Origin of the sequence: Pseudomonas sp. URIL14HWK12:I6 (assembly GCF_000514195.1) — a bacterium.
GTDB lineage: Bacteria > Pseudomonadota > Gammaproteobacteria > Pseudomonadales > Pseudomonadaceae > Aquipseudomonas > Aquipseudomonas putida_A.
On sequence record NZ_AZVL01000003.1, the window covers coordinates 171,292 to 226,648 of the forward strand.

General features: G+C 59.5%; 57 protein-coding genes and 2 tRNA genes (2 of these 59 running past the window's edge). 26 read left to right on the forward strand and 33 right to left on the reverse strand.

The window, feature by feature from the left end:
• Positions 1-355: the 3' portion of a thioesterase family protein gene (locus H043_RS0106750; RefSeq protein WP_027611217.1), read on the forward strand. 77 nt of this gene lie to the left of the window's left edge; the window shows 355 of its 432 coding nt (coding positions 78-432); the start codon falls outside the window, past its left edge; the stop codon is at positions 353-355.
• A gap of 64 nt (positions 356-419) precedes the next feature.
• Here H043_RS0106750 and H043_RS0106755 read toward each other — a convergent pair whose 3' ends face one another.
• The 3 genes from H043_RS0106755 to fdhD form a co-directional block, all read right to left on the reverse strand.
• Positions 420-899 (reverse strand): glycine zipper domain-containing protein, encoded by a 480-nt coding sequence (locus H043_RS0106755; RefSeq protein ID WP_027611218.1) that lies wholly within the window; start codon positions 897-899, stop codon positions 420-422.
• A 329-nt stretch (positions 900-1,228) separates the two neighbouring features.
• Positions 1,229-3,577, reverse strand: coding sequence for an FdhF/YdeP family oxidoreductase (locus tag H043_RS0106760; RefSeq protein WP_027611219.1), 2,349 nt, complete (start codon positions 3,575-3,577; stop codon positions 1,229-1,231).
• A complete protein-coding gene (fdhD, locus tag H043_RS0106765; RefSeq protein ID WP_027611220.1) occupies positions 3,574-4,413 on the reverse strand; it encodes a formate dehydrogenase accessory sulfurtransferase FdhD in 840 nt (279 codons plus the stop codon). The genes H043_RS0106760 and fdhD overlap by 4 nt, the downstream gene beginning before the upstream one ends.
• 188 nt (positions 4,414-4,601) lie before the next feature.
• Between fdhD and lysM the strand changes: the two genes are divergently transcribed.
• On the forward strand, positions 4,602-5,042 hold the full coding sequence (lysM, locus tag H043_RS0106770) for a peptidoglycan-binding protein LysM (protein WP_027611221.1): 441 nt from the start codon (positions 4,602-4,604) through the stop codon (positions 5,040-5,042).
• Positions 5,043-5,145: 103 nt separating this feature from the next.
• Here lysM and yrfG read toward each other — a convergent pair whose 3' ends face one another.
• Positions 5,146-5,808, reverse strand: coding sequence for a GMP/IMP nucleotidase (gene yrfG / locus H043_RS0106775; RefSeq protein ID WP_027611222.1), 663 nt, complete (start codon positions 5,806-5,808; stop codon positions 5,146-5,148).
• An 88-nt stretch (positions 5,809-5,896) separates the two neighbouring features.
• Between yrfG and nudE the strand changes: the two genes are divergently transcribed.
• Positions 5,897-6,463, forward strand: a complete 567-nt coding sequence (gene nudE, locus H043_RS0106780; protein WP_027611223.1) for an ADP compounds hydrolase NudE — start codon at positions 5,897-5,899, stop codon at positions 6,461-6,463.
• 5 nt (positions 6,464-6,468) lie between these two features.
• On the forward strand, positions 6,469-7,302 hold the full coding sequence (cysQ, locus tag H043_RS0106785) for a 3'(2'),5'-bisphosphate nucleotidase CysQ (RefSeq protein ID WP_027611224.1): 834 nt from the start codon (positions 6,469-6,471) through the stop codon (positions 7,300-7,302).
• A gap of 146 nt (positions 7,303-7,448) precedes the next feature.
• On the opposite strand, the gene H043_RS0106790 is transcribed toward cysQ, so the two are convergent.
• Genes H043_RS0106790 through rfbC form a run of 4 tightly spaced genes read right to left on the reverse strand, consistent with a single transcriptional unit; the run spans position 7,449 to position 11,679 of the window.
• Entirely contained in the window at positions 7,449-7,904 is a 456-nt protein-coding gene (locus tag H043_RS0106790; protein WP_027611225.1) for a YiiD C-terminal domain-containing protein, read from the reverse strand.
• Positions 7,901-9,286, reverse strand: a complete 1,386-nt coding sequence (locus H043_RS0106795; RefSeq protein ID WP_027611226.1) for a sigma-54 dependent transcriptional regulator — start codon at positions 9,284-9,286, stop codon at positions 7,901-7,903. Before H043_RS0106795 ends, H043_RS0106790 begins: the two co-directional genes overlap by 4 nt.
• Positions 9,283-11,091 carry an ATP-binding protein gene (locus H043_RS0106800; protein ID WP_027611227.1) on the reverse strand — a complete coding sequence of 603 codons (1,809 nt, stop codon included), beginning with the start codon at positions 11,089-11,091 and terminating at the stop codon, positions 9,283-9,285. Before H043_RS0106800 ends, H043_RS0106795 begins: the two co-directional genes overlap by 4 nt.
• A 42-nt stretch (positions 11,092-11,133) precedes the next feature.
• Complete coding sequence (rfbC, locus tag H043_RS0106805) at positions 11,134-11,679, reverse strand: dTDP-4-dehydrorhamnose 3,5-epimerase (RefSeq protein WP_027611228.1); 546 nt, start codon at positions 11,677-11,679, stop codon at positions 11,134-11,136.
• A gap of 146 nt (positions 11,680-11,825) precedes the next feature.
• Here rfbC and H043_RS0106810 point away from each other — a divergent pair, with 146 nt between their 5' ends.
• The 3 genes from H043_RS0106810 to H043_RS0106820 all read left to right on the forward strand — a co-directional run bounded on the left by H043_RS0106810 (position 11,826) and on the right by H043_RS0106820 (position 16,551).
• Entirely contained in the window at positions 11,826-14,738 is a 2,913-nt protein-coding gene (locus tag H043_RS0106810; protein ID WP_027611229.1) for an aminotransferase, read from the forward strand.
• Between the two features lie 248 nt (positions 14,739-14,986).
• Positions 14,987-16,093, forward strand: a complete 1,107-nt coding sequence (gene aguA / locus H043_RS0106815; RefSeq protein WP_027611230.1) for an agmatine deiminase — start codon at positions 14,987-14,989, stop codon at positions 16,091-16,093.
• 245 nt (positions 16,094-16,338) lie between these two features.
• A complete protein-coding gene (locus H043_RS0106820; RefSeq protein WP_007961849.1) occupies positions 16,339-16,551 on the forward strand; it encodes a hypothetical protein in 213 nt (70 codons plus the stop codon).
• 187 nt (positions 16,552-16,738) lie between these two features.
• Here H043_RS0106820 and H043_RS0106825 read toward each other — a convergent pair whose 3' ends face one another.
• The gene (locus H043_RS0106825; RefSeq protein WP_027611231.1) at positions 16,739-18,832 is read right to left on the reverse strand and encodes a TonB-dependent siderophore receptor; all 2,094 of its coding nucleotides are present in this window, start codon (positions 18,830-18,832) and stop codon (positions 16,739-16,741) included.
• A gap of 256 nt (positions 18,833-19,088) precedes the next feature.
• Here H043_RS0106825 and H043_RS0106830 point away from each other — a divergent pair, with 256 nt between their 5' ends.
• From H043_RS0106830 to H043_RS0106855, 6 genes are all read left to right on the forward strand, one after another.
• The gene (locus H043_RS0106830) at positions 19,089-19,757 is read left to right on the forward strand and encodes a DsbA family protein (RefSeq protein WP_027611232.1); all 669 of its coding nucleotides are present in this window, start codon (positions 19,089-19,091) and stop codon (positions 19,755-19,757) included.
• Positions 19,758-20,053: 296 nt separating this feature from the next.
• Complete coding sequence (locus H043_RS0106835; RefSeq protein WP_027611233.1) at positions 20,054-21,340, forward strand: OprD family porin; 1,287 nt, start codon at positions 20,054-20,056, stop codon at positions 21,338-21,340.
• Between the two features lie 231 nt (positions 21,341-21,571).
• A complete protein-coding gene (locus H043_RS0106840) occupies positions 21,572-22,318 on the forward strand; it encodes a 2OG-Fe dioxygenase family protein (protein ID WP_003220699.1) in 747 nt (248 codons plus the stop codon).
• 79 nt (positions 22,319-22,397) lie between these two features.
• Positions 22,398-22,775 carry a GNAT family N-acetyltransferase gene (locus H043_RS0106845; RefSeq protein WP_003220700.1) on the forward strand — a complete coding sequence of 126 codons (378 nt, stop codon included), beginning with the start codon at positions 22,398-22,400 and terminating at the stop codon, positions 22,773-22,775.
• A complete protein-coding gene (locus H043_RS0106850) occupies positions 22,772-23,488 on the forward strand; it encodes an AzlC family ABC transporter permease (RefSeq protein ID WP_027611235.1) in 717 nt (238 codons plus the stop codon). The genes H043_RS0106845 and H043_RS0106850 overlap by 4 nt, the downstream gene beginning before the upstream one ends.
• Entirely contained in the window at positions 23,467-23,784 is a 318-nt protein-coding gene (locus H043_RS0106855; protein ID WP_003220702.1) for an AzlD domain-containing protein, read from the forward strand. The genes H043_RS0106850 and H043_RS0106855 overlap by 22 nt, the downstream gene beginning before the upstream one ends.
• Here the strand turns inward: H043_RS0106855 and H043_RS0106860 are convergent.
• Positions 23,701-24,627 carry a LysR family transcriptional regulator gene (locus H043_RS0106860; protein WP_007961685.1) on the reverse strand — a complete coding sequence of 309 codons (927 nt, stop codon included), beginning with the start codon at positions 24,625-24,627 and terminating at the stop codon, positions 23,701-23,703. The two genes, H043_RS0106855 and H043_RS0106860, sit on opposite strands and share 84 nt — an antisense overlap.
• 740 nt (positions 24,628-25,367) lie before the next feature.
• On the opposite strand from H043_RS0106860, the gene H043_RS0106865 reads away from it, so the two are divergent.
• Both H043_RS0106865 and H043_RS0106870 read left to right on the forward strand, forming a co-directional pair.
• Positions 25,368-25,778: an MbcA/ParS/Xre antitoxin family protein gene (locus tag H043_RS0106865; RefSeq protein ID WP_007961687.1), complete on the forward strand. Its 411-nt coding sequence runs from the start codon at positions 25,368-25,370 to the stop codon at positions 25,776-25,778.
• Entirely contained in the window at positions 25,775-26,455 is a 681-nt protein-coding gene (locus H043_RS0106870) for an RES family NAD+ phosphorylase (protein ID WP_027611236.1), read from the forward strand. The genes H043_RS0106865 and H043_RS0106870 overlap by 4 nt, the downstream gene beginning before the upstream one ends.
• Positions 26,456-26,506: 51 nt before the next feature.
• On the opposite strand, the gene H043_RS0106875 is transcribed toward H043_RS0106870, so the two are convergent.
• Entirely contained in the window at positions 26,507-26,782 is a 276-nt protein-coding gene (locus tag H043_RS0106875) for a DUF3077 domain-containing protein (protein ID WP_027611237.1), read from the reverse strand.
• A 469-nt stretch (positions 26,783-27,251) separates the two neighbouring features.
• On the opposite strand from H043_RS0106875, the gene H043_RS0106880 reads away from it, so the two are divergent.
• A complete protein-coding gene (locus H043_RS0106880; protein WP_027611238.1) occupies positions 27,252-27,434 on the forward strand; it encodes a type II toxin-antitoxin system HicA family toxin in 183 nt (60 codons plus the stop codon).
• Between the two features lie 30 nt (positions 27,435-27,464).
• Complete coding sequence (locus tag H043_RS0106885) at positions 27,465-27,890, forward strand: type II toxin-antitoxin system HicB family antitoxin (protein ID WP_027611239.1); 426 nt, start codon at positions 27,465-27,467, stop codon at positions 27,888-27,890.
• A 284-nt stretch (positions 27,891-28,174) separates the two neighbouring features.
• Here H043_RS0106885 and H043_RS0106895 read toward each other — a convergent pair whose 3' ends face one another.
• The 7 genes from H043_RS0106895 to H043_RS0106925 all read right to left on the reverse strand — a co-directional run bounded on the left by H043_RS0106895 (position 28,175) and on the right by H043_RS0106925 (position 33,504).
• Positions 28,175-28,414 (reverse strand): hypothetical protein, encoded by a 240-nt coding sequence (locus H043_RS0106895; RefSeq protein WP_027611240.1) that lies wholly within the window; start codon positions 28,412-28,414, stop codon positions 28,175-28,177.
• Between the two features lie 383 nt (positions 28,415-28,797).
• A tRNA-Thr gene (locus H043_RS0106900) sits at positions 28,798-28,873 on the reverse strand.
• Between the two features lie 419 nt (positions 28,874-29,292).
• The gene (locus H043_RS0106905; RefSeq protein WP_027611241.1) at positions 29,293-30,528 is read right to left on the reverse strand and encodes a methyltransferase; all 1,236 of its coding nucleotides are present in this window, start codon (positions 30,526-30,528) and stop codon (positions 29,293-29,295) included.
• Entirely contained in the window at positions 30,509-31,198 is a 690-nt protein-coding gene (locus H043_RS0106910) for an ABC transporter permease (RefSeq protein WP_007961692.1), read from the reverse strand. Before H043_RS0106910 ends, H043_RS0106905 begins: the two co-directional genes overlap by 20 nt.
• Complete coding sequence (locus tag H043_RS0106915) at positions 31,195-31,890, reverse strand: ABC transporter permease (protein WP_007961693.1); 696 nt, start codon at positions 31,888-31,890, stop codon at positions 31,195-31,197. Before H043_RS0106915 ends, H043_RS0106910 begins: the two co-directional genes overlap by 4 nt.
• Before the next feature lie 77 nt (positions 31,891-31,967).
• Positions 31,968-32,717 carry an ABC transporter substrate-binding protein gene (locus H043_RS0106920; protein ID WP_027611242.1) on the reverse strand — a complete coding sequence of 250 codons (750 nt, stop codon included), beginning with the start codon at positions 32,715-32,717 and terminating at the stop codon, positions 31,968-31,970.
• Positions 32,718-32,730: 13 nt separating this feature from the next.
• Entirely contained in the window at positions 32,731-33,504 is a 774-nt protein-coding gene (locus tag H043_RS0106925; protein WP_007961695.1) for an ABC transporter ATP-binding protein, read from the reverse strand.
• 552 nt (positions 33,505-34,056) lie between these two features.
• On the opposite strand from H043_RS0106925, the gene gabP reads away from it, so the two are divergent.
• Positions 34,057-35,448, forward strand: coding sequence for a GABA permease (gabP, locus tag H043_RS0106930; protein ID WP_027611243.1), 1,392 nt, complete (start codon positions 34,057-34,059; stop codon positions 35,446-35,448).
• Positions 35,449-35,518: 70 nt separating this feature from the next.
• Here gabP and H043_RS0106935 read toward each other — a convergent pair whose 3' ends face one another.
• From H043_RS0106935 to H043_RS0106950, 4 genes are all read right to left on the reverse strand, one after another.
• Entirely contained in the window at positions 35,519-35,971 is a 453-nt protein-coding gene (locus H043_RS0106935) for a hypothetical protein (RefSeq protein ID WP_027611244.1), read from the reverse strand.
• 6 nt (positions 35,972-35,977) lie between these two features.
• Positions 35,978-36,391 (reverse strand): hypothetical protein, encoded by a 414-nt coding sequence (locus tag H043_RS0106940; protein ID WP_027611245.1) that lies wholly within the window; start codon positions 36,389-36,391, stop codon positions 35,978-35,980.
• Between the two features lie 28 nt (positions 36,392-36,419).
• Entirely contained in the window at positions 36,420-37,394 is a 975-nt protein-coding gene (locus H043_RS0106945) for an alpha/beta fold hydrolase (protein WP_027611246.1), read from the reverse strand.
• Positions 37,395-37,461: 67 nt separating this feature from the next.
• The gene (locus tag H043_RS0106950) at positions 37,462-38,520 is read right to left on the reverse strand and encodes a YhcG family protein (protein WP_027611247.1); all 1,059 of its coding nucleotides are present in this window, start codon (positions 38,518-38,520) and stop codon (positions 37,462-37,464) included.
• 258 nt (positions 38,521-38,778) lie between these two features.
• Between H043_RS0106950 and H043_RS0106955 the strand changes: the two genes are divergently transcribed.
• Positions 38,779-39,228 carry a hypothetical protein gene (locus tag H043_RS0106955; RefSeq protein WP_027611248.1) on the forward strand — a complete coding sequence of 150 codons (450 nt, stop codon included), beginning with the start codon at positions 38,779-38,781 and terminating at the stop codon, positions 39,226-39,228.
• A 50-nt stretch (positions 39,229-39,278) separates the two neighbouring features.
• Here H043_RS0106955 and H043_RS0106960 read toward each other — a convergent pair whose 3' ends face one another.
• The 6 genes from H043_RS0106960 to H043_RS0106985 form a co-directional block, all read right to left on the reverse strand.
• Entirely contained in the window at positions 39,279-39,629 is a 351-nt protein-coding gene (locus H043_RS0106960; RefSeq protein ID WP_027611249.1) for a hypothetical protein, read from the reverse strand.
• Between the two features lie 166 nt (positions 39,630-39,795).
• Positions 39,796-39,871 (reverse strand) — tRNA-Phe (locus tag H043_RS0106965).
• Between the two features lie 103 nt (positions 39,872-39,974).
• Entirely contained in the window at positions 39,975-40,247 is a 273-nt protein-coding gene (locus tag H043_RS0106970; RefSeq protein ID WP_003220737.1) for an oxidative damage protection protein, read from the reverse strand.
• Positions 40,244-41,311 carry an A/G-specific adenine glycosylase gene (gene mutY / locus H043_RS0106975; protein ID WP_027611250.1) on the reverse strand — a complete coding sequence of 356 codons (1,068 nt, stop codon included), beginning with the start codon at positions 41,309-41,311 and terminating at the stop codon, positions 40,244-40,246. Before mutY ends, H043_RS0106970 begins: the two co-directional genes overlap by 4 nt.
• Positions 41,308-43,533, reverse strand: coding sequence for an AsmA family protein (locus tag H043_RS0106980; protein WP_027611251.1), 2,226 nt, complete (start codon positions 43,531-43,533; stop codon positions 41,308-41,310). Before H043_RS0106980 ends, mutY begins: the two co-directional genes overlap by 4 nt.
• 78 nt (positions 43,534-43,611) lie before the next feature.
• Positions 43,612-44,016 carry an acetyl-CoA sensor PanZ family protein gene (locus H043_RS0106985; RefSeq protein WP_027611252.1) on the reverse strand — a complete coding sequence of 135 codons (405 nt, stop codon included), beginning with the start codon at positions 44,014-44,016 and terminating at the stop codon, positions 43,612-43,614.
• 223 nt (positions 44,017-44,239) lie between these two features.
• On the opposite strand from H043_RS0106985, the gene H043_RS0106990 reads away from it, so the two are divergent.
• From H043_RS0106990 to H043_RS0107020, 7 genes are all read left to right on the forward strand, one after another.
• On the forward strand, positions 44,240-45,904 hold the full coding sequence (locus H043_RS0106990; protein ID WP_027611253.1) for an OFA family MFS transporter: 1,665 nt from the start codon (positions 44,240-44,242) through the stop codon (positions 45,902-45,904).
• A gap of 264 nt (positions 45,905-46,168) precedes the next feature.
• Positions 46,169-46,762, forward strand: a complete 594-nt coding sequence (gene hisB / locus H043_RS0106995) for an imidazoleglycerol-phosphate dehydratase HisB (protein WP_007909204.1) — start codon at positions 46,169-46,171, stop codon at positions 46,760-46,762.
• On the forward strand, positions 46,762-47,400 hold the full coding sequence (gene hisH / locus H043_RS0107000) for an imidazole glycerol phosphate synthase subunit HisH (protein ID WP_027611254.1): 639 nt from the start codon (positions 46,762-46,764) through the stop codon (positions 47,398-47,400). Before hisB ends, hisH begins: the two co-directional genes overlap by 1 nt.
• Complete coding sequence (locus tag H043_RS0107005) at positions 47,401-47,661, forward strand: DUF2164 domain-containing protein (RefSeq protein WP_027611255.1); 261 nt, start codon at positions 47,401-47,403, stop codon at positions 47,659-47,661.
• Positions 47,662-47,703: 42 nt separating this feature from the next.
• Complete coding sequence (gene hisA, locus H043_RS0107010; protein WP_027611256.1) at positions 47,704-48,441, forward strand: 1-(5-phosphoribosyl)-5-[(5-phosphoribosylamino)methylideneamino]imidazole-4-carboxamide isomerase; 738 nt, start codon at positions 47,704-47,706, stop codon at positions 48,439-48,441.
• A 9-nt stretch (positions 48,442-48,450) separates the two neighbouring features.
• On the forward strand, positions 48,451-49,221 hold the full coding sequence (gene hisF, locus H043_RS0107015; RefSeq protein ID WP_007909211.1) for an imidazole glycerol phosphate synthase subunit HisF: 771 nt from the start codon (positions 48,451-48,453) through the stop codon (positions 49,219-49,221).
• A gap of 73 nt (positions 49,222-49,294) precedes the next feature.
• Positions 49,295-50,050: an ABC transporter substrate-binding protein gene (locus H043_RS0107020; protein ID WP_027611257.1), complete on the forward strand. Its 756-nt coding sequence runs from the start codon at positions 49,295-49,297 to the stop codon at positions 50,048-50,050.
• On the opposite strand, the gene H043_RS0107025 is transcribed toward H043_RS0107020, so the two are convergent.
• From H043_RS0107025 to H043_RS0107045, 5 genes are all read right to left on the reverse strand, one after another.
• The gene (locus tag H043_RS0107025) at positions 50,031-51,335 is read right to left on the reverse strand and encodes a Vps62-related protein (RefSeq protein ID WP_027611258.1); all 1,305 of its coding nucleotides are present in this window, start codon (positions 51,333-51,335) and stop codon (positions 50,031-50,033) included. The genes H043_RS0107020 and H043_RS0107025 overlap by 20 nt on opposite strands.
• A gap of 206 nt (positions 51,336-51,541) precedes the next feature.
• Positions 51,542-53,020, reverse strand: coding sequence for a serine protease (locus tag H043_RS0107030; protein WP_049827818.1), 1,479 nt, complete (start codon positions 53,018-53,020; stop codon positions 51,542-51,544).
• 130 nt (positions 53,021-53,150) lie between these two features.
• The gene (locus H043_RS0107035; RefSeq protein WP_027611260.1) at positions 53,151-53,927 is read right to left on the reverse strand and encodes a divergent polysaccharide deacetylase family protein; all 777 of its coding nucleotides are present in this window, start codon (positions 53,925-53,927) and stop codon (positions 53,151-53,153) included.
• Between the two features lie 2 nt (positions 53,928-53,929).
• Entirely contained in the window at positions 53,930-55,249 is a 1,320-nt protein-coding gene (locus H043_RS0107040) for a S41 family peptidase (RefSeq protein ID WP_027611261.1), read from the reverse strand.
• Between the two features lie 31 nt (positions 55,250-55,280).
• On the reverse strand, positions 55,281-55,357 hold the 3' end of the coding sequence (locus tag H043_RS0107045) for a murein hydrolase activator EnvC (protein WP_027611262.1). The gene runs 1,210 nt beyond the window's last position; only the last 77 of its 1,287 coding nucleotides appear in the window; its start codon lies beyond the right edge, outside the window — the gene reads right to left on this strand; the stop codon is at positions 55,281-55,283.

A 55,357-nucleotide genomic window follows, 5' to 3' on the forward strand; every position in this document is an offset into this window, starting at 1 on the left:
TTATGGCCACATCAACAACGTCACCTACTACAGCCTTTTCGATACTGCCGTGAACACTTACCTGATTCAGGTCGGTGGCCTGGATATCCACGACGGCGAGGTGGTGGGTTTTGTCGTGAGTTCATCTTGCGATTATTTCGCCTCGATCGCTTTCCCGGATCTGATCGAGATCGGTCTGCGGGTCGGCAAGCTGGGTAACAGTTCGGTGCAATATGAACTGGCGGTGTTCAAGGTCGGTGAAAGCGAGGCGTGTGCGGCGGGGCGTTTTGTCCATGTATTCGTGGACCGGACGAGCAATCAGCCGGTGCCGATTCCAGGCAGATTGCGTGACGCGCTGGAGCGTCTGGTGGTTTGAACCAGAGCAAAAAAAATCGCAGCCCTTGGGCTGCGATTTTTGCTTTCGCGCTTAACGCAACGGATTAGTCGCGATAGTAGCGGTGATGCTTGCGGTGGCCATAAGCGTGGCCACGGCCAGGGTGACGGTCGCGATAGTAGCGACGGTCGTCACGGCCGCGATCGTAATGACGACCCTCGTCATTGCTCTGGTTACCCATGTAGTTGCCCAGCGCGCCACCGGCTCCGCCGCCTGCTGCGGCACCGATCAGGCTGCCGGTGGTGCCGCCCATGCTGCGGCCAACCACGTTACCGCCGGCTGCGCCCAACGCACCGCCAATGGCCGCTTCGCCACGGCTGTGTTTGTTGGCGCCGACCGCGCTACCACCCGCGCCGCCCAGAGCTGCGCCAATGGTTGAACCTGTGCTGCCGCCTAAAGACTGACCGACGACCGAGCCAAGAACCCCGCCCAATGCGCCGCCCACACCTGCTTCGGTGGTGCCTCCGGCAGAAGCGAAGCCACTGACCAGGCCAAGGGACAACAAGAGAATCGAGGAGAACTTCATAGAGGAGCCTCAAAGGGATGACGGCGCCGATCCTGAGGCTGTGTAACAAGGCTGACAATCGAAATCCGACGAATAACACGACTTGTATACAATTATGCAAGTTGCTGTTTTGTATGCGGAACTTAAGCGGTTTTCGCCGGTCTTTAGCTACTTCGGACAGGCCGCTTTTGAGAAAAAGCGGCCTTTTTTGTGGGCGTTGGAAGGGTGCAGGGTACAAAGATTTTTGTTGAATGTGCCACCGCTTTCGCGAGCAAGCCCGCTCCCACATTTGAAATGCATTCCAATGTGGGAGCGGGCTTGCTCGCGAAGGGGTCAGTCCAGGCAACGCTTTACGCAGATTTGGCCATGATCAACCCAGTCTCGCTTGCTGCCTCCAGCCGGATCGCAATGAACTTCGACGTCGGCGTATGGCTGCCATCCCCGGTGCTTTCCAGCGGCACCAGCGGATTCACTTCCGGGTAGTAAGCCGCTGCCTGACCCGCCGGAATATCAAACGCGAGCAAGGTAAAGCCCTTCACCCGACGCTCACGGCCATCGTCCCAGATCGACACGATGTCGGCCTTCTGTCCCGGGCGGAAGCCCAGACGAATGATGTCGGCCTCGTTGGCGAACAACACATCGCGCTGGCCCTTGACCCCGCGATAACGGTCGTCGAGGCCATAGATCGTGGTGTTGTACTGATCGTGGGAGCGCATCGATTGCAGGATCAGATCCGGCAGTTGCCCGGTGGCGCGGGTACGCTCGTGCACCAGATCCTTGGGCAGCAGGTTCGCGCGGAAATTGGCCCGGCCCGACGGGGTGTTCCACTTGCGTGCACCGGCACTGTTGCCGAGGTAGAAACCGCCCGGGTTCTTGACCTTCTCGTTGAAGTCCTTGAAGCCCGGAATGGTATCGGCGATCAGGTCGCGGATGCGCCGGTAATCGGCCACCAGCCAGTTCCAGTCCACCGGTTTGCTGCCCAGCGTGGCGGCGGCGATGCCGGCGATGATCGCCGGTTCCGAGCGCATCTGGTTCGACAGCGGCTGCAACTGGCCGTTGGACGCGTGAACCATGCTGAACGAGTCTTCCACGGTGACCGCTTGCGGGCCTTCGGCCTGGATATCGATGTCGGTTCGACCCAGGCACGGCAGGATCAGTGCGTCTTTACCGTGGGCCAGGTGGCTGCGGTTGAGCTTGGTGCTGATCTGCACGGTCAGGTCGCAATTGCTCAGCGCCGCGAAGGTACGCGGGCTGTCCGGCGTGGCCTGGGCGAAGTTGCCGCCCAGACCGATGAAGACCTTGGCGCGGCCCTCGGCCATGGCGTGAATCGCCTCGACCACGTTGTGCCCGTTGTCACGCGGCACCTTGAACTGGAAGCGCCGCTCAAGTGAATCGAGGAACGCCACCGGTGGACGCTCATTGATGCCCATGGTGCGGTCGCCCTGCACGTTACTGTGACCGCGCACCGGGCACAGGCCAGCGCCGGGTTTGCCGACGTTGCCGCGCAGCAACATCAGGTTGGCGATTTCCTGGATGGTCGGCACCGAATGGCGATGCTGAGTGATACCCATCGCCCAGCACATGATGACGTTCTTGCCTTTGGCGTACATGCGCGCCGCTTGCTCGATCTCCACCAGAGTCAGGCCGGACTGCGCGACGATCTGCTCCCACGGCGTGTCATCGACCACGCCGAGATACTCCAGCACGTTGGCGCTGTGCGCATTGAGGAAGTCATGATCGAACACTGCCGGCGTGCCGGCCTTCTGCGCATCGCGCTCCCACTGCAAGAGGAACTTGGCCATGCCGCGCAGCACCGCCATGTCGCCGCCCAGTGCCGGACGGAAGTACGCGGTGTTGGTCGGCTTGTCGCCATTGGTGAGCATTTCCAGCGGGTGCTGTGGATGCTGGAAACGTTCCAGACCGCGCTCTTTCAGCGGGTTGATGCACACCACTTGTGCGCCACGCTTCACGGCTTCGCGCAACGGTTCGAGCATCCGTGGGTGGTTGGTGCCGGGGTTCTGGCCCCAGACGAAAATCGCATCGGCGTGTTCGAAGTCGTCGAAGGTGACCGTGCCTTTACCGACGCCAACGCTCTGCGCCAACGCCACACCGCTGGCCTCGTGGCACATGTTCGAGCAGTCCGGGAAGTTGTTGGTGCCGTAGGCGCGCACGAACAGCTGATACAGGTACGCCGCTTCGTTGCTGGCACGGCCCGAGGTGTAGAACTCGGCTTGATCCGGACTCGACAGCGCTTGCAGGTGTTTGCCGATCATTGCAAAGGCATCGTCCCAGGCGATGGGTTTGTAGCGGTCGGTCTCGGCGTCGTAGACCATCGGCTCGGTCAGGCGGCCCTGGTATTCAAGCCAGTAGTCGCTTTGCTCCAGCAACGACGTGACGCTGTGTTTGGCGAAGAATTTGCTGTCCACCCGACGCTTGGTCGCTTCCCAGTTCACCGCTTTGGCGCCGTTCTCGCAGAACTTGACCATGCCGCTCTCCGGCGAATCGCCCCAGGCGCAGCCCGGGCAGTCGAAGCCGCCGTTCTGGTTGGTCTTGAGCATCATGCGCAGGTTTTTCAACGCGTTGTCGCTGGTCAACCAGGCCTGGGCCACACTGATCAGGGCACCCCAGCCGCCGGCTGCACCTTTGTAAGGTTTGTAGCGCGGGACAGGTTTCTGGTCGGCTTGATGATGTTGGCTCACGCTTGATTCTCCATCGCTGGGCTGTAGACCCGCGGCGCATTCTTCTGCGGCAGGTGGATGAGATTGAGGTTGTGGCGACGGGCCCATTGCACGGCAAGGCCCGTGGGCGCGGACAGGCTGACCAGAGTCTGGATGCCGGCGCGTAAAACTTTCTGGATCAATTCGAGACTGCAACGGCTGGTGACAATCGCCAGCCCACCCTCTGTGGAAATCTTCTGGCGGATCAGCCCGCCAATCAGTTTGTCGAGGGCGTTGTGCCGGCCGATGTCTTCACGGCCCAGCAGCAATTCACCGCTGGCGTTCATGAACACCGCCGCGTGGACCGCGCCGCAGTGCTGACCGAGCGGCTGGAACGCGCCGATGCGCTGGCGCAGACCGTCGAGCCAGGCAGCGGGCGGTAACGGTGCACCTGGCAGGACGTTCAGATCGGGCAACGCTTGCTCGACGGCTTCAACGCCGCACAGCCCGCAACCGCTGGTGCCGGCCAGTTGTCGGCGCTGTTGCTTGAGGTTCCAGAACGCGCGGTTGGCGATGGTCACCTGCGCGTATTGCGCCGAGCCCGCGCCGGTCAGTTGCAGGTCATAAATGTCGCTGGCGTCTTCGATGATGCCGCTGCCGAGGCTGAAACCGACGATGAAATCTTCCAGATCCGTCGGCGTCACCAGCATCACCGCCTGACTGATGCCGTTGTAGGCGATCGCCAACGCAACTTCCTCGGCAAGCGCGGTGCTGGCCGATTCCACAAGGGGCAGATCGCTATAGCTGTAGGTCTGGCTGGCGGCGGGCGCGGGCGTTTCGAGTGCAGGCGCCGCGCAAGTTGGGCGCTTGGCGTTCATGGCATCACCGACGGATTGATCAACGCTAAGACTAGGCGCGGCAACTTGTCGCGTCTAATCGGTACTGTCGATCTATTGATAGATGGCGTCGATCAAGCGGCTGCCGGGTCATTGGTCGGCCCGGAACCGGGTTGGTCTGGTGTGGTCTAGGCTTGGACGTCTGGAATCCCAATCAAGGAGTGTGCGCTATGAGTCTGTTGAGCTTTGTGAAAGAGGCCGGTGAAAAGCTGATCGACCTGCTGACCCCAGGTAATGCCAATGCCAGCGAACAGTTGAAGGAACATATCAGCAAGGTCGGGTTGGGCAACCCGAATGTTCAGGCAACCGTGGACGGTGACAAGGTGACGGTCACCGGTGAAGTTGCAAGTCAGGAGGAGAAGGAAAAAATTCTGCTGGCGGTGGGTAACATCGAAGGCGTGGGCAGTGTTGATGATCAGATCACCGTGACCGGGCCGGTTGTGGCTGCCGCACGTTTTGTCGTGGTGAAAAAAGGCGACACCCTCAGTGCGATTTCCCTCGCGGTGTATGGCAACGCCAATCAGTACAACAAGATCTTTGAGGCCAACAAACCAATGCTCAAGGATGTAAACAAAATCTACCCGGGCCAGACCCTGCGTATCCCGGAATAACTCACAACCCCTGTAGGAGCTGCCGAAGGCTGCGATCTTTTGATCTTGTTTTTTAAACAATCAAAGTCAAGAGATCGCAGCCTTCGGCAGCTCCTGCAGGAAATCAGAGACCCCGCATCAAATCGCGGTAGTCTTCAACCGCCGCAAACTCAGCCGTGTCCTTCGGCCCCTTGCGGCTATCCGGCTCTTTCACCGCCAACAAATGCGTCACACCAAATTCCCGCGCACTACGCAGAATCGGCAACGTATCGTCGATGAACAGACTGCGTGCCGGATCAAAATCGATATCCGCCTGCAAGGCATCCCAGAACTGCGGACTCTCTTTGGGGAAACCGTAATCGTGCGAGCTGATCAGCCGTTCGAAATACGGCGCCAGTTCGATCCGCTCCAGTTTCAGTGAGAGCGAATCGCGGTGGGCGTTGGTGATCATGATCACCCGTTTGCCGGCTTTTTTGATCGCCTGCAGAAAGGTGTCGGCATCCGGGCGCAGCGCGATCAGGTGCGCGGTTTCCAGTTTCAGCTCGCGCACCGAGAGCTTCAGTTCGGCACTCCAGAAATCCAGGCAGTACCACTGCAGTTGCCCGGCATGGCGCTCGAACAGCGGCTGCAACTCCATGTCGGCCATGGCCCGGCTCACCCCGTGCAGTTCGGCGTAGCGTTGCGGCAGGTGTTCCAGCCAGAAATGGTTGTCGAAGTGCAGATCCAGCAACGTACCGTCCATGTCCAGCAGGACGGTATCGATGTCAGACCACGGTAAAGAAGGCATGGCAACGTCTCGAGCGGTAGAAAGATATCCGACACAAACAATCGGGAAAGCCGCGTTATAGTAGCGCGTTCACGCCAAGGAGCTTTGCATGCGCCAGAAACCCACTGTACTCGCCCGCGAGATTGTCGCCACCAGTCGTCTGTTTTGCGTCGAAGAACTGAAGCTGCGTTTTTCCAATGGCGTGGAGCGCACCTACGAGCGTCTGGTCGGCAAAGGCGCGGGTTATGGCGCGGTGATGATTGTGGCGATGTTCGACAGCGAACACGCGGTGCTGGTCGAGGAATACTGCGGCGGCACCGACGAATACGAACTGTCCCTGCCCAAAGGCCTGATCGAGCCGGGCGAGGATGTACTGGCAGCGGCCGAGCGCGAGCTCAAGGAAGAGGCCGGTTTCGGTGCGCGCCAACTGGAGCATCTGACCGAGTTGTCGCTGTCGCCCGGTTACATGAGCCAAAAGATCCAGGTGGTGCTGGCCACCGATTTGTACGAGGAGCGTCTGGAGGGCGACGAGCCGGAGCCGATGCGCGTCGACAAGGTCAACCTGCGTGAACTGGCGGCGCTGGCGCAAAACCCGCAATTTACCGAAGGCCGTGCCCTGGCGGCGCTGTATCTGGCGCGTGATCTGCTGACGCAGCGCGGGTTCTTTCAGTCATGAGTGAGATGTCGATGAAGTTTTCCCATCCTTTGATGGCGCCAGTGGTTGAGCTGGCATTGCAGGCTGGCGAGGCGATTCTGCCGTTCTGGCGCTCTGGCGTGGAGGTCACCGCCAAGTCCGATGATTCACCGGTGACCGCAGCGGACATGGCCGCGCACCATGTCATCGTCGCCGGGCTGACCGCGCTGGACTCCAGTATTCCGATTCTGTCCGAGGAAGACGCCAACATTCCGCAGAGCGTGCGCGCCGGGTGGCAGCGCTGGTGGCTGGTGGATCCGCTGGATGGCACCAAGGAGTTCATCAGCGGCAGTGAAGAATTTACCGTGAACATCGCCCTCATCGAAAACGGGCGGGTGGTGTTTGGCGTGGTGACGATGCCGACCAATGGCCGATTCTATGTCGGCGGAGCCGGTCTCGGCGCGTGGCGTGGGGACAACGGTGGTTCGCCGGTGGCGATTGAGGTGCGTGAGGTGCTCGCGCCCGGTGAAGCGTTCACCGTGGTGGCGAGCCGTCGACACTCCAGTCCGGAGCAGGAACGTCTGCTCGCCGGTTTGAGCGCCAGTCTGGGCGAGTTGCAACTGGCAAACATCGGCAGTTCGTTGAAGTTTTGTCTGCTTGCCGAAGGAGCGGCGGATTGCTACCCAAGACTGGCGCCGACGTCGCAATGGGACACCGCTGCGGCGCAGGGCGTGCTCGAAGGTGCTGGCGGCGAAGTGTTGGATCTGCAGGGCGAAGCGTTCTGTTATCCGGCGCGGGAATCACTGCTCAATGCGTTCTTTCTGGCGTTGCCGGCGAAAGCGGCGTGGCGTTCAAGACTGTTGGAGCTGGCTCGCTCCTGAGTCCTGCACATCGCATTGTAGTGAGGGGATTTATCCCCGATGGGCCGCGTAGCGGCCCCACTCTACGTACGACATGAATTGCGACTGCTGCGCAGTCGATCGGGGATAAATCCCCTCGCCACAAATGATCGCTGCATCACGAAGACTCAGCGGTGCAGAACGTACTGGCCGCTGAACGTCACTGCATTCTCATCGCTGTCGGCGTTGACGATTCGCGTATTGAGCGTCAATCGTGCCCGCCCATAACGCTGATACATCGCCAGAAACTTCTTCCAGACCGCCGCTTCCGGTGGCGGACAAATCGCTGTGGCATCACCGGTCACGGGCAGCGGATAACTGATCTGGCCTTCCTGAATCACGATGTGCCCGTCGTCGATGCCTTCTTCCTTCAGGCGCAAATGCAGCCAGCCCCAGCCCGCCAGCACTGCGCCGCAGTAGAGACTGCCGCCGAACATGGTGCTTTTGTGATTGACGTTCGGCTCCAGCGGCAAGTGCAAACTCAACTGCTGCTCGTGCCAGGCGAGGACCTTGAGGCCCATCTCGCGGGTCAGGGGAATGTCGTGATGCAGCACCGATTCCAGATAGTGACTGTCGCGGCTCATTCGGCTTCGTCTCCATGGGCGTTACTGTCGGCGAAATTCAAGCCGTGCTTGCGCAGTTTGTCGTGCAGGGTCTTGCGCGGAATACCCAGGGCTTCGGCGAGGCTGCGCACCGAACTGTGCGAGCGCGCCAGCTCGGCGGCAATCAACGACTTCTCGAAGTTTTCCACTTGCTCGCTCAGGCCACCACTGATGACTTCCACAGCGGTGCCGCCGCCTTCACTTCCACTGTTATCCAGCGCCAGTTCCAGACCGAGGGCGAAGCGCTCGGCAGCGTTCTGCAGTTCGCGCACGTTGCCCGGCCAGGTGTGGCGCAACAGCAAGGCGCGTTGCGCCGGCTGCAGTTCATGCGGTGGCAAGCCATGTCGGGCGCTGGCTTCGTCGGCGTAATGCTGGAACAGCACCAGCGCATCTTCGCCGCGTTCGCGCAGTGGCGGAATGCGCAGCGGTGCAACGTTCAATCGATAGTACAAGTCGGCGCGAAAACGCCCTTGATCGGCAGCCTGACGCAGGTCTTCCTTGGTCGCGGCGATGACGCGGATGTCCAGCGGGATCAACTGATTGCCACCCAGACGTTCGACCACGCGCTCTTGCAGCATGCGCAGCAGTTTCACTTGCACGTCCATGCTCATGCTTTCGATTTCATCGAGGAACAGCGTGCCGCCGTTGGCGAATTCGAACTTGCCGATCCGGCGTTTCTGCGCGCCGGTGAACGCGCCCGGCTCATGCCCGAACAGCTCGCTTTCGACCACCGATTCGGCCAGTGCCCCGGCGTTGATCGCCACGAACGGGCCGTTGCGCCGGCTCGACAAATCGTGCAGCGCACGGGCCACGACCTCTTTGCCAGCGCCGGTTTCACCGAGGATCAGCACGTCCGCCTTGGTCGCCGCCAGCGCGCCGATCTGCTCGCGCAGGCGCAGCATCGGCGCCGAGTGGCCGACCAGTCGCGCGCTCAGTTCGTTGCGATCGCTCAGGGCCAGACGCAAGCTGCGGTTGTCCAGTACCAGCCGGCGCAGGGCCAAGGCGCGGCGCACGCTGTCGAGCAGCGCGTCGCTGGCGAACGGTTTTTCCAGAAAGTCATAGGCGCCGGCACGCATCGCCTGCACCGCCAACGGCACGTCGCCGTGGCCGGTGATCAGCAGCACCGGCAGCTCCGGATCCTGAGCGTGCAATTCGCTTAATAGCTCCAGGCCGTCCATGCCCGGCATGCGGATGTCGCTGACCACCACGCCGGGCCAGTCACGCTCCAGTTGCCCGGCCAGACCTTTGGCTTCGGACAGCGGAAGGATTTTCAGCCCGGCCAGGTCCAGGGTCTGGCCGAGGGCCTGACGCAGGTGCGGATCGTCGTCGATCAACACCACCTGAATGCGATTGTCGATGGTCATGCACTTCGATCCTCGGACGGTTGCAGGCTGACCCCGGGCGCACCGGCGCGCAGCCGCAGGGTGATCAAGGCGCCACCTTGCTTGTGGTTGGCGAACGACAGTTCACCGCCGAAGGCGCGCATCAGGGTTTCACAGATGGCCAGCCCCAGGCCAAGGCCCTGAGTGCGGGTCTTGGTGGTGTAGAAGGGCTCGCTGGCGCGGCCGAGGGCTTCCATGCAAAAGCCCGGGCCGTTGTCGCGAATGTACAGATTGACGCCCTCGGCCGTGGATTCGGCACTCAGCCACAGTTTGCGCGGCGGGCCTTTTTCGGTCAGCGCATCGAGGGCGTTGGCCAGCAGATTGCCGAGCACCTGACGCAAACGGGTTTCCCCGGCCTCGACCCACAGCGTGGCGGCGGGCAGGTCGCGGATCAGTTCGACTTCCATGCTGCGGCGCCGTTTGGCCAGCAATGCCAGCGCATCGTCCAGCGCCGGTTGCAGGGCCACGCTTTCCGGGGCATGGCGGTCGCGGCGGGCGAAGGCACGTAGGTGGGCGATGATCGAGGCCATGCGCCCGGTCAGCTCGCTGATCAGTTTGAGGTTGCCACGGGCGTCGTCGGTGCGTTGATGATCGAGCAGTACTTCGGCGTTTTCCGCGTAACTGCGAATCGCCGCCAGCGGCTGATTGAGTTCGTGGCTGATACTCGCCGACATCGTGCCTAGCGCCGAGAGTTTGCCGGCCTGGACCAGATCGTCCTGAGCGCGCACCAGTTCCTGCTGGGCCTGTTCGCGCTCCAGCACTTCCTGCTTGAGTCGGCGGTTGAGGCCTTCCAGATCGCTGGTCCGCTCGGCCACCCGACCTTCCAGTTCACGCCGGGCCTTGGCCTCGAAGGCGATGCGTTCCAGATAATGCCGGCGACGCTGCATCATCAGCCCCAGCAACAGCATCACCACCAACAGCGTGGCGCCGCCGATTGCGACCACGGTGCGCACCGGACGATCTATCAGCGTGCGCGGGGCAAGAATACTGACGCTCCAGCCGGTTTCGGCGATATCGACGGTTTGGGTCAGCCAGGCGCTGTCGCTGAGGTTCAGCGGACGTGGCTCGCGGGTCGGATAAGGCAGGATGGCGGTGATTGCCGAGCGCTCGGTGTCGCTCAAAATGCGGGTTGAACGAAAGCGCCATTCCGGGCGCGAGGTGAGAATCACCACGCCGTTGTGGTCTGTCACCAACAGTTGTTCCGGGGTTTTGCCCCACAGGCTTTCGGTGTGATCGAGGTCGACTTTGATCACCAGCACGCCGATGATTTTTTCGCCGTTGCGCACTGCGGCGGCGAAGAAATAACCGCGTTTGGCCGACGTGGTGCCGAGGCCGAAGAAACGCCCCAGACGCCCAGCCATGGCTTCGCTGAAATACGGACGGAAAGCGAAATTGCGTCCGACAAAGCTGTCATGTTTGTCCCAGTTCGACGCCGCCAGGGTCTGGCCGCTGGTGTCCATCAGGTACATGACTTCGGCGCCAGTTTGTGCGGCAATGTTTTTCAGCAGGCGGTTGGCATTGCCTTGGGTGACGCCGTCGTCCGGCGCCCCGAGTACGGCGCGCAGGGCCGGCAGGTCGCCGAGAATCTGCGGCAACACTTCATAACGGTGCAGGGTGCCCAGCAGGTTGGCGACGTAGAGGTCGAGGGTCTGGCGGTTTTGCCCGGCCAGTTCGCTGCGGTAATAGCGCTCGGCCAGATGCTCCAGCGGCCACAGCAGCGGCGCCAGACACAGCGCCAGCAGGGCGAGGCTGCGCCAGCGGGGTCTGCGGGGAAGGGTAGGTTTCATGAGCCGAATGCGCCTGTAGTGACAGGCGCATTATGCCTAGGCTCAGGCGAAGACGTCAGCGTCCTTGAGCAAGGCACCGACCTGATCCTTGGCCGACAGCTTCGGCGCTTCGTCCAGTTGCCAGTCGATGCCCAAAGCAGGATCGTCCCAGCGAATGCTGCGTTCGGACGATGGATCGTAGTAGTTGGTGGTCTTGTAGAGGAATTCGGCGAACTCGCTCAGCACCACGAAACCATGGGCAAAGCCTTCCGGAACCCACAGTTGACGGTGGTTCTCGGCCGACAGGCGTACAGCAACCCACTTGCCGAAGTGCGGCGAGCTGCGACGGATGTCCACGGCTACATCAAGCACTTCGCCGGCGGTCACCCGAACCAGTTTGCCCTGGGTATTTTGCAGCTGGTAATGCAGGCCGCGCAGCACGCCTTTCTGCGAGCGCGAATGGTTGTCTTGAACAAACCGGGTGTCGAGCCCCGTCGCATCCTGGAACGCCTTGGCATTGAAACTCTCGTAGAAGAAGCCGCGCTCGTCACCAAATACCTTGGGTTCGATGATCAGAACACCGGGCAGATCGGTGGTGATTACATTCATGAGGTTTTTCCAGATAGGGGTGAATGGCCGACATTCTTGCGCAAAGTGCCGGCGGATGCGAGCGCTTGAATATCTCCGGTCGGGGGTTGCGCATCCACTGCAGCAATGGCGATATAGGCACCTAATAAAATCTCAGGGGTCGTCCCATGCCGCTCGCCACGTTGATTCATCGCGCCAGTTTGCCCAGCCCGCAGGTTTCTGAAGCGCAGGCCCGGCAGTGGTTGGCCGAGCATTACGGGCTCAGCGGCACGCTACAGGCGCTGGGCAGTCAGCAGGACCTGAATTATCGGGTCGACAGTGAGCGTGGGCGCTTTGTCCTGAAAATCTGCCGCGGCGATTATGCACTTGTTGAGTTGCAGGCTCAGCATGCAGGCCTCAAGTACCTTGCCGAGCACTCGTCGGTGCACGTGCCCAGAGTGATCCCGGCCAGTAATGGTGAGGATCTGCTGTCGCTGGAAACCGACGGCGAGCCGGTGCACGTGCGGTTGCTGGACTACATCGAAGGTCAGCCGCTGACCCATCTTGAGCATTTGGGCCATGACGTGGTGGCCGGATTCGGTCGGTTGTGTGGCGAGATGGACCTGGCCCTGGCCGGCTTCGATCACCCGGGCCTGCAGCGCACGCTGCAATGGGACGCCCGCCACGCCAGTGCGCTGATCAGCCATCTGCTGCCGGTGATTCAGGATGAGCGCCAGCGCGCCTTGATCGCGCAAGCCGCCGAACAGGCCGAACGTCGCTTGCAGCCGTTGCAGGACAAGCTGCCGGTGCAGGCGATCCACATGGACATCACCGACGATAACGCTGTCTGGCAACGCGATGCCAAGCGTCATTGGCAATTGCAGGGCGTGATCGACTTCGGTGATCTGGTCCGCACCTGGCGTATCACCGATCTGTCGGTGACGTGCGCGGCGCTGCTGCACCATGCCGGCGGTGATCCGTTTGTGATTCTGCCGGCGGTGCAGGCCTATCACGCGGTCAATCCGCTGCAACATGAAGAGCTGTTGGCGTTGTGGCCGTTGATCGTGGCGCGGGCGGCGGTGCTGGTGCTCAGTGGCGAGCAGCAGGTCAGCATCGATCCGGGCAACACTTACAGCCGTGACAACCTTGGTCACGAATGGGAAATTTTCCACGTGGCGACTTCGGTGCCGCTGGCATTGATGGAGGCGGCGATCCTCACGTCTGTCGGCCAGTCTCTTCCAGCCATCGGCAGTGAAGGCTTCGCACCGCTGCTGCCGGAGTTGGTCGGGCGCGAATTTGCGCTGATCGACCTTGGTGTCCTGAGTCCGCATTTCGAGGCAGGCAACTGGGAGCAGGAGGGTATCGATCAACGACTGCTGACTGAAGCCGCTGCCACGCATGGGCTGGCAGCGAGTCGTTACGGGCAATACCGCTTGTCGCAGACGCGAGTGGACAGCGCGGTCGAACCGGAGACGTTCCCGCTGCACGTTGAGTTGCGCGTGCCGCAGGGCTCGGCGGTGGAAGCGCCGTTTGCCGGTGTGCTGCATCACGCGGCGGATGGTGTGTTGCAACTCGACGGACCGCAGCTCAGCGTGCGGCTGAGGGGCGTGAACGCCTCGCTGCACAGCGGCGCGGCGCTGGTCAAAGGTCAGGTGCTGGGTTCGGTCGACGGTCCGTTGAAGGTACAGTTGAGCCGCGTTGCATCGCTGGATGCGCCATTGTTCTGCAGTCCTGCGCGCGCTGCAGCGTGGCAGGCCCTGTGTCCATCGCCAGCCACTTTGCTGGGTCTGGCCTGCGATGCCGAACCGGAGCTAGATGCGAAAACCTTGCTCGAACGACGCGACGCCAGTTTCGCCCGCACGCAAAAACATTATTACGTCGACCCGCCGCGCATCGAGCGCGGCTGGCGCAATCACCTGATCGACATGCAGGGCCGTTCCTACCTCGACATGCTCAACAACGTTGCAGTGCTCGGCCATGGTCATCCGCGCATGGCCCAAGTGGCGGCGCGACAGTGGTCGCTGCTCAACACCAACTCGCGCTTCAACTATGCAGCCGTGGCGCAGTTCTCCGAACGCTTGCTGAAGCTGGCGCCGGAAGGTATGGATCGGGTGTTTCTGGTCAACAGTGGCAGCGAGGCCAACGACCTGGCGATCCGTCTGGCGTGGGCCTACAGCGGCGGGCGCGACATGCTCAGCGTGCTGGAGGCTTATCACGGCTGGACGGTCGGGGCCGATGCGGTGTCGACCTCGGTTGCCGACAACCCGCGCGCGCTGGAAAGCCGCCCGGACTGGGTGCACCCGGTGGCCGCGCCGAATACCTACCGTGGCGAGTTTCGCGGCCTCGATTCGGCGCCGGACTATGTGCGCAGCGTCGAAGCGCAACTGGCGCATATCGCCGCGCAGGATCGCCAATTGGCCGGTTTCATCTGTGAACCGGTGTACGGCAACGCCGGCGGGATTTCCCTGCCGCCCGGTTATCTGAAGCAGGTTTACGCATTGGTGCGGGCCCAGGGCGGGGTGTGCATCGCCGACGAAGTCCAGGTCGGTTACGGGCGCATGGGCCACTTTTTCTGGGGCTTCGAAGAGCAGGGCGTGGTGCCGGACATCATCACCATGGCCAAGGGCATGGGCAACGGCCAGCCGCTCGGCGCCGTTATTACGCGTCGGGAAATCGCCGAGGCGCTGGAAGCTGAAGGCTATTTCTTCTCGTCGGCCGGCGGCAGTCCGGTGAGCTGCCAGGTCGGTATGGCGGTGCTGGATGTGATGGAAGAAGAAAAGCTCTGGGAAAACGCCCAGGTGGTTGGCGGGCATTTCAAGACGCGGCTGGAGGCGTTGATCGATAAACACCCGCTGGTGGGCGCGGTACATGGTTCCGGGTTCTATCTGGGGGTGGAGCTGATCCGCAACCGCGAGACGCTGGAGCCGGCCACCGAGGAGACCACGTTGTTGTGCGATCGCCTGCGCGAGCTGGGGATCTTCATGCAACCGACCGGGGATGACCTGAACATTCTCAAGATCAAACCGCCGATGGTCACCTCGCGCCGCAGCGTCGACTTCTTTGTCGACATGCTGGATCGCGTGCTCGAAGAAGGTCTGTAAACGCTGCTTTTGTGGGAGCGGGCTTGCTCGCGAATACGGTTCTTCATTCAAAGTTGATATCGACGGATGTGCCGCCTTCGCGAGCAAGCCCGCTCCCACATGGGTTCAGTGCTAATTCGATTTGTATCGGTATTTAACTGTTTTTTTTAGACGAGCGTCATTTTAAAGCATTTAAAATACGATATTTATCGGTTATAAAGTCGCCATTGCTTTGCAACCCTTCGACGGTTCCCTGGAGTCCTGTTCCGATGACCACTTTGAAAAGTACCCCGCGTGACGATGGCTTCTACATGCCGGCCGAGTGGGCGCCGCAGACCCAGATCTGGATGATCTGGCCCGAGCGTCCGGACAACTGGCGCCTGGGTGGCAAGCCGGCGCAGGCCGCGCATGTTGCAGTGGCCAAGGCCATCGCCCGTTTTGAACCGGTGACGGTTGCCGTGTCGGCCGGTCAGTACGAAAACGCCCGTGCGCGCCTCGATGTGCCGAATATCCGTGTGGTCGAGATGTCCAGCGATGACGCCTGGGTGCGTGACACCGGCCCGACGTTCGTCATCAACAACAGCGGCGAAGTGCGCGGTGTGAACTGGGACTTCAACTCATGGGGTGGTTTTGAAGGCGGTCTGTATTCGCCGTGGAATCGTGATTCGCAGGTCGGTGGCAAGATTCTCGAAATCGAGCGCAGCCCGCGTTATCGCACCGAAGGTTTTGTGCTTGAAGGCGGTTCGATTCACGTCGACGGCGAAGGTACGCTGATCACTACTGAAGAGTGCCTGCTCAATCACAACCGCAACCCGCACCTGGGCCGCGAAGAGATCGAAGCGGTGCTGCGCGACAATCTGTCTGTGGATAAGATCATCTGGCTGCCGGATGGTCTGTTCAACGACGAAACCGACGGTCATGTGGATAACTTCTGCTGCTACGTGCGCCCGGGCGAAGTGCTGCTGGCGTGGACCGACGATCCGCAGGATCCGAACTACCCGCGCTGCCAGGCGGCGATGAACGTGCTGCAAAGCAGCACCGACGCCAAGGGGCGCCCGTTCACGGTGCACAAGATGCCGATTCCGGGGCCGCTGTATGCGACCGAAGAAGAGTGCGCCGGTGTCGATCCGGTCGACGGTACGCAGGAGCGCAACCCTTCCGTGCGCCTGGCCGGTTCCTACGTGAACTTCCTGATCGTCAACGGCGGCATCATCGCGCCGAGCTTCGACGATCCGATGGACGCGCCTGCGCGGGAAATCCTGCAGAAGCTGTTCCCGCAGCATGAAGTGGTAATGGTGCCGGGCCGTGAACTGTTACTGGGCGGCGGCAATATCCACTGCCTTACCCAACAGCAGCCAGCCCCGCACAAAGAGTGAGTTGAGACGTAACAGCTTGAGTTGATTCATAAATCGGCCAGGCAAAGATTAGCTTGCTACACATTCAAACAAGCCCGCGGCCCTGTTGGACCGCGGGCTTGTTTGTATCCGCCTGTCGACAAATCGGAAACCTTGGCATAGCTCTTGTATCGGACAAAGTGCACTAGGGAGAGGGGGGAACTTCAACAGTTCTGTCATATACCTTGGATAACGTAGCCGCTCACGAACGGGGAGAGAGCGCTGAAATGAACGCCGAAGTGAACGTAGTCAGCGAGCGGACTTTGCATCCCATGGCCGTCAACGGCGAATCGCTCCAGATTGTCGCGCACTTTTTGAAGTCCAATGGAACGCGTCAGATCAGGGAACCTGATCCGCGCCGGATGATGATCGAGCGCTACCCCGCTGGCCTGTTCAGCGAGGCCGAACTGGAAGCGTTATGGGCTGTGATGGAAGGATAAGAAAAACAACAGGGATTGGTAAAAGCGCTGCCGGGATGGCGGCGCTTTTTTATGCACGATGGAAACCATTGCGAACATTGAACCTGTGGGAGGGGGCTTGCTCCCGAATGCGGTAAGTCAGTGACGATGATGTTGCCTGATTCGACGCCTTCGGGAGCAAGCCCCCTCCCACAGGATTTGTGTGAAATCAGAAGCTGTAAGTACCGGTCATCACCACGCTGCGCGGTGCGCCTGGCTGGATCTGATATTGGCTAGTGGCCGAGGCGTAATACTCGCGGTCGGTGATGTTGTTCAGTGCCGCGCGCAAGTCCCAGTCCTTGAAACGATAGCCGACCAGCGCATCCCAGCGGCCGTAACCCGGCAGCACGGTGGTGTTGGCGTTGTCGGCATAACGCTGGCCGACCAGGGTCAGACCGGTTTCGCCGTACCAGCCCATCTCCGGTTTCCAGGTCAGAAACAGGCTGCCGTTGTGTTTGGCCACGTTGTTGACGCGTTTGCCTTCCAGGCCGTTGTTATCCTTTTCGATGGTGGTGTCCTGCACGCCGACGCCACCGCGCATGTACCAGTTGCCGACCAGTTTGCCGATGGCGGTCAGCTCCACACCCCGTGAGCGCTGAAGACCGGTCATGACGGTCAGGGTCGGATCGTTCGGGTCGCTGGTGCGGCGGTTGTAGAGTTCCAGGTCGTAGACCGCCAGCGTGGTGCTCAAGCGATCATCCAGCCAGTCGCTTTTCACGCCGATTTCTTTCTGTTTGGTCAGCTCCGGACTCAAGTCGTTGCTATTACCGGCAGCCCCCGGGGTGATGCCGATCAGGCCGCCGCCAACGGGCGAGAAGGTCTTCGACCACGAGGCATAGAACGAATGATTCTGCAGCGGCGTCCAGACAATCCCGAAGCGTGGACTGGTGCTGTGGCTGTCGCGATCCTCAGTGAGGTTCTTGAGCTGGTTGGTCGACTCGATATCGAACGTGTCGTAGCGCAAGCCGGCCAGCAGTTGCCATTGATCGTTCAGACGCAACTGATCCTGCACGTACACCGCGCGGCTTTCGACTTCGGTGTGGCTGTCGCTGAACACCTGCATGCTGCCGGTGTGACGGAGATCGCGGTTGGGGTTGAACAGGTCGAGCGATGGCACCGGTTGTGCGCCTGGGGTCTTGCCAGTCGCGGCGTTGTACAACTTCGGATCGCGGCGCTGGCTGCCGATCTCGACGCCGGTCAACAGGCGATGCTCAAGGCCAAAGGTATCGAAACCACCTTCCAGTTCGAGGTTGTTGTAGACGTTGCGGGTGGTCAGATCCTGCTGCCAGTGCTGGCGCGCGACCTTGTTGGTTTTCGGATCGAAGCTGGTCAGGTAGGTGTTGTCGAAATCGCTGTCGAGCTTGAACACGCCGAGGGTCTGGCGCAGCTGCCAGTTGTCGTTGATCTCGTAGGTGAGTTTCGAGCGCAGGGACTGCGCCTTGTCGTCGATGAAATCGTGATCGTTGCCGTAGGTGGTGTCGCGACCGACATCCGCCGGGCGGCCATTCACACCGGGAATGCCGCGATCCGGTGTGCGGTTGTAGCGGCTGTATTCGTATTGCACCAGCCAGTTCAAGTCTGGGGTCAGTTGCCAGCTCATCGACGGCGCGAACAGCTGGCGGTTGCCGCTGACGCCGTCGCGGAAGCTGTTTTCATCCATGTTGCCCATGTTCAGGCGCAGGCTGAGGTTTTCGCTGGGGTCGGTGCTGAGGTCGGCGTACAGGCTGCGCAGGTCGTCGCTGCCGCCTTGGGCTTCGATGGTCGAACGACGGCCGAACTCGGGCAGCTTGCTCACGCGGTTGACGATCCCGCCCTGGCTGCCACGGCCGTAAAGTACCGCCGCCGGACCTTTGAGCACTTCGACCCGTTCGATGTTGTGCAGGTCGCGCTTGTACTGGCTGTCGTCGCGAATGCCGTCCAGATAGAAGTCGTTGCTGGCGTCGAAGCCGCGGATACGCAGACTGTCGAAGCGCGTGTCGGCGCTGCTGCTGACGTTGGGAATCCCGCTCAGGGCGTCACCGATGTCATTGGTGCCGTAGTCGGCGACGTTCGCGGTCTTGATCGAGTCGATGGCCTGCGGCACGTAACGCACCGGGGTCGAGGTGCGGGTCGCAGTGCTGCTGATTTTGACGCGCGGGTCCTCGGCTTGTGCTTCGGCGCTGATCGCGGTGGCAGGCAGTTCGGTGGCGGAGTAAGCAAAACCGCTGGACAGAAAGGCAGACAATCCAAGGGTGACAGGCGTGAGGCGGAACGGGGCAGGCATGGAAAAGCGCATCCGAAAGGGTAAGGAAATTCAAACGCGCGAATGGTAATGCTTTGCATTTGCTCCCGTAATTTATTCCTGAGAAGTTCCCCTGTCAGATTGTTTCAATTTATGTCGATTTCGATACATCCTGACCGGTCGATCCATTCGACCGATTCTCGAAACAGTCTGAGAGCCATTCCGGCGTTTTTCCCCAACACGCGTAGGAATAGTCTGCCGGCATCGAATTTTTCTACTTTGCTGCCGGAGTTCTCCCATGATCCTTCATTACATCTACGACCCGTTGTGCGGCTGGTGCTACGGCGCCAAACCGCTGGTGCAAGCGGCGCAGCAAGTGTTGCCGGTCGTTGTCCATGCGGGCGGAATGATGAGCGGCGCGAATCGCCAGCGCGTTTCGCCGCAACTGCGTGATTACGTCATGCCCCACGACCGGCGCATTGCCGAATACACCGGACAACCCTTTGGCGAAGCGTATTTCGAAGGTCTGCTGCGTGATCAATCGGCGGTTTTCGATTCGACGCCGCCGATCGCGGCGGTGATGGCGGCAGAGTCCATCGACGGTCGCGGTTTGCAGATGCTCGGACGTTTGCAGACGGCGCATTACGTGGAAGGACGGCGGATTGCCGATGAATCCGTACTTTTCGAACTCGCCCGGGAGTTGGGCTACAGCGAGGACACCTTTGCGGCTGCGTTTAAATCCGTTGATACGACAGCGCATGTAAAAGCCAGCCGCGAACTCTTGGCACAACTGGGCGGCCAGGGATTTCCGACATTGGCGCTGGAGCGGGACGGACAATTCACCTTGATCGACATCAGCCCATGGCTTGGCAAACCACAGGCTTTCGCCGACTGGTTGGGGCAAGCGGTGGTCGCGGTTGAGCGGGGGCAATCCGCCGCGCAATGCGGTATCGACGGCTGTGCGTAATCGCACTGGATTCACTGGCTGAGCGCATTTCCGAGCAATGCGCTATCGCAAAATTTACGATTCTTAGACGATTTTTACCTATTTAAAGACGATTCTTGAAATTGACACATTATTGAGGGCGCGGCTACGATTCGGCCCAACGCCTGTGGCCAACCGCCATGACTCAAAAATAATAAAAGGGCCCGACACGGTTTTGCCGTGGGCGGGTCTTTTTGTTTCGGGGTGAAAAAAGAGTGCAATAGCGCCGTTTCAGCCGTTCGACACAGCGCGTTTCAACCCGTAATAAGGAAAACAAAATGTTGAACAAGCGAATCAGTCTGATCGCACTGGGGATGTTGAGTGCCACTTCGGCAATGGCTGACGGCCAGGCCGAATCCAAGGGTTTTGTTGAAGACAGCAGCCTGAAAGTGCTGCTGCGCAATGCCTACATCAATCGTGATTACAAAGACGGCAACCCGGACAAAGCCGAGTGGGGCCAAGCGGCCATCGGTACGTTTTCGTCCGGTTTCACCCAAGGCACCGTGGGTGTGGGTGTGGATGCTTTCGGTCTGTATGCACTGCGTCTGGATGGCGGCAAGGGCCGCAGCGGCGCCGGTGGTATCGACTTCTTCAAACAGGGTGACAGCGGCAATGCGGCTGACGACCTGTCCAAGGGTGGCGCTGCGGTCAAATTCCGCGTGTCCAACACCGTGCTGACCTACGGCGACCAGATGCCGGCCCTGCCGGTGCTGAACTACGACAACTCGCGTCTGCTGCCGGAAAGCTACACCGGTACCTTGATCACCTCCAAAGAGATCAAAGGCCTGCAACTGGACGCCGGTCGTTTCACCGCCGAATCGCGTAAAAGCGCTGAAGGCCGTGACAGCGGTGGTCTGAAGTCGATCAACGTGTTGGGCGGTAGCTACCAGTTCACCGAACAGTTCAAGGCGGCGTTGTACGCTTCCGACGTTGAAGACGTCATGAAGAAGCAGTACGTGAACGCCAACTACGTGTTCCCGATCGACAAGGATCAGTCCCTGACCCTGGACTTCAACGGCTATCGCACCAAGCTCGACAAGTCCTATGCCGACATCAAGAACACCGGCGGCCAGGACAACAAGATCTGGAGCCTGGCGGCCACATTCGCCACCGGCCCGCACTCGTTCACCGTGGCGCACCAGCGCAGTACCGGTGACAGCAACCTGGGTTATCCGTACGGCGGTTATCAGAACGATGGTCGTCGTCAGGGCGACGGTGGCAACACCATTTACCTGGCCAACTCGTACTGGTCGGACTTCAACGCTGAAGACGAGCGCAGCTGGCAACTGGGCTACGGCCTGGACTTCGGTGCCTTTGGCGTACCTGGCCTGAGCTACAACTTTGCTTACGTGCGTGGCGACAACATCACCACCGACACCAGCAGTGGCGGCACCGAGCGTGAGATCTTCAACCAGGTCAAATACGTCGTGCAAAGCGGTCCGGCGAAAGACCTTAGCGTGAAACTGCGCAGCTCGATTCTGCGCGTGTCGCAGAAATCCGCCGACTACAACAGCAGCGGCAACGAAGTGCGTGTGTTCGTGGACTACCCGATCAACATCTTCTGATGAACGATCCGGTGTAAGAAACATGAGAAAACCCCGACTGGCTCGGGGTTTTTTTTCGACGTCTTTTTCGCAAAAACCGTAAAAAACCCGTGTTTTTGTCACGTAAAAGTTGTTTTGAAGCGTCTTCAAGTACCGTTTCAAGCAGGGCTTTAAATGCCTGAAATTCTTTCTCATGGACGCAAATTCTCCACCTAATAGATTAGGCCGCTCAACGCAGCGGAGAATTTGGTAATGATCGTTTTGAACAGAGAAGTGGGCGAATCGCTACGGCGCGACAAATATGTCAACGTCCAGGGTGGTGACTTCAATCTCTACGGTCATTTTGCCGACTTCGTCAGACTGACCAAAAGTTGGGAAAACATGGAGCCAGACAGTTACTACGGTCAGGCCGAAGCCGGCATGCGTTACCGTCGTTACAGCGACTTTGAGTACAACCCGAAAACACGTGAATTGAAGCAACTCGAGCATCGCGCGTACGTGCAGTCGAAAGAGAACAACGCCTACGTGGGCGGTGTTGTGCGGCACTTTCAGGACTTCTCTGATGAAGTGATCACTTCGCCGGTAATGCGCAGCCTGATCGACACCGATTTTGAAGTGTACAAAAGCGTGTTGCCGGAAGAATTGCACGATGAGATTTGGCAGTGCCAGATTCATCAGATCCGCATCGAGATCAAACCCGGCAAGCAACTGGAAATCACCCCGGAAGGGATTCACTGCGACGGCTATCCGTTCAGTGGTGTGCACTTCTGGGGGCGCAACAACGTCGAGGGCGCGGAAAGCCGTTTGTACGATGTTCACGAGCATCAACTGGCGTCGACCACCTACAAGGAAATCCTCGACACCACGTACTTTCTTGATCGCGACATGCGCCATTACGTGACTCCGGCGCGCAACACCCACACGCATGCCATGGCGTACCGGCAGATTCTGGCGATTTCCTTCTCGCGGCCCGGGACCGCTTTCGACATTGTTCGCTAATCAGATCACCCCAATCGATGGCGTCGAGTGCTCGACGCCGGTGGTGCTGCGACGCGCCACCGCCAAGGACGCGCAGCGCATGGAGCGCTTCTTCCGGCAGTTCGACGAAGTGTCGTTCTGCGAATGGCAGGACGCCAAATGCCTGCGCGGTGTATTGATCCAGAAGACCACCACGGCCTATCTGGCCTTCGACGTTGAAGGCGAAATCGTCGGTGCGGTGCTCGGCGGCATGCTCGGTAGTCGCGGCACCATCAACCACTTGGCGGTCAGCCCACGCTATCGCAGTCAGGGCGTCGGCCAGCGGCTGGTGGAAGCGGCGTCATCCGACATGAAACGGGTCGGTGTATTACGGATGTTTCTGTTCGTCGACGATGCTAACCTCGCGGGCAAGCGATTCTGGACTGCCCAGGGTTTTTGCGAACCCCACGGCGAGCGGACATTTGAGAGGGATCTATGAATGAAACGTCCGGCAGTGCGCCGCTGATGGCTGCTCATCAGCCATCGCGCACGTTTGCCGAAGCCAGCCCGGTGGTGGCCGGTTACTTCACGGTGTCGTTCGTGTTCGGGCTGATGGCGGTCAACGCCGGGCTGCCGATGTGGCTGCCGGTGGCGATGTGCTTGTTCGTCTACGCCGGCGCTTCGCAATTCGCCGCACTGGCGCTGATCTCCAGCGGCGCTTCGCTGACCACCATCGTGCTGACCACCTTCCTGATCAATGCGCGGCACATGCTGATGTCGGTGTACATGGCCAAGGCCTTGCGCGCATTGGGGCTCAGCCGCATGGAGCGCTGGGCTTACGCCGGTGGTCTGACCGACGAGTCCTTTGCGTTCCATAGCGTCAAGCTGGGCACCGGCGCGCCGGTCAACATTCGTTACCTGATCGGCTTCAACCTGTTCTGCCACACCTCTTGGGTGCTGGGCGGATTGTTGGGCGCTGTCTGCGCGCAATATGCGTCGCACCTGATCAAATATCAGCTCGACTACGCACTGACTGCGATGATGCTCTACGTGCTGGTGTCGCTGTGCAACACCCGCAACAAACTCATCGCCGCCGCGGCTGCCGTCGTCTGCATGGGCGCGCTGAGCCTGGTCGGCACTTCGCCGTTCAACGTTTTCATCGCCACGTTTGTGGGCTGCGGAGTGGGTGTATGCCTGACCAAACGTTCCTGATTCTGGTGGTCGCGCTGATGATGGCCGTGACCTTCCTGCCACGCGCGCTGCCGCTGCAAGTCAACACCGAGCACTGGCCGCCGTTCGTTGCGCGGGCGCTGGAATACCTGCCGGTGGCGATCGTCGCTGCGATCAGCCTGACACCCTTGTTGATCAAGGATCAGCACCTACAGCTCGATCGCCCGGAATTTTATGCAGCCATTCCGACGTTGTTATGTGCGTATTTCAGCAAAAACCTCTTTCTCAGTGTGGCGGTTGGGACGGCTGCGTACATTGCGCTCGGCTCGTTCATGTAGCGGCAGATCGACCACGTCATTCAGGGCCTGCCCCGACAGGTTCGGGTTGTTCACCGCCAGACGCACTTCGAGGAAATCCTCGAATCCGGGGAAAATCGTCAGGCCGTTCTTTTGCGCGGCCTCACGAGAAACCATGCCCACCGCGTCCATCTGCGTGATCAGCGACAGGGTCAGGGTCTCGCTGCAGGAATAGACCATGCGTTGACCGTTCTCGTGATTGCCCAGTCCGGCGTCGAGAAAACGCAGGAAACTGTGGGAATACGGACAATCTTCCGCAGGACGCACCTGAAACTTGTTGCCCAGCAATGTCAGTGGATCGTTTTCCTGCCCGCAATGCGCACCGACCACCTGCACCTGCACATCCGGCAAAACAATGCTCGGCAAACCCGGCCGCTGCGGGCCGATCAGCACCGCAAGATCAAAGTCTTCATTCTTCAGCTTGCTGAGGTTCTCCATCGACTCGGCGTAGCTGAATTCCATCTGGTAATCGGGAAACACCTCGATCAGGCGTCCGATCATTCGCCGGTTGAAGTCAGACGACAACGTGTTGTTCAACGCAACCTTCAATGTGCGCTGGCCCGGCACCTTGAGCGCCTCGACCTTTTCTTCCATCTGTCGCGTGGCAATCAGCACTTTGTCCATGTAGGGCGTCAGCTCCGTGCCTTGCGGCGTCAGCGTCAGCCCTTTGTTGGAACGTCGAAACAAGCGGAAACCGAACTGCTCTTCGACCTTGTTCAACTGCGCGGCCAGGGCCTGCACAGTCAGGCACGAATGCTCGGCTGCGGCCGACAACGAGCCGGTCTGCACGATGCGCATGAGGTTGCGTAAGGTTCTGCTATCCATGGGTAATGCCCTCTGAAGTGGGCTGGGTATTGTTGTTTACGAGACTGCCGATCCGGCGTCATATGCCGGCTATATTCCAGCACCTGAGCATAGTTGTCGCGGGTTTAGTAGCGAATTGATGTCCCCGCCGATGGCTGGAAGCTGACACAGGATCGGGATTTTTGATGACGTGGGGGTGATTGGGGTCAAGAAAAGTGCGTGGTTTTGGTGCGCAGGGCGGGTTTTTCGAGGAGAAACGGCTTATGGCTCCTGTAATTTCCCCGGCGACATATGCGGATATTTTTCAGCTATGAGCGCGAGTGCCCTTAGCATCAGGGAGGCTTTCCAATTTCTTCGCCACCGGGTTGTTGCGACTCTGGAGCTGCCATTTACGGGGCGCTGAAGAGCGTCCGCATGTGAATGCACATAGGGAAAGTTCGCCAGCACTCCGACCAGGCAAGCGAAATGCTCAAATAAACCAGGCAATAAAAAACCGACATTGCTGTCGGCTTTTTGCTCCCTTGAACAAGGGTAGAGGTCTCACCCGAGCGCTGATTTTCAGGTAATCAACGGGGTTCCTAACGCCGACTATCGCCACCTGATGGCAGTCGGTTTCGCGCTCTTGAGGCAGATCCTCTGCCACGGAACATTAACGTGTCAACTTGGAAATTCTTAGGCGTTTATTCGTATGCGAATAATTTCATGTAAAAAATTCATATGTGTACTACGCTCATCTTGCGGACCCGCTTAGAAGGACGACCATGCCTACCTCATCCCCAGCCCTCACTCCGCGTGAACAACTCGACGTCCCCGAGGCCGGGCGCGTCGCGCTGAAGTTTTTCTTCAATCTCATGGAGCGCTGGGGTTGCAACGCCGAACAGCAGCGCACTTTGCTGGGCGGCGTCGGCAACACCACGTTCTACAAGTACAAACACCTGCCGCCGAACATTCGCCTGCCGCACGACACGCTGGAGCGCATCTCGTATCTGATGGGCATTCACAAGGCCTTGAGCATCATCTTCAGCAACAGTCGCGAGCGTGCTTATACGTGGGTCAGCAGCCCCAACACGGCTGCGCCATTCAATGGTCGAACGGCGCTGGATTACATGCTCGCGGGGAGGGTGGTCGATATCGCCGACGTGCGCCGCTACCTCGACGGGGTGCGCGGTTGAAGGCCCCGCCACTGGCCGAACCGCAATGGCCCAAGGCCTACCGGATCGTCAACAGCAGCTTCCCGCCGATTGCGCTATTTGAAGACGTGCTCGACCCCGAAGACCTGGAAATCGCCTACGCGCTGGAAGCACTGACCAACGATCGCCTGATCGAGCAGGCCGGCGTCCTCGCCCGCGTACGTCCCGAAGACCGACTCTCCGGCCCCGGTTCAACTCCGGTGATGGCGGCGTTTACCCACATCGGCAAAAGCAGCCGCTTCACCGATGGCACCTTCGGCGTCTACTACGCCGCTAGCAGCCAGGCCGCGGCCATCGCCGAAACCTGCTATCACCAGGAGCGTTTCCTCGCGGCCACCAACGAAGCGGAACTTGAGTTGACCATGCGTACTTACGTCAATCGTGTGGTTAAGCCGCTGCATGATGTTCGTGATGGTTTTGCACATTTGCATCAACCCGATCCGGAAGCCTACGGCCCATCCCAGGCATTTGCCCGACAACTGCGCGAGTCTGCATCCTGGGGACTGCTCTACAACAGTGTTCGCCTAACGGGGCACGAATGTGTTGCTGCGTTCCGCCCGCCAGCGGTATCGATTCCGAAGCAGGGTAAGCATTTGCGTTATGTGTGGAGTGCGAGTCAGCGCAGGATTTCGTATGTGTTTGAGATCAGTCAGGTTTGAAGCGCAAAAAGCCCTCGCAGTACCGCGAGGGCTTTTTATTGGCGCTTTACGTCAATGGCTTGCTGTTGGCGCATCCAGTACTTTCACCACATCGTCGATCAGCGCCTTGCTTAACTCCTGCAGGTACTGAGAGGCATAAGCGTGAAGATCCGGATCGCGCGAGACTGAAGTGTCCGCAGTGAGCAATCTTGAGATGTGAAGCAAGTGGGAGGCGTGAGAAAGGGCGGCTATTACCGGCACACCACGATTGGTGCGGAACAGCGCTTGATTGGCCTGGAAGGAAAAGTGCGTAAGGCCTGGGGTTTTCAAATCGAGGTAGTTAGTCATTTCGCTTCACCTGCCCTACGTAAGGCGTGGAGTGAGATGACCGGTGTGGCAGCACGGTGGATTACGGATGGATCGATGGCATTCATTTGTGAACTCCCTGTATCAAATGAGAGCTGCCATTTTCGTTCTCAGGCGAAAGGGTGGCAGCTATGCGCAGGCTGAGAAACCGGAGATACAGGAACCCGGCAGACCCGAAGGTCTCCCACGCACAGCCGCCATTACACGTGAGTGCGGACACAAAAAAGCGCCGGCAATCGTGATTTTGGGCGCTGGTGCGCCTGTATCTTACCCGGGTTCTCAGGCCCGGTCGCTGAATTGGCAGCGACGGGTTTGACGGTAGCTTGCGGAGGACGGGTCCGCAATCGTGGCCAGGTGGTGGCCGTTGCCATCTCTGTGTAGTGCAACACTTATGTTGCGATCGCAGCAAATATGTTGCACATTCGCTTTACCGAAACGGCGAGTGATGCACATGAAGTACAGCGAGTTTCGGCGATGGTTGAAAGCCCAAGGCGTTGAGTTTCAAACCGGCAAGGGCAGTCACTTCAAGGTTTCCTTGAATGGCAAATCAACTGTGTTTCCCGACCATGGAGCCAAGGAAATAGGCGAAGGGTTGAGAAAATCGATAATCAAGCAGCTGGGCCTCAAGGATTGAGACCCGGCTGTACCCATCTGAGGAAGTGTGATGTTCGAATATGCGTTGGAAGTTCACGAAGAGCCGGGCAGTGTCTGGCTGACCTGCGCAGAAATTCCTGAGATGCACGCCGTTGGCGACACCCTCGAGCAAGCGTTGGACACCGCCATTGATGCAATCGAGACGGCGCTCTCGATATACGTTGATGATCGCCGGTTGATTCCGACCGGGCAAGCAGGAGAACAGTCAAGTGACGTCGTATTGCGTCTGCCTGCGCTGACTGCAGCAAAGGTTGCTCTGTGGAATACGCTTTTGGAGTCAGGTTTAAGCAAGGCCGAGTTGGCACGTCGTCTCGGCGTACAACGGCCCCAGGTCGATCGCTTGGTAGATTTTCTGCATCACTCCAAAATCGAGAATGTTGAGCGTGCGTTGCAGCAACTTGGAAGGCGGATTTCGCTTTCGGTTCAAGCTGCATAAGTTCAGCAAGCGAGCGTTGGAGAAAATAGCTGAAGGCGAAGAACAGGCATGGCAAATGAGCTAGAGCGATTTCAGACGGACGTGATGGAATCTGTACGTCAGATGAAGGCTGGAAAGGCCCCGCGCGTAACGCTGCAGCCGCTCTCGGCGGCCACTGAAGAGCAAAGGAAGGCCGGGGTTTCTCAAAGCGTTTTCGCCGACCTAAGCACCGTGGTGACACGATCAAAATAGGTGGGGAAAAATAGAGTCAGACCACAGTCTCAGCTCAAAACGTGGTCTGTCCCTTATTTCCCTGCTTGGGTCTGTTCAGGGAGGACGTTGGCTCGTGCCTTGTCTTGACTGCGCAACCAGCGTTCGGCGTCCTCAAAGGTGTTCATGCAGGTTCTGCCATAAGCCGACAAGGCCAGTATGCTGCGTTGGGTGAGTTGAATGTCAGATGTGCACAGATCGATGAATAACGAGAGCGCGTTTCCGGCCTCCTCAAATGCTTCGCGGATTTCCAAGGCTTTTTTGCATGTGGACATCAGTTGACTCCCTGTTCCATGTTGTCAGGGGCGAGTTTATGCGCAAAACTCTGCGTCAAAATCAACTTCGCGTATCAACTTGTGACGGACCTTCAGCGCTCGCTTATTTGAATTTTGTCGGTGGGGGAGTTCGATATCTCAATTGCTGACAAGGTGCTGAATGGCATGTCTGCAGATTGTTGGCTTTGCTCTATGGGGAGGCCTTTTGCGCTGATGAAGTCAGGCGGTCTTGTGTGTTGCCGATCCATAGCAAAGATCTTTTAGATAGGGTGAGCGCTCATAACCTAAGGGTCAAAGTCATGATCACTCAGCCGTAGCGCTTTTTATATTCAAACGCCAGAAACAACAAAGCCCCTGCATTTCTGCAGGGGCTTCGTTTTGTATGGTGCCGGCACCAGGAGTCGAACCCGGGACCTACTGATTACAAGTCAGTTGCTCTACCAACTGAGCTATACCGGCGTGTGGGCGACGATTATAGCGATTGGGTTGGTTCTGTAAACCCCTGAATTCAGACTATTTTTACGCAGGCGCTGGATTAGGCTTGGCGTGAGTGGTGTCGCCGAGTTTTTAGCCGCAAAACCGAGGTGCTACGCGATCAAGCCAGAATGAGCGTGAGGGCAGGATTTCTGCACCGTTCAAGCACCCATTTCACCCGTTTATGTCGTTTTGATTGGAAGCTTATGCACAACGGATGTGCGCTACGGCGGCGTTGCGGGGGATTTGTGGACACGTTCTCATTTTGCGCGCAAAGCCCTGTTTTACAGGTTTTTTATCTATATGAACAAAAAATGACCAATGGTGTTTTTGTCATGCAATGGCCGTAGATATTGGATCCACGGGAAAACCATCAACAGAGTTATCCACAGGCTGTAAAGATTTTAATCGCGCTCGGCCAGCAGCAGAAAATTACGCGGAGTCAGCGGTGCGTCGCAGAAGGTGCCGAGGCGTACGACGTATCCCTGTTCGGTGAGGAAAATGGCTCGATCAAGATTCAGCCAAAGCTCCAGCGGTCGTCGGAACAGTCCGCGCAGTAATTCCAGGTTGCGAACTTCGGCCAACCGCTGCCAACCGGCGGCTTCCAGTGCCTGCCAATCTGGCGTGCCGATTGTGGATAACTCTTTCAGCGCTGCCAGATCGCGGCAGTAATCGGCGAAGGGTTTTTCCAGCCAGGCGCTGGGCAGGGACGGGGTGGGCAGGTATTCGTCTACTCCGCGCACTTGTCGTTGCAGCAGATCAAAGGCCAAACGTCGGGCCATGGAGGTGTCGCGCTGACGTCGGACCCGTGCACCGGCGGTGACGGTTTCGCTCATGGGCAGTGCCAGATCTTCAAGCGAGAGTTGTAGGGCGGATCGCATGCCGGCGCAGGACAAGGCCTGATACTCGCTGCGATCAATCCGGTTGTAACAGCACGGGGCGATGGCCATCTGCTGACATCCGGCCGCGCTCGCCAGTTGCATCAAGCGCACATGCAGATCGCCGCAGGCATGCAGGGCGACCGGGGTGTGCTGAGCACTTATGACGCTTGCTGCGTCTGCCGCCAGCACATCCTGCTCGACATGCAGGGCGTGCAAATGATGGCGCTGACTTAATGCCTGACCGCTGGCGACCAACGCCGGATCGTATTCAACACAGGTCAGCTGTTGCCCGGCACCCAGCAGGCGTCGGCCCAAATGCCCCTTGCCGGAACACCAGTCCAGCCAATGCGCCGGCGGCGAGGCGAAAGACAAGCGACTGGCGAACGCCTCGATCTGCTGCCACTTGCGCCCCGGCACATCGACATTCAATCGATGGCCTGGGGTTTCCAGCGCATGTTCCGGCAACTCTCCGACTGCGCTCAGCTCAGCCGACAACGCCGCCAATGAAGCGAACGGCTCCGGCGCATCGATGAGATCGGCAGGGTGGTTATGCACAAACTCTGCATCTTCCAGCGATCGTCCGCGTAGCCACGAAGCCAATTCGGGGTAGGCGGTTTCCCATGGAAGCGAAAGATAGGTGAACGGACGAGGTTTCCACAGCGCCTGATGCTCAATCAGAAAAGCATCCAGCGCGGTGAAGCGGGCGAGTAGGGCCTCGCCCGTCAGCACGTGGGAAGTTTCAACGCCCTTGGCAGGCATCGACGCGCAGCCAGCGCTCCAGCAGCTTGAAGCCGCGCACCAGCACGTAGGACATCAGCAGATAGAACACGCCGGCGGCGAAGAAGATTTCCACCGGCAGGTAGGTCCGGGCGATGATCGTGCGGGCCATGCCGGTCAGTTCCAGCAGGGTCACGGTGCTCGCCAGCGCGCTGGCCTTGAGCATCAGGATCACTTCATTGCTGTAGGCCGGCAGGCCGATGCGCGCCGCTCGCGGCAGCATGATGTAGAACATCGCCTTGGGCTTGGACATGCCCAACGCCCGCGCCGCCTCGATTTCGCCGGGCGGAATCGCCTGGATCGCGCCGCGCAGAATTTCGGCGATGTACGCCGCCGTGTGCAGGGTCATGGTCGCGGTAGTACACCAGAACGGATCGCGCAGGTAAGGCCACAGCGCGCTGTTACGCACTGCATCGAACTGCGCCAGGCCGTAATAGACGAGGAACAGTTGCACCAGCAGCGGCGTGCCACGGAAAAAGAAGATGTAGGCGTAGGGCAAAGCGCGCACGTACCACAGCTTCGAAGAGCGGGCGATGCCCAGTGGAATGGCCAGCAGCAGGCCGGCAATCACGGCAATCGCCACCAACTCCAGGGTCAGGGTCGCGCCCTGCGCCAGTTTTGGCAGCCATTTGATGATCACTTCCCAGTTCATGAAGCGCTCCTCGCAAAGCCGCGAGCGGCGCGTTTTTCCAGGAAGTGCATGCCGGTCATCGCCAGCACCGTCAGGCCCAGGTACATGACCGCCGCCACCAGATAGAAGGTGAACGGTTGTTTCGACACGGTCACGCCGATCTGCGCGTGACGCATGATTTCTTCCAGGCCGATCACCGACACCAGCGCGGTGTCTTTCATCAGGATCATGAACAGGTTGCCCAGACCGGGCAGGGCGATGCGCCACATCTGCGGCATGATCAGCTTGGTGAAGATCCGCCATTTCGACAGTCCCAGCGCCACACCCGCTTCGCGATGGCCTTTGGGAATGGCAAGGATTGCGCCGCGGAACACTTCCGTGGCGTAGGCGCCGAAGCACAGGCCCAGCGCAATCACGCCGGCGGCGAAGGCGCTGAGTTGCAGGTCGGGATTGCCGAAAAACTCACCGAGGCTGCGCATCAGGTTGACCGTACCGAAGTAGATCAACAGCACCCAGAGCAATTCCGGGACGCCACGCACCAGCGTCGAATAAGTACCGCCAAGCCATTGCAGCGGCTTGTACGGGGAAGTCTTGGCCAAGGCGCCGAGCAGACCGAGCACCAGTCCCAGGCACAGGGCTGTCAGCGCCAGTTTGACGGTCATCAGCGCACCGGCGGCGAGGGCCGGGCCGAATCCGTAGAGGTCGATAATCATGGATTTCTTTTCAAATCGCGGCAGGCAAGGCCGGGAGCCGGCGCCGTCGGATCACGGTGCCGGTTCCGCAGGTCAGATCAATAGATGCTGAACGGGAAGTACTTGTCGTTGATCTTCTTGTAGGTACCGTCAGCGACGATTTCCTTCAGCGCGGCATTCAGCTTCTCACGCAGCGGATCACCTTTACGCACCGCGATGCCGATCTTGTCGCTTTCCACGACCGCGTCGCCCTTGAACTCATAGTTCTTGCCGGCGTCGCTTTTCAGCCAGTCGTAGTTGGCGTACTTGTCGGCCAGGATGGCGTCGACACGACCGGAGGTCAGGTCCAGGTAGGCGTTTTCCTGGGTGTCGTAGAGTTTGACTTCGATATCGCTACCGTAGGTGTCCTCCAGCCAGGTACCGGCGAGCGTTGCGCGCTGAGTGCCGATGATCTTGCCTTTGAGCGAATCCTTGTCGGTTTTGAAGTCTTTATCTTTCGGTGCGATGAACTGCAGTTTGTTCGAGTAGTACGGGTCGGTGAAATCTACCGCGCCCTTGCGCTCTTCGGTGATCGACAGCGAGGAGACCAGGAAGTCGAACTTCTTGGCGTTCAGCGCAGGAATGATGCCGTCCCAATCGGAAGTGACCACGCTGCACTCGACTTTCATCTTGGCGCAGAGGGCGTCGCCGATGTCTTTGTCGAAGCCGACCACGTTGCCGCTGGCGTCTTTGTTGTTGAACGGCGGGTAAGCCGCTTCGATGCCCATCTTCAGAGTCTCGGCCATGGCACCGGCGCTGAACGCGAGGGTGACGGCGGCGGCCAGGAAGACCTTTTTAAAATTCTGCATGCATGTTGCTCCGTTAGCGGTTGCTGGACATGAATTGTTTGCAGCGCGCCGAAAGCGGGTTTTCGAACACCTGCTGAGGCGATCCTTGCTCTTCCACCAGCCCCTGGTGGAGGAACACCACTTCGCTGGAGACCTGACGGGCAAAGCCCATTTCGTGGGTCACCAACAACATGGTGCGGCCTTCTTCGGCCAGTGCGCGGATGACACTAAGTACTTCCTGAACCATTTCCGGGTCAAGGGCGGAGGTGGGCTCGTCGAACAGAATCACCTTCGGCTGCATCGCCAGCGTGCGGGCAATCGCGGCGCGTTGTTGTTGACCGCCGGACAGTTGCGCCGGGTAGGCGTGGCGCTTGTCGGCGATGCCGACCTTGGCCAGCAGCGCTTCGGCGACTTCGATTGCCTCGGCCTTGCTCTGGCCGAGCACGCGGCGCGGGGCTTCGATGATGTTGTCGAGCACGCTCATGTGCGGCCACAGATTAAAGTTTTGAAATACAAAACCAATCTCGGAACGCAGACGGTTGATCTGTTTGCCATCAGCGGCAACCAGTTCGCCATTCTTGGCGGGCTTGAGCTTGAGTTCCTCACCGGCCACCAGAATCTGGCCCTGGTGCGGGTTTTCCAACAGGTTGATGCAACGCAGGAACGTGGACTTGCCGGAACCGGAGGAACCGAGGATCGAGATCACATCGCCGTCGCGGGCGGTCAGCGAGATACCTTTGAGCACCTCAAGCTGTCCGTAGCGTTTGTGCAAGTTGCGGATTTCAAGCGCGGGCGTGGCCTCAGCCATGTGCGTTCCTCATATATGTTGCGCTCCTGCTGTTGGCGGGCCTTCCTGGCGAGGCGGCCAAGCTAGCATAGCGTTTCAATGGCAGCCAACAGCGCTACGAGCGGTAAGCGGATGGCGTGTGGCAGGTTGTCGCATCGGCACAGCAGACTGTCGCCACATCAACAACCGAACGGGTGTTTGAACGTGCAAACCCGTGGGTGTTGCGTAAAAAAAGGCGCGATGGTGCCAGCTTTGGCGGGGTGTTGGAAGCGCTATCCGGCCGAACGTTCCTGAATCGCCCTTTTATTGTGCATCCCACACTTTTTCAGTGTGTTTCTGGTGCGCTGAATCGTCTGAAAAGTGAGTCGCAGGGTAACGCTCTGGCGAATTGCCATTCATTCCAATGACTTGCGATGACTGTCCGGTCTCGCTGAAAACCGCGGCCCAGAAGAGTTTGAAACATTTTGGCGCATTTATTGCGTGCAGAATCTGGAACGCCCTGTTGGTTTCTTTTTACGAGAAGGAAAACCAGACAGGACGGACGCAATCGCTTTCCTCGCAAAGGTAGTTCCGATGAGCAGTACCCCAAGCTCCAATGGCCTCGAACAGGGGCTCAAACCGCGTCATGTGACCATGTTGTCGATCGCCGGTGTTATCGGCGCAGGTCTGTTCGTTGGCTCCGGCCACGCGATCGCTGCCGCCGGCCCCGCCGTGCTGCTGGCCTACGCCGCCGCCGGTACCCTGGTGGTGCTGGTGATGCGCATGCTCGGTGAGATGGCTGTCGCTTCGCCCGACACCGGCTCGTTCTCGACATACGCCGACCGTGCCATCGGGCACTGGGCCGGTTTCACCATCGGCTGGTTGTACTGGTGGTTCTGGGTGTTGGTGATTCCACTGGAAGCCAACGCCGCCGCGACCATTCTCCATGCCTGGTTCCCGGGGATCGAGATCTGGGCGTTTGCACTGATCATCACCATGCTGCTGACGGTCACCAACCTGTTCAGCGTGAAAAACTACGGTGAATTCGAATTCTGGTTTGCCTTGATCAAAGTCCTGGCGATCATCGGCTTCATCGCGCTGGGTCTTGCGGCCGTTTTCGGCTTCCTGCCGAACAGCCAGGTCAGCGGTGTTTCGCACCTGTTTGATTCCGGCGGCTTCCTGCCAAACGGCATGGGCGCGGTGCTGGGTGCAATCCTGACCACCATGTTCTCGTTCATGGGTACTGAAATCGTGACCATCGCGGCTGCGGAATCGAAGAACCCGGGCAAGCAGATTTCCAAGGCCACCAACTCGGTGATCTGGCGGATCGGCCTGTTCTACCTCGTATCGATCTTCATCGTTGTGGCCCTGGTACCGTGGAACGATCCTACGCTGGCCAACCTCGGTTCCTACCAGACCGTGCTTGAGCGCATGGGCATTCCGAACGCGAAAATGATCGTCGACATCGTAGTGCTGGTCGCGGTCACCAGTTGCCTGAACTCGGCGCTGTACACCTCGTCGCGCATGCTGTTCTCCCTCGGCAAGCGCGGTGATGCACCGGCGATGTCGACTCGGGTCAACAAAAGCGGTACACCTTACTGGGCCGTCATGCTGTCGACCGGCGCGGCGTTCCTCTGCACCTTCGCCAACTATGTGGCCCCGGCTGCCGTGTTCGAATTCCTGCTGGCCAGCTCCGGCGCCATCGCGCTGCTGGTGTACCTGGTAATCGCGTTCTCGCAACTGCGCATGCGTAAACAACGCATGGCCCGCGGCGAGAAAATCGTCTTCAGCATGTGGCTGTTCCCGGGCCTGACCTACGCGGTGATCATCTTCATTGTCGCCGCCCTGACCATCATGCTGTTCCAGGAAGCCCACCGCGTGGAAATCCTCGCAACCGGCCTACTGAGCCTCATGGTAGTCGCCGCCGGCCTGCTGGTGGCACGCCGTCGCAAGCTGGAAAACCGTGGTGCGGTGGTGTTGAACTGATCCGCAACGCGTAATGCAAAACGGCCGCTGTCAGTAATGACGAGCGGCCGTTTTTGTTTGTGCGCGGGGTTTATTCGCCCTTGTCTTCCTGGGTGTCCAGCGACTTGCCGTAAGTATCCAGCGCAATCCCGAAATCGGTGATGAACTGTGGCTCAGTCAGCCAGGCCTGGGCGGTTTCGATGTCCATGCCGTCGGCCCACATGCGGTAGTCGATCAGCATGTCGGCGGCCAGGTGAGTGGCGGCCATGCCTTCGTTCTCGGCGTTTTCCATGTCCAGCAGTTCTGGATGGTCAACGATGATGAACGCCAGTTCGCGCAGCAGGGTCAGCAGCATTTCGTTGCGACTGACGGCTTCGGCGTCGCGCATTTTGCTGAACATTGCGAGGGTGTATTCCGGGATCGGCTCGTCCAGATGCCCGAGGTTGTCGTCCTGGTCCAGCGGCTTACGGCCGACCATGCGGATGTGCTTGGCTTTGGCCTTGGCGCGTTTGGCGCGTTTCTGTTGCTTGTTCAGGGATGCCATGGGAACTCAGTTCTTCTGTTGGGTTTGTGCGGCGATCGCGTCGGACGCCGCCACATAGTCGGCCTGGAAGGCCGGGGATTCGATCCACGCCAGGGCGCCGGCTTCGTCGGTTTCCTGCGACCACTGGCGGTACTCGATCAGCGCGGCGAGGATGAAATCCATCGCGCCTTCTTCGCCTTCCTGCTCGTAAACCAGCTCCAGCAGCGGGTCTTCGAGGAACGCGGCGCACATGGCTTGCTGGCTGATCTTCTCGGCGTCGATCATTTTCTTGAACAGCTCGGTCAGGTCCACCGACTCGAAGTCGATACGGTCATCGTTCGGGTCCAGTTCGACCGGCGCCTCGGCGCGTTTGCTGCGGTTCTGCTTGGCCTTGGTCTTGGCCCGGGCGGCGCGTTTTTGCTGCTTGTTGGCGGAGGCCATGGTGTGTTCCGTCGTGCGTTGAAAGGGCTCAGCTGCGTGGCACTGGCCGCCCGGGTGTGTCGGGGGCCAACTCGCCGGTTTGCAGCCAGGTCAGAGCAATGGGCCATAGTGTGGCTTGGTATGCGCTGCGAAAAAAGGCGAAATGTCCGACTTGTTGTTCGCCGATGTCCTGCGGCGCGATGCGCAAGTGGGTTTTGTGCGCATGACTGAAGTAGCCGAGCAGGCGTTCGATGGCCGGGATCGTGCCGTAAGGGTCGTCGCTGATGCTGATCGCCAAGGTCTTTGCGCGGACATTGGCGAAGGGCAGGCGACCGCTTGCTTTCAGCAGTCGGCGGCCGCTCGGACGCTGCTCGTAGCGCGCGGCAGGCGTGCTCCAGTCGCGTACGACGCCTGCTGGCGTATCCTCGAGCCAGCCGAGGCGTTTGCCCGGGAAATAGCCACAGAGCCGCGTCAGCAGCGGCATCAGCAAATGCCATTTACCAAACATGCGCCAGCGCTGTGCCGGCGCATAGTCGCGCCAGTAAGCGAACTGCGCGCCGACTGTCACCAGTCGACGAATGACCTGCCCGGACTTGCCAAGTCCCGCCGCGCAACCGCCGAAACTGTGGCCGACCACATCGATGGGCTGGCCGGGGAATTCCCGTTGAGCGCGCTTGAGCATCGCTTCGAAATCCAGCGCGCCCCAATCGGTCCATGTAGCCTCAAGGTCTTTCAGGGTTGCCGGACGCGATTCGCCGATGCCGCGGTAGTCGTAGGTGATCACGTCGAAGCCGTTGGCGAACAGGTAATCGGCGAAGCGCGTGTAGTGTCGGCAGCGTACCGAGGTGGCAGCGTTGATGATGACTACCGGGCGTTGCGCATCGGGCAGGGCGTGACGCCAGGTGAAACCGCCGAGCACAAAGCCATCGGCGGCAACGTCCTTGAAGGCCTCACCTTGTTCGCCAGTCAAAACCGATGACGTTGACTGTTTGTCTTGCGTTGCTGGCGCATCCTGACAGCTCATCGCTTTCGACCCTTTCGCGGAGCTGTCAACAATAGCCTTCGCGCCACACGGGAACAATCCGCCGTTTCTATTCAGCGGATTGCAGGAGCAGGCGTTCTTCGATCAGAGCCTGTTCCCGATTGAGTTCGGCGCGCAGCTCTTCCTCACTCGGCAGTATGGTTTTGTAACTGCTGGCGAACAGTTGCTCATTGCCCTTGAGCATTGAGTAACGCGCGACCGAGTCATTGCTCTCTGCACACAGAATGATCCCGACTGTCGGCTTGTCGCCTTCGCTGCGCTTGAGTTCGTCGTACATGCGCACGTACATGTCCATTTGTCCGACGTCGCGAGCGCTGAGCTTGCCGCGCTTGAGGTCAATGATCACGAAGCATTTGAGTACGTAGTTGTAGAACACCAGGTCGATGTACAGATCGTCACCATCGGTGCTGATGCGTTGTTGTCGAGCGACAAAGGAAAAGCCTTTGCCAAGTTCCAGGAGAAAGCCCTGCAGGTGGTCGATGAGAGCCTGTTCGAGACGACTCTCCCTGACTTTGCCAGCCGACGGTAGCCCAAGGAATTCAAGCATGACGGGATCACGTATGAACTCGCGCGGATGGGGTTTCATGGCTGCAATGTTGGTGGTGGCTTCTTCGATCACATCGGCCTTGTCCCGACTCATCAACAGTCGCTCGTAGTAGAGCGTATTGATCTGGCGATCAAGGGCGCGGCTGGACCAGTTCAGGTTGGCAGATTCTTCCATGTACCAATGACGAGCCTTGTCACTGGTGACGCCCAAAAGCCGCCGATAGTGTGTCCAACTCAATTCGGAACGCACTGCGTTCCAAATGGGAAACAACTGATAAAAACTCCGCATATAGCGCAGATTTCGATCATCAAACCCCCTCCCGAACTGCGCCGTCAGATCCTTTGCCAACAAGGCCAGCAACCGCTTGCCATACCCCGCCCGCTGCGCCCCTTGCTGTTCAAACTCGACAATATGCCGGCCGATCTGCCAACAGGTCTGGACTTGAATCGTATCAACCGCACGCAGCACTTTTTGCCGCGCCTGGCGGATCAGTTCGCCCAACTCTCCCAGCAATGAATCGATTTTCGGGTCTTGCGCATCATCAGGTTTTAACGGGTTCATCGAGTCTTCCGCATCATTGGAAACAGACGCAAAAGCATGCCGGGATTCACCGCTCGGCGATGTCGGGCGAGCCTGTGAAGTCAGCAGGAAGGCGGGATGGGTAGTGCAGGACGTTGCCGGCAAAAGGCGTATTGATAGCAATGGTCTGTAGTCCATTTCGTACATGCGCCAAGTACCAATCAATCTAAAACAAGCCTTGCGGTGCCAAATCTAAAAAAGGGTAACGATTGGGTTCTTCAGAACCCGGGAGTCGCCATCATGAAAAACATTCGTTCATTCATGCTGCCGCTCGCTGCTGTCGGTTGGCTGCTGTTGCCTGGCATGTCCCAGGCCGCCAACCTGGAACCGGTCGACAGTGCCGGCGTGCAAGTCCAGCAACAACAGCAAAACGGCATCAACTACCTGTCCGGCGGGATCGGCCTGGACGAGTCAAAAGCCATTCAGCAAACCCCCGGCTACAACTTGCACATGACGTTCGCGGTGGGCGCGCAAGACCAGTACACCGCTGATGTCGATGTGGTGATTCAAAAGTCGCCGGGGCAAACCGTGCTGACCCTCACTCAAACGGGTCCGCTGGTGTACGTGCAACTGCCACCCGGTAAGTACACCGTGGTCGCCACGCGCAATGGCGAAACACGGCGTGACGTGACAGACGTTGGCAGCGGCACTGCGCGCAATCTGGTGTTCCACTGGAATGACGCTGGATAACGTTGGGTGTATTGAAGAATCGAGGCGCGGGTACAATCCCGCGCCTTCCTTTACCCCCGCGTACGCTTGGCCTTCTGCTTGTTGCCGGGTTCGCGCGCCATTCGGTGAATCCACAATCCAATCCAGCCGACGGCTATCAGGAACAGGGTGCCAACGCACTGCGACACGATCTCGAACCAGAACATTCGCGGTTGCAGCGCGAGGGTGTAGATATGGCGTGGGCCCGATCGGTTCCAGGTGGTGATGGAGCCGCTGATCAAGCTGTGGATGATCAGATAAGTCGACGCGGCGATGAGGAAGGCGATCAGTACGCCGACCAGCACCGTCAGCCAGAATGCCACCCGACTCTGGCGATAGGGTGGCGGATGGGGCAGGGGGACGCGGGTTCTTTTCTGGTTCATCGAGCGGATGACCCTCTTCCATAAGGTGCGGCCAAAGTAGCGCGGATCGTCTTTGTTCGAAACCCGTCGCGCATTTGCGCAGCCCAGAAAAAAGACTGGATTGAGCCGCCATCAAATCGCAGGCATAAAAAAACCCTGAATCTTGCGATTCAGGGTTTTCGGTATTTGGTGCCCAGAGACGGAATCGAACCGCCGACACGGGGATTTTCAATCCCCTGCTCTACCGACTGAGCTATCTGGGCAACGGGGCGCATTAAAAGGGTTTTTCGGATTTACGTCAACGACTTTTTTAAAATTTCTTAAATTAATTCCGTCGCTTACGATCCGCCCCCCGATTTTGCGGGTTTACTCCGCAGGCGGAACGTAGCCTTCCGCCTTGGCGTAATCCTCGCCGGAGAAGTACTTGTCCATTTCGCCCTGCAGATATTTGCGGTCTTCGGCGTTCATCATGTTCAGACGCTTTTCGTTGATCAGCAGGGTCTGGTGTTTCTGCCAGTCAGCCCAGGCTTTGGCCGAGACGTGGTCAAAAATATCCTGACCTTTGGCGCCCGGGAAAGGAGCGCGTTCCAGCGCGGGCAGTTCTTCTTTGTACTTGCGGCACATGATGGTGCGGGTCATGACGACTCTCCTGCGTTCAATACGGCGGCCGCGCGTTCGAGCAAGGTTTTGACCGGGGCGGCAAGGCCCAGGCGCGGCGGGGTGGCGAGGTTATACCAGAGCCAGTCGGCCTCGGCCACGTGCTGACCGGCCTCCTGCACCTGAACCAGCCAGGGTTCAATGGACAGCTGGAAATGGCTGAACGTGTGGATGAGGCTTGGCAGCGCCTGCTGCTCGCCCATGGTCAGCGAGTGCTGGTCGGCCAGATGTTGCAGGTCGTCGAGATCGTCGAGTTCCGGCAGGCTCCATAAACCGCCCCAAAGCCCCGTGGACGGGCGGCGATAAAGCAGAATCGCGCCTTCGCCGTTGGCCAGCAGCGGCATCAGCGTGCGTTTTTGCGGGATGGCCTTGCGCGGCTTGGGGATCGGGTAGCGCGTCTCCAGGCCGAGCATGTGCGCCTCGCAGCCCTTTTCCAGCGGGCACAGAAGGCAGCTCGGTTTGCTGCGCGTACACAGCGTGGCACCGAGATCCATCATCGCCTGGGTGTAGGCGTTGACCCGATCGTGCGGCGTGAAACGCTCTGCGTTGGCCCACAGCTGTTTGGCGACCTTCGGTTCCCCCGGGTAACCCTCTTGCGCGGTAAAACGCGCCAGAACGCGTTTGACGTTGCCATCGAGGATCGGCGCGCGCAGGCCCATGCTGATGCTGGCGATGGCGCCGGCGGTGGACAGGCCGATCCCCGGCAAATCCGTCAGCTTTTCGACGTCTCGCGGAAATTCGCCGCCGTACTGGCTGACGACGATCTTTGCGGTCTTCTGCAGGTTGCGTGCTCGGGTGTAATAACCGAGCCCGGTCCACAGATGCAGCACTTCGTCCTCCGGCGCTTCGGCCAGCGCTTGCACCGTTGGCAGCGCGGCCATGAAGCGGTCGAAGTAATTGAGCACGGTGCTGACCTGGGTCTGCTGCAACATGATCTCCGACACCCACACCCGATACGGATTGATGTCTTGCTGCCAAGGCAAATCGTGGCGGCCGTGGCGGTCAAACCATTCCAGCACCGCCGTGGAAAACTGCTCCGCTGTCATCGCTTGAACAGCCCCTTCAATGCGTTTTTCAATTCCGGGCTGACCTTGTCGCCAAGTTTTTCATCGATCTTCTCGCTGAGTTTGTCACCGGCCATTTTGGTCGCGACCTGGCCGAGACGTTCGTTGTCCACACGGCAGGCCTTGGCGCCCAGTTCCAATGGGCCGCGGCAGCGCAGCGGCCACTCGATGCCGACGAATTTCTCGCCGACCTGACAGGCCGGATCCGGCATCGCGCTGGTGTCGCCTTCGACGATGATGCCGACGCGGTAATCCATGCCCAGCACCCGCAGGTCGATGTCGCCATCGCCGTTGACGGTCATGCCGGGGATGCGCACTTTCAGGTCCGGGTTGCTGGCGATGCCGTTGCGGAAGGTCAGGTTGCCCTTGAGTTCCTGGAACGGCGTGTCCTTGCCCCGTGGCTCGCCGCTGAGGGTTTTGCGGTTGAGGGTGGCGATGCCTTTGCACAGTTGCTGTTCAAGGTTGGCGTTGAGCAGCACACCGTTGTTGATCACGAAACTGGCGTTGCCGTTGAGGGTTTCGATCAGCGCCTGCTGGCTGTTGCCGCTGCCGGTGAGGCTGCTGGTCAGTGTGACCAGGCCTTTGACCGGCGGATTCTTGCCCTGGCTTTCGAGGATTTTCTCGGCCGGCACGCGGTTGATCCTGGTTTGCAGGTTCAGCACCGGCGCACTTGGGCGTACGTCGAGGGTGCCCTTGGCTTCGAAGTCGCCGTTGTACAGGCCGCCACGCAGATTTTCCAACGTCAGCAGGCCGCCCTGGCCGGTGGCTTTGAGCGCGGCGTTCTGGATTGGCAGTTTGTCGAGGGTCAGTTGGCCGAAGCTCAGATCGGCATCAACGTCGAGTTTGGCCAGACGCTCGACCGGCAGCAGACGCTCGGTGCTCCAGGCGCTTTTGCTTGGTTTGTCCGGCAACGGTGTGCTGCCAGCGCCGGCCATGGCATCGGCTTCGGTGCTGGCGACTTCGGCCTGACGCACTTGCGTGGCGTTTTTGGCTTTTTCCGATTTCGGCGGCAGGTAGCGGTCGACGTCGAACGTGTCAGCCTTGAGGATCGCCCGCAGCGACTGCTTGGCGAAATCTTCCACGGCAATGCGCCCGCTGAAGCTGCTGTCGTCGAGTTTCAGGTTGATGTTGTCGAAGGCGACGCTGGTTGGCGTGGCGGCCACGCGGCTGACCAGTTCGACCTTGGTCAGGCTGCCGGGCGCCATGGCTGGCAACGTCTGGCCGATGCTATCGACAAATTTCGCCAGGTCGAACTGGGCGATCGAGATTCCGCCAGTGATCTGCGGGGTCTTGTCGAGGTCGTTGGCTTTCAGCTCACCGAGGGCACGCAACTGGTTGGCGGAGATCTTGATCCCGGTCCATTCGGCGACGTTCGCTGCCTTGTCCAGGGAAATCTGGCCTTGGGCGGAGAAGGTCATGGCCTTGCCTTGTAGTGGGTCGCCGGTCAGTTCGCCGGACAGTTTCATGTCTTCGAACTTGTAACGTTGCAGGGCGCGTTCGATGCGCAGCTCGCCGTTGAGCTCGGTGCGCACCCGCAGCACAGGCTGATTGGTGCTGAGGAACGCCGTGGCTTTCAGCGGAATGTTGGTCGAATCGTGTACCGCACCGGTGCTCAGCTGGATGCTTTCGGCACTGTACTGCTTGCCGGTTTGCTCGTCGGTGTATTCAACCCGGGCGTTGTTGACGGTCAGGCTGTCGATGTCGAGGCGGATCGGCTGCGGCGGTTTTTCCGGCTGGACGGGGGCCTCTGCAACAGGCGGGCTGGCAGGCGTCGGGCTGCCGGCAGGCGTGGCAGGAGGTGGCAGCTTGCCGATGTCTTCCCAGTTGCCGTGGCCGTTCTTGTCGCGTTTGAGGCGCAGGTTCAGGCCTTCGACGCGCACATCGCTCATCTGCACTTCGCGGCGCAACAGCGGCAGCACGCGCACGGACAGGCCGAGCATCTGCAGGTCGGCATACGGTTCGGTCGGGTTGATCAGGGTGGCGATGCTGGCCTCATGCAGTTCCAGGCCGAGCCACGGGAACAGGCTCCAGCCGATATCGCCATTGAGCGTCAGCTCGATGTGGGCCTTGTCGCGGGCTATCTGGCGAATCTCGTCTTTATAGTCGTTGGGATCAAACAGGTGGGTCAGGGCGAAGCCCGCCGCCACAATGATCAGCAACAGCCCGAGAAGTACCAGACCCAGGATTTTGCCGAACGCTTTCATGGGCGAGTCCTTGTAGTTAGTCGAATTCGTAATTTAGCCGGGGAGTATAGCGCTGCATCCGCCCGGTTCGGGGCGCTGTCATGTCGCAATGAGGTCCAGCGGCAATTGCAATCTGGCGGCCAGCGCCTGGATTTCAAGGTGCCCGGCCGGTGCCAGCAGGCGCAGTTGGGCACCCGCTTGCGACGCCATTTTCTGTGCTTGGTTCACCAGTCTCTCGGCTACCCCACGGCGCCGGGTGACTTTTCGTACACACAAATGTGACAAGTGCCAAACCTTGTCGTGCCTTGTCAGGCGTGCTGCACCGAGCAGGCGATCGTTGAAACGTCCTGCAATCAAAGAGCCGTCAGCCAGGCTGTTTTCGATCAGTTGAGCGTCCCCGGAATACGGTGCGAACAGCCATTGCGGAGCGTCACGATAGATTTTTTGCAGGTCCTGTTGATCCTGGTAACTGGCATCGTTCAGCGCTTGGACAGCGATCGGCATGGCTTTTTCCTGTGGGGACGAGATCAGATGACATGAAAAAGGTGATATCAGTTTGGTTTTTCTGTCACGTGCAAATGGTAACCTTCGCCGGTTCGTCCGTCCTTCTGCGACTTAACGTCGCGCCTTCAAGGAGCTTCACCCGAAAAAACGGTCATGCCTGCGTGCATAAAGGCCGAGGGTGAGCAGTGGCTGGCGAACCATACTAATAATTGGGGGATACACAATGAGCACGAGCATCACGGCGGACGGTCTTCGCGCCGACCAGCCTGCGTTCCTGTCCAAGGAACGCATCATCGCCAAGCCCGGTTTCAACCGCTGGCTGGTTCCACCGGCCGCTCTGGCCATCCACCTGTGCATCGGCATGGCCTACGGTTTCTCGGTGTTCTGGTTGCCGCTGTCCAAGGCATTGGGCGTCACGGCTCCGGTGGCTTGCGCACCGGACATGAGCTTCATCGCTCGGATCTTCTCTTCGCAATGCGACTGGCCGATCTCCATGCTCGGCTGGATCTACACCCTGTTCTTCATCTTCCTCGGCTGCTCGGCAGCAATCTGGGGTGGCTGGCTGGAACACGCCGGGCCACGCAAGGCCGGTGTGGTGTCGGCACTGTGCTGGTGCGGCGGTCTGCTGATCTCTGCACTGGGTATCTACACCCACCAGATCTGGCTGATGTGGATCGGCTCTGGCGTGATCGGTGGTATCGGTCTGGGCCTGGGCTACATTTCGCCGGTCTCGACCCTGATCAAGTGGTTCCCGGACAAGCGCGGCATGGCGACCGGCATGGCGATCATGGGCTTCGGTGGCGGCGCGATGGTCGGTGCACCGTTGGCGACTGCGCTGATGAGCCACTTCGCTTCGCCTGCCGGTGTCGGCGTGTGGCAAAGCTTCGTGGCCATGGCGGCGATCTACTTCGTGTTCATGATCGGTGGCGCCCTGGCCTACCGCGTGCCGCCAACCGGCTGGAAGCCTGAAGGCTGGACCGCTCCAGCGAAGAAAGCGTCGAACGCGATGATCACCCACCGTCACGTGCACGTGAATGTGGCGTGGAAAACCCCGCAGTTCCGTCTGGTGTGGCTGGTGCTGTGCCTGAACGTGTCGGCCGGTATCGGCATCCTCGGCATGGCCTCGCCACTGCTGCAGGAAGTGTTCGGCGGCAAGCTGCTGGGCGTCGACGTGCCGTTCGGTCAACTGGACGCCGGGCAACTGGCTTCGATCGCTGCGATCGCTGCCGGCTTCACCGGTCTGCTGAGCCTGTTCAACATCGGTGGCCGCTTCTTCTGGGCTTCGTTCTCGGACTACCTGGGTCGCAAAAACACTTACTTCGTGTTCTTCGCCCTCGGTTTTGCGCTGTACGCGCTGATCCCGAACATGGGCCATCTGGGCAACGTTGCGCTGTTCGTGGCGGCGTTCTGCATCATCCTGTCGATGTACGGCGGTGGTTTTGCGACCGTTCCGGCGTATCTGGCCGACCTGTTCGGCACGCAAATGGTCGGTGCGATCCACGGTCGTCTGCTGACTGCCTGGGCCGCCGCCGGCGTGCTCGGCCCGGTGCTGGTGAACTACCTGCGTGAGTATCAGTTGAGCATCGGCGTTGAACGCGCTGCCGCTTACGACATCACCCTGTACATCCTCGCCGGCCTGCTGGTGCTGGGTTTCCTGTGCAACCTGCTGGTGCGTCCGGTGGCTGACAAGTACTTCATGACCGACGCTGAGCTGGCTGCCGAACAGGCGCTGGGCCACGACAAAGGGGCTGATGCGAGCACCGTGCTGGAGTGGAAAGCCGCACCGGGCAGCAAGCCGCTGGCAATCGCTGCATGGCTGGTGGTGGGTATTCCGTTGGCGTGGGGTGTGTGGGTGACCCTGCAGAAGACGGCGGTACTGTTTCACTAAACAAAACGTAGTACCCCTGTAGGAGTGAGCCCTGCTCGCGATAGCGGTCTGACAGTCACGGAAATGTTGGCTGTCACGCCCTCATCGCGAGCAGGCTCACTCCTACAGTTGTTTTCGGGGTGCCTGTAATGGCTTGTATGGACATGTCTACCCGCGACAGCCGGGCGTTCTATCCGTCAGGCATATCACGTCGCGTGTTTCTGTTTCGGCCCCGCGTGCCTATAATGGCTGCCTTTTTCGCCCAATGATTTTGCGGAGCTGGTGATGGCCGAACGTAAGGCGTCTGTCGAGCGCGACACTCTGGAAACCCAGATCAAAGCCTCGATCAACCTTGATGGCACCGGAAAGGCCCGATTCGATATCGGTGTTCCTTTTCTTGAGCACATGCTGGATCAGATCGCCCGTCACGGGTTGATCGACCTGGATATTGAATGCAAGGGCGATCTGCATATCGACGACCACCATACCGTGGAAGACGTCGGTATCACCCTCGGCCAGGCCTTCGCCAAAGCCATCGGCGACAAGAAAGGCATCCGTCGCTACGGTCATGCTTACGTGCCGCTCGATGAAGCGCTGTCGCGTGTGGTGATCGACTTCTCCGGCCGTCCAGGCCTGCAGATGCACGTGCCATACACCCGCGCCACCGTGGGCGGCTTCGACGTCGACCTGTTCCAGGAATTCTTCCAGGGCTTCGTCAACCACGCCTTGGTCAGCCTGCACATCGACAACCTGCGTGGCACCAACACCCACCACCAGATCGAAACCGTGTTCAAGGCTTTCGGCCGCGCGCTGCGCATGGCCGTTGAGCTGGATGAGCGCATGGCCGGGCAAATGCCATCGACCAAAGGCGTTCTGTAATGCAGACGGTTGCAGTTATCGACTACGGCATGGGCAACCTGCACTCGGTGGCCAAGGCCCTCGAGCACGTTGGCGCCGGCAAGGTGCTGATCACCAGCGATGCCGACGTGATCCGCGAAGCCGACCGCGTGGTGTTCCCCGGCGTTGGTGCGATTCGCGATTGCATGGCGGAGATCCGTCGTCTCGGTTTCGACGCACTGGTGCGTGAAGTCAGCCAGGATCGTCCGTTCCTCGGCATCTGCGTCGGCATGCAAGCCCTGCTCGACAGCAGCGAAGAGAACGACGGCGTCGACTGCATCGGCCTGTTCCCGGGCGCCGTGAAGTTCTTCGGCAAAGACCTGCATGAAGACGGCGAGCACCTGAAAGTCCCGCACATGGGCTGGAACGAAGTGCAGCAGAAGGTCAGTCACCCGCTGTGGCACGACATTCCGGACATGGCGCGTTTCTACTTCGTGCACAGCTACTACATCGCTGCCGCCAATGCGCGGCAGGTAGTCGGTAGCGGTCATTACGGAGTCGATTTCGCTGCCGCGCTGGCCGAAGGCTCGCGTTTCGCCGTGCAATTCCACCCGGAGAAGAGCCATACCCATGGCCTGCAATTGCTGCAGAACTTCGCCGCGTGGGACGGTCGCTGGTAAATGGCTGCCAAGAAGTCCAAACCGCCGATCCTGACCCTCACTCCCGAACAGGAGAACGAGGTCAACCGCAAGATCCAGCGGTTCATGGAGGATCGGTTCGAACTTGACCTGGGTTCGTTCGAAGCGGCGGAAATTCTTGAGCTGTTTACCCGCGAAATTGCTCCGCACTATTACAACAGGGCGATTTTCGATGTGCAGACCCACCTCAAAGAGCGGTTTGAAAGCATCGAAAGCGACCTGTGGGCGCTCGAGAAAAACTGATTTCCGAGCCAAGCTGAACATTCAAATTTGAAGGTTTGCCAGATGCTGATTATTCCCGCTATCGATCTCAAGGACGGTGCCTGCGTACGTCTGCGCCAGGGCCGCATGGAAGATTCCACAGTGTTCTCCGAGGACCCGGTGAGCATGGCTGCCAAGTGGGTGGAGGGCGGTTGCCGCCGTCTGCATCTGGTCGATCTGAACGGCGCATTCGAAGGCCAGCCAGTCAACGGCGAAGTGGTGACCGCGATCGCCAAGCGCTACCCGAACCTCCCGATCCAGATCGGTGGCGGTATCCGCTCGCTGGAAACCATCGAGCACTACGTCAAGGCGGGGGTCAGCTACGTGATCATCGGCACCAAAGCCGTTAAAGATCCGGCGTTCGTCGCTGAGGCCTGCCGCGCGTTCCCGGGCAAGATCATTGTCGGCCTGGATGCCAAAGACGGGTTCGTCGCCACCGACGGCTGGGCTGAAATCAGCACCGTGCAGGTCATCGACCTGGCCAGGCAGTTTGAAGCCGACGGCGTGTCCTCGATCGTTTATACCGACATCGCCAAAGACGGCATGATGCAGGGCTGCAACGTACCGTTCACCGCTGCGCTGGCTGCAGCGACGAAGATCCCGGTGATCGCCTCCGGCGGTATCCACAATCTGGGTGACATCAAGTCGCTGCTCGACGCCAAGGCGCCGGGCATCATCGGTGCAATCACTGGCCGGGCGATCTACGAAGGCACCCTCGACGTCGCCGAAGCGCAAGCTTTCTGCGATTCGTACCAAGGCTGAGGACTGACCATGGCGCTGGCCAAACGCATCATCCCTTGCCTGGACGTGGACAACGGCCGGGTCGTCAAAGGTGTGAAGTTCGAGAACATCCGCGATGCTGGCGACCCGGTGGAAATCGCTCGTCGCTATGACGAGCAGGGTGCCGACGAGATTACTTTCCTCGACATCACCGCCAGCGTCGATGGCCGCGACACCACGCTGCACACCGTCGAGCGCATGGCCAGCCAGGTGTTCATTCCACTGACCGTCGGCGGTGGCGTGCGCACCGTGCAGGACATCCGCAACCTGCTCAACGCCGGTGCGGACAAGGTCTCGATCAACACCGCAGCGGTGTTCAATCCGGAATTCGTCGGCGAAGCGGCGCAGCATTTCGGCTCGCAGTGCATCGTCGTCGCCATCGACGCGAAGAAGGTCTCCGGCCCGGGCGAAACCCCGCGCTGGGAAATCTTCACCCACGGCGGGCGCAAGCCGACCGGCCTCGACGCGGTCGAGTGGGCGAAGAAGATGGAAGGCCTGGGTGCCGGCGAAATCCTGCTGACCAGTATGGATCAGGACGGCATGAAAAACGGCTTCGACCTCGGCGTGACTCGCGCGATCAGCGATGCGCTGGGCATTCCGGTGATCGCCTCCGGCGGCGTCGGCAACCTGCAGCATCTGGCCGACGGCATCCTTGAAGGCCACGCCAGCGCGGTGCTGGCGGCGAGTATTTTCCACTTCGGCGAATACACCGTGCAGGAAGCGAAAGCGTACATGGCCAAACGCGGCATCGTGATGCGCTAAACCGTACAGGCCAGTGGACAGCATGGCGTACCCAAGGCACTCTTGGGCACGCCATGGATTCCGGTAGCCCGACATGATCAAACGCCTGCTTCTTGTTCTCGCCAGTGCCTCTGTGTTGTTGCTCAACACGGCGCGGGCCGAAAACAGTCCCGACACCGATCTGGTGCTCCTCACCGAAAACTTTCCGCCCTACAACATGGCGAAAGACGGCAAGAATTTCGCCAAGGGCGAGAACATCAACGGCATTGCCGCCGACATCGTCCGCGAAATGTTCAAGCGCGCCGGGCTCACCTATAGCCTGACGCTGCGCTTCCCATGGGAGCGCGTCTACAAACTGGCGCTGGAAAACCCCGGTTACGGCGCCTTCGTTATGGCCCGCCTGCCGGACCGCGAAAACCTGTTCAAATGGGTCGGCCCGATCGGTCCGGACGACTGGATCATGTTGGCCAGGGCCGACAGCAAAATCACCCTCGACACCCTCAACGATGCGCGCAAATACAAGATCGGCGCCTACAAGGGCGACGCGATTGCCGAGACGCTGACCAAACAGGGCTTGAAGCCTATGGTCGTGCTGCGCGATCAGGACAACGCGAAAAAACTGGTCAACGGCCAGATAGACCTGTGGGCCACGGGTGATCCTGCCGGGCGTTATCTGGCGCGGCAGGACGGGGTCACTGGACTCAAGACCGTGTTGCGCTTCAACAGCGCCGAGTTATATCTGGCGCTGAACAAGGATGTGTCGGACGCAACGGTCGCCAGGCTGCAGGCGGCGCTGGATCAGATGCGCAAGGACGGGGTTGTCGACGAGATCATGGGGCGCTATCTGTAGCCGTCGGCAACGACTTGTCTGTTGCCTGGTGGGTGCATTCTTGCGGCGGATACTGCAGCAGACTCAGGTTATCGTTCTGGGTGTAAGCCAGATTGATCCCCGCTTGCGAGCCGTCAGCACGACGCAGCTCGTAGAAACTCTCCAGCTGATAAACCGCGACGAATTTGCCTTTGCCAGCCATCGCGATCACATGGGTAACAAATGGAGTCTGCCAGCCACTGGTTGACGTCTCGCTGTGAGTGAACTGGCTGTCCAGTCTTGCCGAGAATGGAAGTGACGGAGGAGCGTCTGCCTTCGTTGCCCACGGGCTCACAAAACTGATCGCGGTAAGTTGAGTGAACAGACGCAGCGTCTTCGGATTCTGCAGCCGCTGCGCAGTCCACTTGAAAGCCCGTGCTTCCTCGCCTGTGTTGTGTCCGCTCCCAACCAAATAGTACTGGTCGGTTCTTTCCAGGCGATAAAAAGGCGTGGTGCGTAATTGATCAATTGGCGACAAGTCATCCTTGACCACGAACCATGGCAGCTTGATGACTTGGGAGAGCGTGGCCGCGCCTTTGGTTTCTGGGGCTTGCGCTGCGGAGAGCGTCGGCAGCTGTGGCGATGACTGGATCAATGGCGCGATCTGCATCCGTAGTGAATAGGCACCGACATTGCTCTCTGGCCGGTTGAAACTGCTTGCCCCAACAAAGGTGCCTGGTGCGAAATGAATCTCTCCCGGCGGCGCATTCGTCGGCGTGACGCTCCAGGCGCTGAAACTCTGTCTGGCACCGCTGCCCTTGTCATTCCAGATCAGTTCGCCAACGTCCGAGGCGATCACCAGATCGGCGCGTACACAGCGAACCGCGTTGAGTGAAGGTTTTTCGTGATCATTGGAGCAGACCGCGCCCATGGCCACATAGCCTTGCGGGGCGATCGGTCGCCATACGGCCCCGTCTTTCTTCGAGCCTGAGCCGGAATCTTTCCAGATCAGCTCGAAATCGTCCGGGCGCCTTAATGCCGGGCCCCTGGCCGGATCTGCACTGGGTGCATCGGCTTCACAAACCACAGCTACCACGGTGCTGCCGTTAATGTTGTCGTGCCCGGCGACGAACACGTCGCCGAGCGGGAAATAGCCCGGCAATACATCCGGAGCCGGAGTCGGGCGCCAGAAGGCTGCGGGTTTAGCCCGCGAGCCGGTGCTGTCCCAGATCCGGTGAAATTCCGTGGTGAAATGGATCAGCAGATTGTCGTGTCTGATCGGTTCGATTTGCCCGGATGGCGCTGCGGCCTGGTCATGAATGGTCATGGTCACTCCTGATAGTTGAACGGCGACTCAAGGGAGTCGCGACCTGTTGCAGGTCTCACTATCGGTAATCGCAACCGGTCTCTGGCGGTAACTATGTATGACGTCGTGACCAGTTATTTCCAAAAAACCGTTCCTTGCCATGGGCAGCCTTGCGCTCCTGTTTTGCCTATTGATGCAGAAGCACAAGGCCGACGTTACTGGTCAGCTCAGGGGGCGCTGTTTTCGAGCGCTTCCCATTCCAGGATGTATTCCTTCAATTCTGAGCGCTGATTGTTGGGGTCGACAGCGTAAACGCAGAGTTTGAGGGGGAAGTTGCTTTGCGGGCGTAGCCAATTGGAGGTCACATGCCTATAACCCTGCGGGTCTTCGCAACTGACTTTTTCAGCAAGGCCGCCTTTTACCTCGTATCGATCAAGACCCTCGTTCTTGCGTTCCGGCCACAGAATCAGCGCCCTGTTTATCTCTTTGTTAAACGAAGTCTCTATGGTCGGAACAGGCGTCGGGCCCGCATCAACCAGATAAGTGGGAACAGTGACGGCATTGCGATAAGTGCCTGCGGGTAATATGTCCTCAGTACTGTTTGTGGCGATGATGCAAAGGTTGCTAGGCCCGGTTTCAGGTCCCATCGGAACATTTATTCGAGTCGGCGCAGTGCCGGTGGTGATTGGCTGGCTGTAGGCTTGCGGAACTTCGCATTCGACCGGGTCCGACGTGCGTTTGGTCCGGATAAACCGGGTGCTGGCGGTTATTTCAAAGTTCCATTCTGGATAAACGTAGTTGCCCTGAGCGGTTACGCTGATCTTTGCATGCGTTGGCAGTTGGGCAGGCAGTCTGATAGAGGCTGCCGGAAATAATTCGCACACCTGCGGATCCGTATTGAGTTTGCCATCGATAAAGCAGTTGTTGAAAACCGAGGTGGGACTGCCGTAACTGCCGCTCGGCATCTGACCGTATCCAGGCAGCGGCGTCAGATGGTGAGCCAAGGTCCCAAGGACGCCATAGACCTCGTTGGTCGCTCGAACGATGACCGGACTCCCCGAGCTTCCGGAAGCAATATCTTTGCATTGGTTGCTGACGGTATGCCGCCAAACCCAGGGCTTTTCGAAAATCGCCGGGGAGGGCATGTGGGTGCAGGCTGACATTTGTAATGGAGAGCCAACGGGTTTGTGCACAATCAGAATGTCGCTATCTTCTGCCGGCGCCTGCCGGGCCAGTTTCATGGGCGTGATGCCCTGAGCCAGAAGTTCACCCTGTGACACTCCAAGCTCCAACAGAGCCAGGTCGACACCCTGAATACTGCTCCAGGCTACTTTCTGCAGAGAAACGGTCCTGGAGGCAGCAGTCGTATCGATGAAGTTGTTGAAGGTAATGCTGGCTTCGATAGGGTCATCTATTCGCATGACCCCGTTTTCCTTGCCCACGCAGTGGGCGCTGGTCAGTGCATAGGCGGAATCGGACGGTCGAGAGCTGTTAGTGTCGATCAGGAAGGCGGTGCAGGAACCGTGCTCGCGGCTTTTGTACTCGCCGATTCCCATCCAGTGGTTATTTTCGCCATCTCTGTTAGTCAGGTGTTGCGACGGTGAGAAGTTTTCAGCGCCCTTGCCGTAATCGACAGGGCTGGAACAGGCAGGAAGTGAGAAGGCAGTCAGTAATAAAAAGCTTGGGTGGATATATTTAAAGTTCATGGCCAGTCCTTGGCTAATATATGGGTGAAAGACTGGCGCAGAATAAGACAGTTAGGTTTGAGTCGGTTCTATAAGTTATTGCTGCTTATTTTGGACGTAGAGGCTTATGAGAATTTAATCAGTTGATAGCTTAACGATAAATTCCATTTTTCCCGTGTGCAGCTGTCGCTTTGTTACTCCGCACGCTGATCATCTGCTTGATATCGATCCACTCGATGCCTTGCGCCTTGAGCTTCGGCAATTCACGTTCCAGCACCGCCAGCGTCTGCGGGTAAGGGTGGCCGATCATCACGGCCGAGCCCTGCTTGCGGGCCAGGCTGATCGCCGTCTGCAGCTGGTTGAAAATGGCGGCTTCGGTGCGTTCGTCATCGAGAAACACATCGCGCGAAACACTCGCCAGATCGATCTTCTGTGCTTGCTGCGCCGCCACGGTCTGGGCGCTGGTGCGGCTGTCGACGAAGAACTTGTGCCGACGCTGCAACTCGCCCATCAGCCACGCCATCGCCACCGGCTGGGCGGTCATGCGACTGCCCATGTGGTTGTTGATGCCCGCGGTGTAAGGGACCATTTTGAACGCGGCGTCGAGGCGCTTTTGCAGCTCTTCGATCGGCAGTTCGGGGTGCCAGGCGTACGGACCGGTGGCCGGATCCATCGGCATGTGCAGGATCACGATCTTGCCGGCGCGATGGGCTTCGCGGGCGAATTCGGTGGCGTGCGGGGTGTCGGGCATGATCGCCGTGGTCACTGGGCCGGGCAGGGCCAGCACACGGCGATCCCGGGGCAGGTTCTGCCCCAGGTCGTCGATGATCAGCGTCAGGTAGGCTTTTGGCGGTGGCGTCCTGGCGGGTTCTGCGTGAGCAGCACCCGCCAGACAGCACAGCAGGACGAAGAGCAAACGCAAAGACATCCTCAACGGCCGGACGTGATGCTCAAGCCCTTAAGCAGGCTCAGGGCCTGGGCCAACTGGTAATCGTCATCCTGCGGCATGGCCTTGGCCTTGGTGCCGGAACCGGTCGGCTTGTCCGCGCCGCCGTTGCCGTTGCCCAGGTGGCCTTGCAGGTCGGCTTCCTTGAAGTAATCGCCGTCCGCTTCGTTGGTGATCTTGGCCTTGCGCACTTCGATGTCCGGAACGATGCCCTGGGCCTGGATCGAGCGGCCGTTCGGCGTGAAGTACAGCGCGGTGGTGATCTTCAGCGCGCGGTCGTTGTTCAGCGGCAGCACGGTTTGCACCGAGCCTTTGCCGAAACTGGTGGTGCCCATGACTACCGCGCGTTTCTGATCCTGCAGGGCGCCGGCGACGATTTCCGAAGCCGAGGCGCTGCCACCGTTGATCAGCACGACCATCGGCACCGCTTCGCTTTCGTCCTTGCCGGTGGCGGAGAAGCGCAGTTCGGAGTTGGCGATCCGGCCTTTGGTGTAGACGATCAGGCCTTTCTTGATGAAGTGGTCGACCACTTCCACTGCCGCCTGCAACACGCCGCCCGGGTTGTTGCGCAGGTCGAGGATGATGCCGTTGAGCTTTTTGCCGTTGTCCTTGCGCAGCTTGGCCAGGGCCTTGGAAACCTCTTCGCCAGTCTTGACCTGGAACTGGGTGATGCGGATGTAGCCGTAGCCCGACTCCAGCAGCTGTGCCTTGACGCTCTTCACCTGAATCACGGCGCGCGCCAGGGTCACGTCGAACGGCGTGCCACCGTCACGGACCAGGGTCAGGGTGATTTTCTGACCGATCTTGCCGCGCATCTTGTCCACGGCTTCGGTCATGGTCTGGCCGCGAGTTGGCGCACCGTTGATCTTGACGATGAAGTCACCGGCCTGGATGCCGGCCTTCGACGCCGGGGTGTCGTCGATCGGCGAGACGACCTTGATGAAACCGTCTTCGGAGCCGACTTCGATGCCCAGGCCGCCGAATTCGCCGCTGGTGCTTTCCTGCAGTTCGGTGAAGTCTTCAGGGCCGAGATACGCGGAGTGCGGATCGAGGTTGCTGAGCATGCCCTTGATCGCGTTTTCCAGCAGAGTCTTGTCATCCACCGGCTCGACATACGCCGCCTTGATCCGGTCCATGACCTCGGCAAAGGTGCGCAACTCTTCCAGCGGCAACGGGGCCTTGGCGGTCGCGGCAGTGCCTGCCGGAGCGACGGCCGGGGCCGGTTGAGCGGCGAACGCCAGAGGCGCGCCGATCACCAGGGCGATCGTCAGGGCCAGCGAGGTAAGGCGGGACAAATGCAGCATGTCGAACGAACTCCTGAATTAGGCGACGCGCTTATCCTTGCGCGTGACACCATTGCGCCGGATCACTCGGGTGACCCTGCTGACGAATTGCGAAATACAGCGCTGGTG

Coding starts and splice junctions, on each gene's coding strand:
- H043_RS0106955 (WP_027611248.1), top strand. CDS start 38,779: ATGAAAAACATTCGTTCATTCATGCTGCCGCTCGCTGCTGTCGGTTGG.
- aguA (WP_027611230.1), top strand. CDS start 14,987: ATGACCACTTTGAAAAGTACCCCGCGTGACGATGGCTTCTACATGCCG.
- lysM (WP_027611221.1), top strand. CDS start 4,602: ATGAGTCTGTTGAGCTTTGTGAAAGAGGCCGGTGAAAAGCTGATCGAC.
- H043_RS0106825 (WP_027611231.1), bottom strand. CDS start 18,832: ATGCCTGCCCCGTTCCGCCTCACGCCTGTCACCCTTGGATTGTCTGCC.
- H043_RS0106840 (WP_003220699.1), top strand. CDS start 21,572: ATGATCGTTTTGAACAGAGAAGTGGGCGAATCGCTACGGCGCGACAAA.
- gabP (WP_027611243.1), top strand. CDS start 34,057: ATGAGCAGTACCCCAAGCTCCAATGGCCTCGAACAGGGGCTCAAACCG.
- H043_RS0106925 (WP_007961695.1), bottom strand. CDS start 33,504: ATGGCTGAGGCCACGCCCGCGCTTGAAATCCGCAACTTGCACAAACGC.
- H043_RS0107035 (WP_027611260.1), bottom strand. CDS start 53,927: ATGTCTTTGCGTTTGCTCTTCGTCCTGCTGTGCTGTCTGGCGGGTGCT.
- H043_RS0106865 (WP_007961687.1), top strand. CDS start 25,368: ATGCCTACCTCATCCCCAGCCCTCACTCCGCGTGAACAACTCGACGTC.
- mutY (WP_027611250.1), bottom strand. CDS start 41,311: ATGACAGCGGAGCAGTTTTCCACGGCGGTGCTGGAATGGTTTGACCGC.
- H043_RS0106880 (WP_027611238.1), top strand. CDS start 27,252: ATGAAGTACAGCGAGTTTCGGCGATGGTTGAAAGCCCAAGGCGTTGAG.
- rfbC (WP_027611228.1), bottom strand. CDS start 11,679: ATGAATGTAATCACCACCGATCTGCCCGGTGTTCTGATCATCGAACCC.
- H043_RS0106835 (WP_027611233.1), top strand. CDS start 20,054: ATGTTGAACAAGCGAATCAGTCTGATCGCACTGGGGATGTTGAGTGCC.
- fdhD (WP_027611220.1), bottom strand. CDS start 4,413: ATGAACGCCAAGCGCCCAACTTGCGCGGCGCCTGCACTCGAAACGCCC.
- cysQ (WP_027611224.1), top strand. CDS start 6,469: ATGTCGATGAAGTTTTCCCATCCTTTGATGGCGCCAGTGGTTGAGCTG.
- hisA (WP_027611256.1), top strand. CDS start 47,704: ATGCTGATTATTCCCGCTATCGATCTCAAGGACGGTGCCTGCGTACGT.
- H043_RS0106850 (WP_027611235.1), top strand. CDS start 22,772: ATGAATGAAACGTCCGGCAGTGCGCCGCTGATGGCTGCTCATCAGCCA.
- H043_RS0106960 (WP_027611249.1), bottom strand. CDS start 39,629: ATGAACCAGAAAAGAACCCGCGTCCCCCTGCCCCATCCGCCACCCTAT.
- hisH (WP_027611254.1), top strand. CDS start 46,762: ATGCAGACGGTTGCAGTTATCGACTACGGCATGGGCAACCTGCACTCG.
- H043_RS0106920 (WP_027611242.1), bottom strand. CDS start 32,717: ATGCAGAATTTTAAAAAGGTCTTCCTGGCCGCCGCCGTCACCCTCGCG.
- hisB (WP_007909204.1), top strand. CDS start 46,169: ATGGCCGAACGTAAGGCGTCTGTCGAGCGCGACACTCTGGAAACCCAG.
- nudE (WP_027611223.1), top strand. CDS start 5,897: ATGCGCCAGAAACCCACTGTACTCGCCCGCGAGATTGTCGCCACCAGT.
- hisF (WP_007909211.1), top strand. CDS start 48,451: ATGGCGCTGGCCAAACGCATCATCCCTTGCCTGGACGTGGACAACGGC.
- H043_RS0107025 (WP_027611258.1), bottom strand. CDS start 51,335: ATGACCATTCATGACCAGGCCGCAGCGCCATCCGGGCAAATCGAACCG.
- H043_RS0107040 (WP_027611261.1), bottom strand. CDS start 55,249: ATGCTGCATTTGTCCCGCCTTACCTCGCTGGCCCTGACGATCGCCCTG.
- H043_RS0106985 (WP_027611252.1), bottom strand. CDS start 44,016: ATGCCGATCGCTGTCCAAGCGCTGAACGATGCCAGTTACCAGGATCAA.
- H043_RS0106800 (WP_027611227.1), bottom strand. CDS start 11,091: ATGAAACCTACCCTTCCCCGCAGACCCCGCTGGCGCAGCCTCGCCCTG.
- H043_RS0106795 (WP_027611226.1), bottom strand. CDS start 9,286: ATGACCATCGACAATCGCATTCAGGTGGTGTTGATCGACGACGATCCG.
- H043_RS0106845 (WP_003220700.1), top strand. CDS start 22,398: ATGGAGCGCTTCTTCCGGCAGTTCGACGAAGTGTCGTTCTGCGAATGG.
- yrfG (WP_027611222.1), bottom strand. CDS start 5,808: ATGCCTTCTTTACCGTGGTCTGACATCGATACCGTCCTGCTGGACATG.
- H043_RS0106860 (WP_007961685.1), bottom strand. CDS start 24,627: ATGGATAGCAGAACCTTACGCAACCTCATGCGCATCGTGCAGACCGGC.
- H043_RS0106970 (WP_003220737.1), bottom strand. CDS start 40,247: ATGACCCGCACCATCATGTGCCGCAAGTACAAAGAAGAACTGCCCGCG.
- H043_RS0106895 (WP_027611240.1), bottom strand. CDS start 28,414: ATGTCCACATGCAAAAAAGCCTTGGAAATCCGCGAAGCATTTGAGGAG.
- H043_RS0106905 (WP_027611241.1), bottom strand. CDS start 30,528: ATGCCTGCCAAGGGCGTTGAAACTTCCCACGTGCTGACGGGCGAGGCC.
- H043_RS0106980 (WP_027611251.1), bottom strand. CDS start 43,533: ATGAAAGCGTTCGGCAAAATCCTGGGTCTGGTACTTCTCGGGCTGTTG.
- H043_RS0106855 (WP_003220702.1), top strand. CDS start 23,467: ATGCCTGACCAAACGTTCCTGATTCTGGTGGTCGCGCTGATGATGGCC.
- H043_RS0107005 (WP_027611255.1), top strand. CDS start 47,401: ATGGCTGCCAAGAAGTCCAAACCGCCGATCCTGACCCTCACTCCCGAA.
- H043_RS0106910 (WP_007961692.1), bottom strand. CDS start 31,198: ATGAACTGGGAAGTGATCATCAAATGGCTGCCAAAACTGGCGCAGGGC.
- H043_RS0106940 (WP_027611245.1), bottom strand. CDS start 36,391: ATGGCCTCCGCCAACAAGCAGCAAAAACGCGCCGCCCGGGCCAAGACC.
- H043_RS0106935 (WP_027611244.1), bottom strand. CDS start 35,971: ATGGCATCCCTGAACAAGCAACAGAAACGCGCCAAACGCGCCAAGGCC.
- H043_RS0106790 (WP_027611225.1), bottom strand. CDS start 7,904: ATGAGCCGCGACAGTCACTATCTGGAATCGGTGCTGCATCACGACATT.
- H043_RS0106945 (WP_027611246.1), bottom strand. CDS start 37,394: ATGAGCTGTCAGGATGCGCCAGCAACGCAAGACAAACAGTCAACGTCA.
- H043_RS0106810 (WP_027611229.1), top strand. CDS start 11,826: ATGCCGCTCGCCACGTTGATTCATCGCGCCAGTTTGCCCAGCCCGCAG.
- H043_RS0106820 (WP_007961849.1), top strand. CDS start 16,339: ATGAACGCCGAAGTGAACGTAGTCAGCGAGCGGACTTTGCATCCCATG.
- H043_RS0106990 (WP_027611253.1), top strand. CDS start 44,240: ATGAGCACGAGCATCACGGCGGACGGTCTTCGCGCCGACCAGCCTGCG.
- H043_RS0106950 (WP_027611247.1), bottom strand. CDS start 38,520: ATGAACCCGTTAAAACCTGATGATGCGCAAGACCCGAAAATCGATTCA.
- H043_RS0106755 (WP_027611218.1), bottom strand. CDS start 899: ATGAAGTTCTCCTCGATTCTCTTGTTGTCCCTTGGCCTGGTCAGTGGC.
- H043_RS0107030 (WP_049827818.1), bottom strand. CDS start 53,020: ATGAACTTTAAATATATCCACCCAAGCTTTTTATTACTGACTGCCTTC.
- H043_RS0107020 (WP_027611257.1), top strand. CDS start 49,295: ATGATCAAACGCCTGCTTCTTGTTCTCGCCAGTGCCTCTGTGTTGTTG.
- H043_RS0106915 (WP_007961693.1), bottom strand. CDS start 31,890: ATGATTATCGACCTCTACGGATTCGGCCCGGCCCTCGCCGCCGGTGCG.
- H043_RS0106830 (WP_027611232.1), top strand. CDS start 19,089: ATGATCCTTCATTACATCTACGACCCGTTGTGCGGCTGGTGCTACGGC.
- H043_RS0106875 (WP_027611237.1), bottom strand. CDS start 26,782: ATGACTAACTACCTCGATTTGAAAACCCCAGGCCTTACGCACTTTTCC.
- H043_RS0106885 (WP_027611239.1), top strand. CDS start 27,465: ATGTTCGAATATGCGTTGGAAGTTCACGAAGAGCCGGGCAGTGTCTGG.